Annotated in this window: 52 protein-coding genes (1 of these 52 only partly in view); 33 read left to right on the plus strand and 19 right to left on the minus strand. The window is 61.7% G+C overall.

Going from position 1 to position 56,810, the window contains the following annotated elements:
• On the minus strand, window positions 1–1,837 hold the 5' portion of the coding sequence (locus tag ABEH28_RS08170) for a methyl-accepting chemotaxis protein (RefSeq protein WP_346629618.1). The gene continues 101 nt to the left of window position 1, outside the view; 1,837 of the gene's 1,938 nt are visible here — the first part of the coding sequence; its start codon is at window positions 1,835–1,837; its stop codon lies off the left edge, out of view.
• A 339-nt stretch (window positions 1,838–2,176) separates the two neighbouring features.
• The gene (locus ABEH28_RS08175) at window positions 2,177–3,622 is read right to left on the minus strand and encodes a SulP family inorganic anion transporter (RefSeq protein ID WP_346629619.1); all 1,446 of its coding nucleotides are present in this window, start codon (window positions 3,620–3,622) and stop codon (window positions 2,177–2,179) included.
• A gap of 204 nt (window positions 3,623–3,826) precedes the next feature.
• Between ABEH28_RS08175 and ABEH28_RS08180 the strand changes: the two genes are divergently transcribed.
• Both ABEH28_RS08180 and zapE read left to right on the plus strand, forming a co-directional pair.
• The gene (locus tag ABEH28_RS08180) at window positions 3,827–5,035 is read left to right on the plus strand and encodes an MFS transporter (protein ID WP_346629928.1); all 1,209 of its coding nucleotides are present in this window, start codon (window positions 3,827–3,829) and stop codon (window positions 5,033–5,035) included.
• A 9-nt stretch (window positions 5,036–5,044) separates the two neighbouring features.
• Window positions 5,045–6,166 carry a cell division protein ZapE gene (zapE, locus tag ABEH28_RS08185; protein WP_346629620.1) on the plus strand — a complete coding sequence of 374 codons (1,122 nt, stop codon included), beginning with the start codon at window positions 5,045–5,047 and terminating at the stop codon, window positions 6,164–6,166.
• Window positions 6,167–6,190: 24 nt separating this feature from the next.
• Here zapE and rarD read toward each other — a convergent pair whose 3' ends face one another.
• Window positions 6,191–7,075 carry an EamA family transporter RarD gene (gene rarD, locus ABEH28_RS08190; RefSeq protein ID WP_346629621.1) on the minus strand — a complete coding sequence of 295 codons (885 nt, stop codon included), beginning with the start codon at window positions 7,073–7,075 and terminating at the stop codon, window positions 6,191–6,193.
• A gap of 305 nt (window positions 7,076–7,380) precedes the next feature.
• Between rarD and ABEH28_RS08195 the strand changes: the two genes are divergently transcribed.
• Together ABEH28_RS08195 and ABEH28_RS08200 are read left to right on the plus strand one after the other, a co-directional pair.
• On the plus strand, window positions 7,381–8,022 hold the full coding sequence (locus ABEH28_RS08195; protein ID WP_282373067.1) for an HD domain-containing protein: 642 nt from the start codon (window positions 7,381–7,383) through the stop codon (window positions 8,020–8,022).
• A 542-nt stretch (window positions 8,023–8,564) separates the two neighbouring features.
• Window positions 8,565–9,716 (plus strand): MFS transporter, encoded by a 1,152-nt coding sequence (locus ABEH28_RS08200; protein ID WP_346629622.1) that lies wholly within the window; start codon window positions 8,565–8,567, stop codon window positions 9,714–9,716.
• Window positions 9,717–9,731: 15 nt separating this feature from the next.
• Here ABEH28_RS08200 and ABEH28_RS08205 read toward each other — a convergent pair whose 3' ends face one another.
• Both ABEH28_RS08205 and ABEH28_RS08210 read right to left on the minus strand, forming a co-directional pair.
• The gene (locus tag ABEH28_RS08205) at window positions 9,732–10,169 is read right to left on the minus strand and encodes a carboxymuconolactone decarboxylase family protein (protein WP_192175013.1); all 438 of its coding nucleotides are present in this window, start codon (window positions 10,167–10,169) and stop codon (window positions 9,732–9,734) included.
• Window positions 10,170–10,288: 119 nt separating this feature from the next.
• Window positions 10,289–10,777 carry a multidrug/biocide efflux PACE transporter gene (locus ABEH28_RS08210; RefSeq protein ID WP_192175012.1) on the minus strand — a complete coding sequence of 163 codons (489 nt, stop codon included), beginning with the start codon at window positions 10,775–10,777 and terminating at the stop codon, window positions 10,289–10,291.
• Window positions 10,778–10,897: 120 nt separating this feature from the next.
• On the opposite strand from ABEH28_RS08210, the gene ABEH28_RS08215 reads away from it, so the two are divergent.
• Window positions 10,898–11,785 carry a LysR family transcriptional regulator gene (locus ABEH28_RS08215; protein ID WP_346629623.1) on the plus strand — a complete coding sequence of 296 codons (888 nt, stop codon included), beginning with the start codon at window positions 10,898–10,900 and terminating at the stop codon, window positions 11,783–11,785.
• 6 nt (window positions 11,786–11,791) lie between these two features.
• Here the strand turns inward: ABEH28_RS08215 and ABEH28_RS08220 are convergent, their stop codons facing one another.
• The gene (locus ABEH28_RS08220) at window positions 11,792–12,718 is read right to left on the minus strand and encodes a LysR family transcriptional regulator (RefSeq protein ID WP_346628282.1); all 927 of its coding nucleotides are present in this window, start codon (window positions 12,716–12,718) and stop codon (window positions 11,792–11,794) included.
• A 306-nt stretch (window positions 12,719–13,024) separates the two neighbouring features.
• Between ABEH28_RS08220 and ABEH28_RS08225 the strand changes: the two genes are divergently transcribed.
• From ABEH28_RS08225 to ABEH28_RS08245, 5 genes are all read left to right on the plus strand, one after another.
• The gene (locus tag ABEH28_RS08225; protein WP_346629624.1) at window positions 13,025–13,753 is read left to right on the plus strand and encodes a DUF969 domain-containing protein; all 729 of its coding nucleotides are present in this window, start codon (window positions 13,025–13,027) and stop codon (window positions 13,751–13,753) included.
• Window positions 13,750–14,700, plus strand: a complete 951-nt coding sequence (locus tag ABEH28_RS08230) for a DUF979 domain-containing protein (protein WP_346629625.1) — start codon at window positions 13,750–13,752, stop codon at window positions 14,698–14,700. The genes ABEH28_RS08225 and ABEH28_RS08230 overlap by 4 nt, the downstream gene beginning before the upstream one ends.
• Before the next feature lie 334 nt (window positions 14,701–15,034).
• Complete coding sequence (gene rbsK / locus ABEH28_RS08235; protein ID WP_346629626.1) at window positions 15,035–15,955, plus strand: ribokinase; 921 nt, start codon at window positions 15,035–15,037, stop codon at window positions 15,953–15,955.
• Window positions 15,956–16,023: 68 nt separating this feature from the next.
• Window positions 16,024–17,355 carry an L-fucose:H+ symporter permease gene (gene fucP, locus ABEH28_RS08240; protein ID WP_192175007.1) on the plus strand — a complete coding sequence of 444 codons (1,332 nt, stop codon included), beginning with the start codon at window positions 16,024–16,026 and terminating at the stop codon, window positions 17,353–17,355.
• On the plus strand, window positions 17,352–18,437 hold the full coding sequence (locus ABEH28_RS08245; protein ID WP_346629627.1) for an aldose 1-epimerase family protein: 1,086 nt from the start codon (window positions 17,352–17,354) through the stop codon (window positions 18,435–18,437). Before fucP ends, ABEH28_RS08245 begins: the two co-directional genes overlap by 4 nt.
• Window positions 18,438–18,678: 241 nt before the next feature.
• Here ABEH28_RS08245 and deoR read toward each other — a convergent pair whose 3' ends face one another.
• Window positions 18,679–19,449 carry a DNA-binding transcriptional repressor DeoR gene (gene deoR / locus ABEH28_RS08250; protein WP_346629628.1) on the minus strand — a complete coding sequence of 257 codons (771 nt, stop codon included), beginning with the start codon at window positions 19,447–19,449 and terminating at the stop codon, window positions 18,679–18,681.
• 130 nt (window positions 19,450–19,579) lie between these two features.
• Between deoR and deoC the strand changes: the two genes are divergently transcribed.
• The 4 genes from deoC to ABEH28_RS08270 all read left to right on the plus strand — a co-directional run bounded on the left by deoC (window position 19,580) and on the right by ABEH28_RS08270 (window position 22,933).
• A complete protein-coding gene (gene deoC / locus ABEH28_RS08255; protein ID WP_346629629.1) occupies window positions 19,580–20,260 on the plus strand; it encodes a deoxyribose-phosphate aldolase in 681 nt (226 codons plus the stop codon).
• 164 nt (window positions 20,261–20,424) lie between these two features.
• Window positions 20,425–21,378, plus strand: a complete 954-nt coding sequence (locus ABEH28_RS08260; RefSeq protein ID WP_346628276.1) for an alpha/beta hydrolase — start codon at window positions 20,425–20,427, stop codon at window positions 21,376–21,378.
• A 67-nt stretch (window positions 21,379–21,445) separates the two neighbouring features.
• A complete protein-coding gene (locus ABEH28_RS08265) occupies window positions 21,446–22,285 on the plus strand; it encodes an AraC family transcriptional regulator (RefSeq protein WP_346629630.1) in 840 nt (279 codons plus the stop codon).
• A 267-nt stretch (window positions 22,286–22,552) separates the two neighbouring features.
• Window positions 22,553–22,933, plus strand: coding sequence for a cupin domain-containing protein (locus ABEH28_RS08270; RefSeq protein ID WP_346629631.1), 381 nt, complete (start codon window positions 22,553–22,555; stop codon window positions 22,931–22,933).
• On the opposite strand, the gene ABEH28_RS08275 is transcribed toward ABEH28_RS08270, so the two are convergent.
• The gene (locus ABEH28_RS08275) at window positions 22,934–23,854 is read right to left on the minus strand and encodes a LysR family transcriptional regulator (RefSeq protein WP_346629632.1); all 921 of its coding nucleotides are present in this window, start codon (window positions 23,852–23,854) and stop codon (window positions 22,934–22,936) included. It lies immediately after the preceding gene.
• A 129-nt stretch (window positions 23,855–23,983) separates the two neighbouring features.
• On the opposite strand from ABEH28_RS08275, the gene ABEH28_RS08280 reads away from it, so the two are divergent.
• The 8 genes from ABEH28_RS08280 to dctM all read left to right on the plus strand — a co-directional run bounded on the left by ABEH28_RS08280 (window position 23,984) and on the right by dctM (window position 32,846).
• A complete protein-coding gene (locus ABEH28_RS08280) occupies window positions 23,984–24,823 on the plus strand; it encodes a MaoC family dehydratase N-terminal domain-containing protein (RefSeq protein WP_346629633.1) in 840 nt (279 codons plus the stop codon).
• Between the two features lie 63 nt (window positions 24,824–24,886).
• Window positions 24,887–26,050 (plus strand): acyl-CoA dehydrogenase family protein, encoded by a 1,164-nt coding sequence (locus tag ABEH28_RS08285; RefSeq protein ID WP_192174351.1) that lies wholly within the window; start codon window positions 24,887–24,889, stop codon window positions 26,048–26,050.
• A 10-nt stretch (window positions 26,051–26,060) separates the two neighbouring features.
• On the plus strand, window positions 26,061–27,410 hold the full coding sequence (locus ABEH28_RS08290; protein WP_346629634.1) for an MmgE/PrpD family protein: 1,350 nt from the start codon (window positions 26,061–26,063) through the stop codon (window positions 27,408–27,410).
• Window positions 27,411–27,539: 129 nt separating this feature from the next.
• Window positions 27,540–28,739 (plus strand): CaiB/BaiF CoA-transferase family protein, encoded by a 1,200-nt coding sequence (locus ABEH28_RS08295; protein WP_346629635.1) that lies wholly within the window; start codon window positions 27,540–27,542, stop codon window positions 28,737–28,739.
• A 69-nt stretch (window positions 28,740–28,808) separates the two neighbouring features.
• Window positions 28,809–29,633 (plus strand): CoA ester lyase, encoded by an 825-nt coding sequence (locus ABEH28_RS08300; RefSeq protein WP_346629636.1) that lies wholly within the window; start codon window positions 28,809–28,811, stop codon window positions 29,631–29,633.
• Between the two features lie 178 nt (window positions 29,634–29,811).
• Complete coding sequence (locus ABEH28_RS08305) at window positions 29,812–30,810, plus strand: TRAP transporter substrate-binding protein (RefSeq protein WP_346629637.1); 999 nt, start codon at window positions 29,812–29,814, stop codon at window positions 30,808–30,810.
• 120 nt (window positions 30,811–30,930) lie between these two features.
• Window positions 30,931–31,563 carry a TRAP transporter small permease gene (locus tag ABEH28_RS08310; protein WP_192174346.1) on the plus strand — a complete coding sequence of 211 codons (633 nt, stop codon included), beginning with the start codon at window positions 30,931–30,933 and terminating at the stop codon, window positions 31,561–31,563.
• On the plus strand, window positions 31,563–32,846 hold the full coding sequence (gene dctM / locus ABEH28_RS08315; RefSeq protein WP_065989499.1) for a C4-dicarboxylate TRAP transporter large permease protein DctM: 1,284 nt from the start codon (window positions 31,563–31,565) through the stop codon (window positions 32,844–32,846). The genes ABEH28_RS08310 and dctM overlap by 1 nt, the downstream gene beginning before the upstream one ends.
• A 1,135-nt stretch (window positions 32,847–33,981) precedes the next feature.
• Here dctM and ABEH28_RS08320 read toward each other — a convergent pair.
• Window positions 33,982–34,914, minus strand: coding sequence for a hypothetical protein (locus ABEH28_RS08320; protein WP_346629638.1), 933 nt, complete (start codon window positions 34,912–34,914; stop codon window positions 33,982–33,984).
• A gap of 343 nt (window positions 34,915–35,257) precedes the next feature.
• Here ABEH28_RS08320 and ABEH28_RS08325 point away from each other — a divergent pair, with 343 nt between their 5' ends.
• The 3 genes from ABEH28_RS08325 to ABEH28_RS08335 all read left to right on the plus strand — a co-directional run bounded on the left by ABEH28_RS08325 (window position 35,258) and on the right by ABEH28_RS08335 (window position 36,912).
• On the plus strand, window positions 35,258–35,734 hold the full coding sequence (locus ABEH28_RS08325; RefSeq protein ID WP_192174343.1) for a GNAT family protein: 477 nt from the start codon (window positions 35,258–35,260) through the stop codon (window positions 35,732–35,734).
• Window positions 35,735–36,091: 357 nt separating this feature from the next.
• Complete coding sequence (locus ABEH28_RS08330; protein WP_282370862.1) at window positions 36,092–36,352, plus strand: DUF1652 domain-containing protein; 261 nt, start codon at window positions 36,092–36,094, stop codon at window positions 36,350–36,352.
• Window positions 36,353–36,438: 86 nt separating this feature from the next.
• Window positions 36,439–36,912 (plus strand): hypothetical protein, encoded by a 474-nt coding sequence (locus ABEH28_RS08335; RefSeq protein ID WP_346629639.1) that lies wholly within the window; start codon window positions 36,439–36,441, stop codon window positions 36,910–36,912.
• Between the two features lie 11 nt (window positions 36,913–36,923).
• On the opposite strand, the gene ABEH28_RS08340 is transcribed toward ABEH28_RS08335, so the two are convergent.
• Window positions 36,924–37,322, minus strand: coding sequence for a hypothetical protein (locus ABEH28_RS08340; RefSeq protein WP_282370865.1), 399 nt, complete (start codon window positions 37,320–37,322; stop codon window positions 36,924–36,926).
• 805 nt (window positions 37,323–38,127) lie between these two features.
• Here ABEH28_RS08340 and ABEH28_RS08345 point away from each other — a divergent pair.
• Complete coding sequence (locus ABEH28_RS08345) at window positions 38,128–39,558, plus strand: pyridine nucleotide-disulfide oxidoreductase (protein ID WP_346629640.1); 1,431 nt, start codon at window positions 38,128–38,130, stop codon at window positions 39,556–39,558.
• Window positions 39,559–39,738: 180 nt separating this feature from the next.
• Window positions 39,739–40,671, plus strand: coding sequence for a ketopantoate reductase family protein (locus ABEH28_RS08350; protein WP_346629641.1), 933 nt, complete (start codon window positions 39,739–39,741; stop codon window positions 40,669–40,671).
• Window positions 40,672–40,694: 23 nt separating this feature from the next.
• On the opposite strand, the gene ABEH28_RS08355 is transcribed toward ABEH28_RS08350, so the two are convergent.
• Complete coding sequence (locus ABEH28_RS08355; RefSeq protein WP_192174337.1) at window positions 40,695–41,948, minus strand: M20/M25/M40 family metallo-hydrolase; 1,254 nt, start codon at window positions 41,946–41,948, stop codon at window positions 40,695–40,697.
• A 163-nt stretch (window positions 41,949–42,111) separates the two neighbouring features.
• Here ABEH28_RS08355 and ABEH28_RS08360 point away from each other — a divergent pair, with 163 nt between their 5' ends.
• Window positions 42,112–42,348, plus strand: a complete 237-nt coding sequence (locus tag ABEH28_RS08360) for a DUF465 domain-containing protein (protein ID WP_192174336.1) — start codon at window positions 42,112–42,114, stop codon at window positions 42,346–42,348.
• Between the two features lie 279 nt (window positions 42,349–42,627).
• On the opposite strand, the gene csrA is transcribed toward ABEH28_RS08360, so the two are convergent.
• The 3 genes from csrA to ABEH28_RS08375 all read right to left on the minus strand — a co-directional run bounded on the left by csrA (window position 42,628) and on the right by ABEH28_RS08375 (window position 45,414).
• Complete coding sequence (gene csrA, locus ABEH28_RS08365; protein ID WP_037012727.1) at window positions 42,628–42,816, minus strand: carbon storage regulator CsrA; 189 nt, start codon at window positions 42,814–42,816, stop codon at window positions 42,628–42,630.
• Window positions 42,817–43,405: 589 nt separating this feature from the next.
• Entirely contained in the window at window positions 43,406–44,758 is a 1,353-nt protein-coding gene (locus ABEH28_RS08370; protein ID WP_192174335.1) for a GntP family permease, read from the minus strand.
• Between the two features lie 128 nt (window positions 44,759–44,886).
• Complete coding sequence (locus tag ABEH28_RS08375) at window positions 44,887–45,414, minus strand: gluconokinase (RefSeq protein WP_192174361.1); 528 nt, start codon at window positions 45,412–45,414, stop codon at window positions 44,887–44,889.
• Between the two features lie 268 nt (window positions 45,415–45,682).
• Between ABEH28_RS08375 and ABEH28_RS08380 the strand changes: the two genes are divergently transcribed.
• Window positions 45,683–46,699, plus strand: a complete 1,017-nt coding sequence (locus tag ABEH28_RS08380; RefSeq protein ID WP_192174334.1) for a LacI family DNA-binding transcriptional regulator — start codon at window positions 45,683–45,685, stop codon at window positions 46,697–46,699.
• A 451-nt stretch (window positions 46,700–47,150) separates the two neighbouring features.
• Here the strand turns inward: ABEH28_RS08380 and ABEH28_RS08385 are convergent, their stop codons facing one another.
• The 5 genes from ABEH28_RS08385 to glcD all read right to left on the minus strand — a co-directional run bounded on the left by ABEH28_RS08385 (window position 47,151) and on the right by glcD (window position 53,684).
• Window positions 47,151–49,328, minus strand: coding sequence for a malate synthase G (locus ABEH28_RS08385; protein ID WP_346629642.1), 2,178 nt, complete (start codon window positions 49,326–49,328; stop codon window positions 47,151–47,153).
• A gap of 58 nt (window positions 49,329–49,386) precedes the next feature.
• Window positions 49,387–49,794, minus strand: a complete 408-nt coding sequence (locus tag ABEH28_RS08390; protein WP_192174332.1) for a heme-binding protein — start codon at window positions 49,792–49,794, stop codon at window positions 49,387–49,389.
• A 66-nt stretch (window positions 49,795–49,860) separates the two neighbouring features.
• Window positions 49,861–51,084 carry a glycolate oxidase subunit GlcF gene (glcF, locus tag ABEH28_RS08395; protein WP_346626466.1) on the minus strand — a complete coding sequence of 408 codons (1,224 nt, stop codon included), beginning with the start codon at window positions 51,082–51,084 and terminating at the stop codon, window positions 49,861–49,863.
• Window positions 51,085–51,087: 3 nt separating this feature from the next.
• On the minus strand, window positions 51,088–52,185 hold the full coding sequence (gene glcE / locus ABEH28_RS08400) for a glycolate oxidase subunit GlcE (protein ID WP_346629643.1): 1,098 nt from the start codon (window positions 52,183–52,185) through the stop codon (window positions 51,088–51,090).
• Complete coding sequence (gene glcD, locus ABEH28_RS08405) at window positions 52,185–53,684, minus strand: glycolate oxidase subunit GlcD (RefSeq protein ID WP_346629644.1); 1,500 nt, start codon at window positions 53,682–53,684, stop codon at window positions 52,185–52,187. The genes glcE and glcD overlap by 1 nt, the downstream gene beginning before the upstream one ends.
• Before the next feature lie 44 nt (window positions 53,685–53,728).
• Between glcD and ABEH28_RS08410 the strand changes: the two genes are divergently transcribed.
• From ABEH28_RS08410 to hppD, 4 genes are all read left to right on the plus strand, one after another.
• Window positions 53,729–53,932, plus strand: a complete 204-nt coding sequence (locus ABEH28_RS08410) for a hypothetical protein (protein WP_192174328.1) — start codon at window positions 53,729–53,731, stop codon at window positions 53,930–53,932.
• Between the two features lie 38 nt (window positions 53,933–53,970).
• Window positions 53,971–54,756, plus strand: a complete 786-nt coding sequence (gene glcC / locus ABEH28_RS08415) for a transcriptional regulator GlcC (protein WP_192174327.1) — start codon at window positions 53,971–53,973, stop codon at window positions 54,754–54,756.
• Between the two features lie 136 nt (window positions 54,757–54,892).
• Complete coding sequence (gene maiA, locus ABEH28_RS08420) at window positions 54,893–55,525, plus strand: maleylacetoacetate isomerase (RefSeq protein WP_192174326.1); 633 nt, start codon at window positions 54,893–54,895, stop codon at window positions 55,523–55,525.
• Window positions 55,526–55,667: 142 nt separating this feature from the next.
• Window positions 55,668–56,744: a 4-hydroxyphenylpyruvate dioxygenase gene (gene hppD / locus ABEH28_RS08425; RefSeq protein WP_192174325.1), complete on the plus strand. Its 1,077-nt coding sequence runs from the start codon at window positions 55,668–55,670 to the stop codon at window positions 56,742–56,744.
• Window positions 56,745–56,810 lie beyond the last annotated feature (66 nt).

Consider the following 56,810-nt stretch of genomic DNA (forward strand, 5'->3'; position numbering starts at 1 on the left):
GCGCCAGGTCGGCAATGCCTTGCACGTTGCGGTTGATCTCTTCCGTCACGGTGCTCTGTTCCTCGGTGGCGGCGGCGACCTGCTGGTTGCGATCGGTGAGTTCTTCGACATGGCCGGCAATCGCATCCAGCGAATTACCGGTGCGACGGCTGGCTTCGACGCCGGTGCCGGTCGCGGCTTGTCCGGCGCGCATCGAGGTGACAGCCTGGTCGGCGCCGCTCTTGAGCTCGCCCATCATTTGCTGGATCTCCGAGGTAGCGCTCTGGGTACGGCCGGCGAGGGTGCGAACTTCATCGGCGACCACGGCGAAGCCCCGGCCCATCTCGCCGGCACGGGCCGCTTCAATGGCCGCGTTCAGCGCCAGCAGGTTGGTCTGCTCGGAGATGCTGCGAATGACACTGAGCACCTGATCGATGGTGGAAATCTGCGTCGCCAGGGTTTCCACCGCGCCAGCCGCCGTGCCGACGCCGTCGGACATGCTCTGAATATGCCCGAGGGATTCACCCACCACCTTTTTCGCGGACATCGCTTCCTGATGGGTACTACGCGAGACGTCGGCAGCGGCGCCCGCATTTCGCGCGATTTCCTGCACGGTCAGGCCCATTTCATGAACAGCGGTGGCGACCATGTCAGTCATCTGCTGTTGCTGCATCGCACGGGTGGACGTGCTGTCGACCACGCGGGTGACGTCCACCACGCTGTGGCGCAATTGCTCGCTGGTCCTGAGCGCATCGCCGATCAGCAAACGCAGGCTTTCGATGAATCGATTGAAGCCACGGGCCAGATCGCCCAGCTCGTTCGCACGGCTCTCATCCAGACGTCGGGTCAAGTCGCCCTGACCGCCGCCGATGTCCACCAGCGCCGTCGTCACCTGCTGGATCGGACGGACAATGCCGCGGGCAATCCAGGCGACAAAGCCGAGGAAGCACAACACCACCGCCAGACTGATCGCCGAAATGGTCCTCAACGCATCCTTGGCCGGGCCATAGACTTCGGCCAGTGGCACCTCGCTCACCAGCGTCCACCCCAGCGAGGCGACGGGTTTGGCGACCGCCACGTAGGCCTCGCCATTGCGTTCGAATTCCAGCGCCTGACCGTTTCCGTTACCTGCCAGCAGGTTGCGCGCTGCAGCGTCGCCCACCAATTGGGTGAGGGATTGGCGATCGTTCAGCTCGGCGTTCGGGTGGACCTTGACCTGTCCGTCCTGGCTGACCAGATACACCTGGCCGTGCTCGCCGAAGTGGAAGTCACGGACCATCTGCGACAGCGCGCTCATGCTGAAACCCAGTCCGGCCACGCCGACCACGGTGCCGTTGTGCTCGATGCGCTGATTAATGAACAGCGTCGGCACCTTGGTCGTGGCATCAATATCGATCTCCAGCGAGCGCTGCTTGTTGCTGTCGAGAAACCCGTAGAACCAGCCGTTCTCCGCCGGGCCGCGCTGGAGGGTGCGATCGGCGCCTTTGTTGGTGATGTAGTGGCCGCTGTCCTTGGCGACGATGAAGGTCGTCAGCGCGTTGTGCTGTTGCTGCACCTTCGCCAGATAACGAATGAATGCAGGCTGTTGGGCGGCATCCTCGCCGTTGGCGAGCCATTCGGAGACCAGCGTGTTGTCACCGATGTCGCTGGCTGCCGTCAGAGGCGCCGCCAGTAACCGTTCGAGATCGTTGCGGATCGCGTCGACGCTGGCTGGCATCGCCTGCTGCAACAGGTAGCGGTCGGTCAGTTTGTTCAGCGCGAAGGCGTAGATGGCGATCACGATCAGGCTGCTGATCACCAACGCGGCCCCCATGCTCAATGTCAGCTGCCACTGAATACTCTTTCGCCAGACAGGCATAGAAAACTCCGCAAAACCAAAGCGCACAACCAGAACGGAACAGTGCTGATGGCTTGCCATGAGCAATTACCGGGCCACGGAGCTGATCAAGTGGTCAACTTGCCCCGGGCGGCTGGCCTTGCGCCACTTGGGGCCTGAATGTGAGGGCGTTGCGGATGATTATGAAAAGACTGCGCGGCGGGTTGTGTACAAAAAGTGAGTCTTTTTGGAACAAATTCCTGGCCGGTGCGCAGAAAAGTGGCGGTCCCTCGTCATTGGGTGAGGCCTGCGCCAGTTGCCTGACGCGCAGTGCCGAGCAGTCCCGCCCTGCGCCGCGCGTCATCCGGCGGGTGACCTGCCTTAGGCGTGCTGCACGCCGGCGCGCTTGAGCAGTTTTTTGCAACGCTCCGACAGATGCACCACGCGCAGGTGCTTGCCCGCCTTTTGATACCGCTCGCGCAGGGTTTTCAGCGCGGCGATCGCCGAATAGTCCACGAAGATCAGATGTCGGCAATCCAGCGTGACCTGCTGCGGATCGTTGAGGTGATCGAACTGATCGAGGAATGGCGTGGTGGAGGCGAAGAACAGCGTGCCGTGGAGGTGATACATCTTGCTGCCGTCGGGCTCGATGTGGCTGTCGGCGTACAGTTCGCGGGCCTGTTGCCAGGCGAAGTTCAGCGCCGCGATGAGGATGCCGAACAGCACGGCCGTGGCCAAGTCGGTGAGGACAGTCACGATGGTCACGGCGATGATTGCGAAGACATCGTTCAGCGGCACTTTGCGCAGCACGCGCAGGGAGGCCCAGGCGAAGGTCTGCTGAGCGACCACGAACATCACGCCGACCAGCGCCGCCAGCGGAATGCGCTCGATGAGGGGCGACAGGAACAGCACGAACATCAGGATCATCACGCCGGCGACGATGCCCGACAGGCGACCGCGGCCGCCGGAACTCAGGTTGATCACGGTCTGGCCGATCATTGCGCAGCCGCCCATGCCGCCGCACAGGCCGGACGCCAGGTTGGCGACGCCGAGGGCGACGCACTCGCGGTCGGGGTAGCCGCGGCTTTCGGTGATTTCATCGGTGAGGTTCAGGGTCAGCAGGGTTTCCAGCAGGCCGACCAGCGCCATCAGGATCGCGTAGGGCGCGATGATGCGCAGGGTGTCCAGATTCCACGGCACGTCCGGCAGCGACAGGCCTGGCAGACCGCCGGCGATGTGCGCCATGTCGCCGAGGGTGCGCGTCGGCAGGTCGAACAGGTACACCAGCAGACCGACGCCGAGGATCGCCACCAGCGCCGGCGGCACCGAGCGGGTCAGGCGCGGCAGCAGGTACACCACCGCCATGGTCATCGCCACCAGGCCAATCATCAGGTACAGCGGCGTACCACTGAGCCAGGTTTCGCCGCTTTTGAAATGCTCCAGCTGCGCCATGGCGATGACAATCGCGAGGCCGTTGACGAACCCGAGCATGACCGGATACGGCACCATCCGCACCAGCTTGCCCAGGCGCAGCAGCCCGAACGCGATCATCACCAACCCGCCCAGCAACACTGTCGCCAGCAGGTACTGCACGCCGTGCTGCACCACCAGCGCCACGATGACCACGGCCATCGAACCCGCCGCACCCGAGACCATGCCGGGACGCCCGCCGAATAGCGCGGTCAGCGTGCAGATGATAAAGGCCCCATACAGGCCCATCAGTGGATTGAGGTGCGCGACCAGCGCGAAGGCGATGCACTCGGGCACCAGGGCGAAAGAGGTGGTGAGTCCGGCGAGGACGTCGGCGCGAAGACGGGCGGGTTTCATTGAGTACCTAGCGGGCGGCGTGCAAAAGGAGGGGATGTTACGGAATGTGAACGCAGACGGCCAGTTGGGGAAATGCCGCACCCTGCCGGGTTTCACTCATTCTTCAGGTGTCCTGCCGCGGCCGATTGTGTAACGATGTTTGACTCAAACAGCTCGCCGATTCCTGTCAGCCAGGCTCGGCACGTCATGAAGGACAGAACACGGATGCTCGCTGCGCTCAGACACTACCCGGCTTCAGTCAATCTCCTGCTTTCGTCGTCGTTGTTTCTGACGCTGGGCAGGGCGATCACCCTGCCGTACTTGGTGATTTACCTGTCTTCGAATTTCGTATTGAGCATGAGTGACATCGGCATGGTCGTCGGCGGGGCGCTGATTGTCGGCTCGTTGCTGAGCCTGTACGGCGGCTACCTGACCGACAAACTGTCCAGCTACCGGTTGATTCTGTGCTTCACCGGGTTCTTCGTCGCCGGCTTCATCGGCATGTGCGTGACCAGCAAGCTGTGGCTGTTTTTCCTGTTTCTGGTGTCGTTCAATTTCGCGTATTCGGTCATCGATATCGTGGTCAAGGCCGCGTTCGGCAAGCTGTTGCCGGTGGCCGATCAGAGCAAAGTCTTCTCGGTGCGCTACACGCTGATCAACATCGGCTATGCGGTCGGGCCGTTCATTGGCGCCGGGTTGGCCCACTGGAACATGAAGCTGCCGTTTGTGGTGTCGGCGTCCCTGGGCCTGGGCTTCTTTCTGGTCTACGCGTTGTACGGGGACCGCAAGCTGAGTTCGGCGGACCCGGCCAATGCGCCAGTTTCCTTCATCGCCGTCGGACGCATCCTGCTCAAGGACTACCGGCTGGTGTGCTTCACCGTCGGCGGCGTGCTCAGCGCGGTGGTGTTCGGGCAGTTCACCGCGTACCTGTCGCAATACCTGGTCACCACCAGCACGCCGGAATTCACCTATCAGGTGATCAGCTCGGTGGTCGCGGTGAACGCCGCGGTGGTGATCTGCTTGCAGTACCTGGTCGGCAAACGCATTAGCCATCAGTACCTGAATCAGTGGCTGACCGCAGGTTTCAGCCTGTTCCTGATGGGCGTGGTCGGGTTTGCCTTGTCGACGACGGTGCTGCACTGGTCGCTGGCGGTGGCGGTGTTCACCCTCGGCGAGATTATCGTGTTCCCGGCCGAGTACATGTTCATCGACCGCATCGCGCCGACCCATTTGCGCGGCATGTATTACGGCGCGCAGAACCTCTCCAACCTCGGCGGCGCACTGGGGCCGGTACTGTGCGGTTTCGCCCTGGCGACCCGGTCGGCGCATTTCATGTTTTACATGCTGGCGGCGTTCATCATTGCCGGCGGCTGTTTTTATCTGCTGGGCGCCTCTTATTCCAGACGCCACGATCAATCTTCCACTGCCGAATGAAGCGTTTCGATGACCGTTCTGTCTCCACTTGAGGCCTGGCAGCAGGCCGTTGATGCCCAGGGTTTTCAGCCGGACGAGGCGCAGCGCAATGCCGCGCTGCACTTGCAGGCGTGCTGGCAGGCGCTGAATGACGGCAAGCGCGGCGGCGCGGTCAAAGGCGTTTACCTGTGGGGCCCGGTGGGGCGCGGCAAGACCTGGCTCATGGACCGTTTTTACGACAGCCTGGAGGTCCCGGCCCGGCGCCAGCATTTTCATCATTTCATGCGATGGGTGCATCAGCGTCTGTTCCAGCTCACTGGCGTGGCCAAACCGCTGCAGGTGCTGGCCCGGGAGCTGGCCCAGGACGTGCGCGTGTTGTGCTTCGACGAGTTGTTCGTCAACGACATCGGCGACGCGGTGATTCTCGGCGGCTTGCTGCGCGCAATGTTCGACGAGGGCGTGGTGCTGGTGTGCACCTCCAATCAATTGCCCGAACAGCTGTACGCCACGGGTCATAACCGCGAGCGTTTCGTGCCCGCGATCACGGCGATCAACCAGTTCATGGAGGTGGTCTCGGTCGACGGCGGCGAGGACCACCGGCTGCATCCCGGTCAGGCGCAGCAGCGCTACTGGGTGAAGGCCGAGCAGGGGCCGAGCGCGTTGGTGGAGGTATTCGAAGCGCTGAGCAGCGGTGAGTCGGTGTCGATTCAGCCGGTGCCGCTGGGTCGTCGCCATGTGCCGGTGGTGCGCAGCAGTCGAACGGTGATCTGGTGCCGCTATGCCGACCTGTGCGAGCAACCGCTGGCGGCGATGGATTTCATCGAGCTGTGCGATCGCTACAAAGCGGTCTTGTTGACTGAGGTGCCGGCGTTGAGCGCACCCCAGCGCGAGGGGCGCATCGCCCGCGGTACCGAGGATGGCGTTGAACAGGTCACCGCGGGGGACCGCGAACTGCCGCAGCTGTCGCCCTATGATGATGGCGTGCGGCGTTTCATTGCGCTGGTGGACGAGTGCTATGACCGCAAGGTGCCGCTGTACATCGAAGCCGCGATGCCGATGGCCGAGCTGTACACCGAAGGCTATCTGGCGTTCGCGTTTCGACGCACGCTGAGCCGGTTGCAGGAGATGCAGCTGGCGCGGTTCGGTCATTAACGCTGCTAAGGCGCAAACTTCAATTCAAACGCTGTTGCGTCGGCGCTGGGCCAACACATGCTTGGCGCCTTCCCCCACCAGGACCATGACCGCCAGCCAGATGGGCAGGTAGGTCATCCATTCGTCGCGGCCGATGGATTCGCCCAGCAGCAGGGCGACACCGACCAGCAGCACCGGCTCGACGTAGCTCAGCAGGCCGAACACGCTGAACGCCAGCAGGCGGCTGGCGAGAATGTAGCTGACCAGGGCCGACGCACTGATCGCCCCCAACACCGGAATCAGCACATAAAAGCGTGGGAATTGTTCCACCACCGACGGGTTGCCCTGGCAGATGAACAGCACGGCGACGGGCAGGATCAGCAGCATGTCCCACCACAGACCGCCGAGGTTGTCGGTCTTGAGCTTGCGCCGCAGCACGAAGTACAGCGGATAACCCAGGCAGACGACCAGGGTTTCCCAGGAAAAACTGCCCAGGCGCAGCAGCTCGTTGCCCACACCAACCAGCGCGCAGCAGGCGGCGATTTTCTGCAGGTGCGACAGGTGCTCGCCGTACACCACACGTCCGGTGAGGATCATGGTCAGCGGCAGCAGAAAATACCCCAACGACACCTCCAGACTGCGGCCGTGCAGCGGCGCCCACATGAACAGCAACAGCTGCGCGCCCATCAACGTCGCCGACAGCGCCATGCCCGCCAGCAATGCAGGCGTCTGGAGCACCCGGACGCCGAGGGCGCGCGCGAGTCTCCAGTCGCCGCTGGAGAGCATGAACAGGGTCACGCAGGGCAGGGTCAGCAGCATGCGCCAACCGAAGATTTCTTCACCGCTCAATGGCGTGAGGAGTGAGGTGTAGTAGTACATGACCGCGAACAGGCAGGAGGCCATGACCGATAACGCAACGCCCTTGTACACGGGGGCTCCTTGTTTTCGATGCATCAGGTGTGGGGTGCAGGAATGCTTTGATCGGCGGGCTCTGATGGCGCGCTTTGAGGGCACTTTTTAAAGCGCTTTTTGAGGCGTAGCGCACTGCAACGGCGCAGAGTTTATCCGAGGTCAGGCGGGCGGTCCGCAGCAATCTGGTAAACCGCAGGTGGGCTGGCAGTAAACGATGCACGTTTGGCAGAGAACGAGACCGCGCGCCGATTGAGCCGGTATGCGCCGTCGCCCAGACTTCTCTTCAACGCGCCACACCGGTGCGGCCGCTGGAGAGACTTCCCATGACTCAATCAATTGCTGGCATCAAGATCCCCGACAGCGCGCTGGCCCGCGCTACGACCGAGTACATCCGCGAGCAGGAGGACGATTTGCTGTTTCATCACTCGCGCCGGGTGTTTTTGTGGGGGGCGCTGACGGGGGAGCGCAAGGGGCTGAAATATGACGCCGAGCAGCTTTACGTCGGGGCGATGTTTCATGACGTGGGTCTGGTGGAGCGGCATCGCAGTGCGGACCTGCGTTTCGAGGTGGATTCGGCCAATGCGGCGCGCGCGTTCATGCAGCCGTTTGGGTTGTCCGAGGGGGATGTGGAGCAGGTGTGGTTGTCGATTGCGCTGCACACGACGCCGGGCGTGCCGGAGCATTTGCGGCCGAACGTGGCGTTGGTGACGGCGGGCGTGGAGATGGATGTGTTGGGGATCAACTATGGGGAGTTCAGCGATGAGCAGCGGGAGGTGGTGACCCATGCTCACCCGCGCGGGGAGGATTTCAAGGGGTGCATTTTGTGTGCGTTTGCTGATGGGTTTCGGCATAAGCCTGACACGACGTTCGGGACGGTGAATGCGGATGTGTTGGTGGATGAGGATCCGACGTTCAAGCCGCTGAATTTTGTGGAGATCATTCGGCGGTCGCCTTGGAAGGCGTGATCTGGATCAACGTCCTTAAGATCAAGGGCGTCTGCCTGGGGGCAGACGTTTCGCCTTCGGCGAGTTACTTGGAAAAGCACCCCAAGTAACCAAGGGTGCTTGCTCCTGGTTAGGTTCCTCCTTCGTCGGAATACCCTCACTCCGACGACGCTCCGTGGGCCCGCGCCGAACGGACATCCATGTCCTGACGGCGCTCTCGCCGCATCCATGCGGCTAGGCCCACTGCGCGTCGTCTGCGTTCGGCCTGCACCAAAGTCGCGATTGGTGTCGTCTGGGCCTTTTGTGTTTGAAGATCAAGATCAAGATCAGATCAAAAGCAGATCAAGGGCTTCCCGGCTAAAGCCGGTCCCACTGAAGCAATCGATCGTTCCCACGCTCCGCGTGGGAATGCATCCTTTGACGCTCCGCGTCGATGTCTTCGAGGGCGAGTGAGGCGTTCCTGAGGCCACTGCCTGCAACATCCCTTCTTCGGCATTGTTTCAAGCTTTGTTAGGCTGGTCCCGAGCGGGCCATGCCGGGCCGCTGTTTTCAACGGAGCGGCAATGACTTCCATCAGCACCGCAGCGCCTGTGGTACCGGGGCGGCTGGAGCAGTTTTCGACGCGGATCGCTTTTTTTGTCACCGGGTTCAGTATGTCGGCCTGGGCGCCGCTGGTGCCTTATGCGAAAAGCCGTCTGGGTCTGGACGACGCCGGCCTCGGGTTGTTGCTGTTGTGTCTGGGCATTGGCTCGATCGTTTCCATGCCGTTGGCCGGGGCGATGACGGTGCGTTATGGCTGTCGGCGTTTGATCGTGATGACGGGCGTGATCGCCTGTGTGTGTCTGCCTCTATTGGCCACCCTCAGCTCGGTGCCGCTGATGGTCGCCACGCTGTTTGTCTACGGCGCGAGCATGGGTGCGCTGGGGTGTGTGACCAACATTCAGGCGATCATCGTCGAGCGGGCCAGCGGCAAGACCATGATGTCCGGGTTTCACGGGCTGTTCAGTTGCGGCGGGATTCTGGGCGCGGCGGGGGTGTCGGCGTTGTTGAGCGTCGGCGTCTGGCCGTGGCTGGCAATGGCCGTCGTTGCGTTGTTCATTGCGATTGCGCTGTACAAAGCCGCGCCTCACTTGTTGCCGTACGGCAGTGAACCGGGCGGCCCGGCATTTGCGATTCCCCGGGGCGTGGTGCTGTTCATCGGCTTGATGTGCTTCACGGTGTTCCTCACCGAAGGCGCGATGCTCGACTGGAGTGCGGTGTTCCTCAGCGCCCAGCGCGGCGTCGAACCGTCCTACGCTGGATTCGGTTATGCGGTATTCGCGTTGGCCATGGCGATCGGGCGTATGTGCGGCGATCCGATTGTCCGGCGCTTGGGCGTGCACAAAATCATCCTGTTTGGCGGGCTGTGCGCGGCCGCCGGGATGACCGTCGCGACGTTGATCCCGGTCTGGCAAGCGGCGCTGTGCGGCTACGCGCTGGTGGGAATCGGCTGTTCCAACATCGTGCCGGTGTTTTACAGCGCGGTCGGTCGGCAGAAGACCATGCCGGAGAACGTGGCGGTGCCGGCGATCACGACGCTGGGCTACATCGGCATTCTGATGGGGCCGGCTGGCATCGGGTTCGTCGCCCACCTCAGCAGCCTCGGCGCGGCGTTCATGATCATCGCCGTGATGCTGTTGGGTGTGGCGATCAGCGGACGGTTTTTGCGGGTGTGAGGCCAATAACGGGAATCAGCTCGGCATCATCGCAAACCCCACGCCGAAGCGATTCCAGGCGTTGATGGTGGCGGCGGCCAAGGTAATGTTGACCACGTCGGCTTCGCTGTAATGCTTGAGCAACGCTTCGTACTGATGTTGCGGCGCACGGTGCACAGGCAGCAGGGTCAGGCTTTCAAGCCAGGCGAGTACGACTTTTTCCTTCTCGGTGAAGAATTCGGTTTCTTCCCACACGCTGAGGGTTTGCAGACGAGCCTCGGTTTCGCCGGCCTTGCGTGCGTCATTGGCGTGCATGTTCACGCAATATGCACAGCCGTTGAGCTGCGACGCCCGCAGACGGATCAGCTCCAGCAGCGAATGATCCAGCCCGGATTTACTCAGCGCTGTCTCCAGGCCGACCATGGCTTTGTAGGCTTCCGGCGATTTCTGGGCCCAGTTGATTCGGTTGTTCATGTCAGTGCTCTCTTTCAAAGGTTGCCGGCGATAGCCGCTGGACGTGGCGAAATCTTACGTCGGCACCGTCGCACGCCGAATAGCCAATGAAGGAGGTTTAGGGGAGACCAATTGTGCCGCTATCGATCAGCAGCGCATGGCTGGGGACGGGCGAGCAGACGCTCGCGGACACCGTCGTAGGCTAGGTTGAACAGCATCGTATACGGCAGATACAAGAGCACAAGACCGATGTCCAGCAGGAAGGCTTCCAGCAATGTGACCGACAACCACCACGCCACCATCGGCACCACCAGGAAAATCAGCCCCACTTCAAAGCCGATGGCATGCAGCGCCCGCGCCTTGAAATTCAGGACGAAACCCAACCGTGCGCGCAGACGGTCGAACCCGGCGTTGAAGACCATGTTCCAGAGCATGGCGACCGTGGAAATCATCACCGTCATCGCGCCCATCTTGCCGATGGACTGGCCGAGCACCCAGGCCAGCCCGGGCGCGAACATCAGCACGCCGATGAGCTCGAACAGCAGCGCATGCAGGGCGCGTTCTTTGACGGATTTCGGCGCAACGACCGGCTTCGCGGTCTTGGGGGGCGTGAGGGTGTGCAGAGGCATGGCGGTGATCACTTTGTCGCGGGCAGGTGTGCATTGTCGGGGCGCGATGGGCTAGAGTGAAAATCGGTCCCATCGGAAAAACCGATGGCGACGTCGCATGCTCTTCAGAGGTATCCACCCGTGAGCTATTCCCCCGAAGCACTTGAAGCGTTTGCCCAGACCATCGCGCTGGGTTCGTTCAGCGCCGCCGCCCGGCGCCTGGGCAAGAGCCAGTCGACCATCAGCGAGGCCATTTCGCGGCTGGAGATCGATCTGGGCCTGGAACTGTTTGACCGCTCGACCCGCCATCCCGCGTTGACTGAAGCGGGCAGGGCGCTGGAAGGGCGCATCGAGGACGTGCTCGCGGCGTCCGATACGCTGCGTCGCGCGGCGGGGCGTCTGGCCGAGGGCATGGAGCCGCGCTTGACGCTGGTGCTGTCCGACGCCAACCAGTTCGCTGAATTTCAGACGCGCATGACCGAACTTGATCAGCGCTTTCCGGAGCTGGAACTGGAGTGCGTGTTTGCCGAACACGGTGACGCGATCAACTTGATCCAGACGGGCCGTGCGTCGTTGGGTCTGCTGTCCGCCCAGGCGTCGTACCCGCCGGAAGTGGGCTACGCGACCATCGTCGAGCGCGCGGACTTCGGCATCTTCGTGTCCCACAGCCACCCGTTGGCCGCGGAAGAAGCCGTCGATTACCGCCATCTCGCGCAGCATCGGGCGTTGCGCCTGAACACCATCGTCGATGAGAGCGTGCCCACCGACGACCTGCCCAGCGGCGCGCGACGCAGTTGGTCAGCACCCAATTACCTGCTGTTGATGGACATGGCGATCTTCGGTTTCGGCTGGTCGGCACTGCCGCGCTGGCTGGTCAGCACTTGCGGTCAGGGCCGCTTGAAGGAACTCAAAGTGCCGGGCTGGCCGCGCAGCTCGGCGGTCGACGTGATCTGGTCCCGGCAAAAAAGCCTGGGACCGGCCGGGACCTGGTTGCTGGACACGTTGCTGGAGGGGCGGGGAGGGTATTGATCCGGCTCACTCCGGTCCGCCCTCGAGCACAAATCCCTCCGGCATTTCCTGAGCAAAGGCGCTCACGACCTCGCGGGTCAGGCTGACGATGTCTTCCACCAGCTCCATTCCCGCGCCGGTGCGCCAGCTGGCGACGATGTCCATCAGCGGCGGCAGCGGGACGTTCTCGATCAGCGTCAACGCGCCCTGGGCCAGTTCCCCATGCACCAGCGTCACCGGCAGCGCGCCGATGCCGAAGCCGTCGCGCACCAGCCGGGTAATGGCTGATGCCGAGTTCACGCAGTTGATCCGTGGCGTGACGATGTTGGCGGTGTGCAGCATGTTGAGGATGTCCTGGTGCGGCCGCGAATTGCGCGAGAACGTGACGATGCGCGCTTCGGCGATTTCTTCCAGGGTCACGTCCGGGCGGTCGAACGCCGAGCCGGTCGGCACCACCCAGCGCAGAGGATAGCGCGCCAGCACCGCGTTGCGCACGCTGTCGAAACGCAGCACGTCTGTCTGGAAAATGATGTCCTGATAACCCTTTTCCAGCTGCGAGCAGAGGTTGCTGGCGGTCTCGGCGGTGAGCTCGATTTCCAGATTCGGGTAACACTTCATCAGGCGTGTTACCAAGGGGCTGAGCCAGGTGTGTATCACCGTATCCATGGCGCCGATGCGGATGCGGCCGCGCACCTGACTCGGGTCTTTGATCGCCGCCTTCATGCTTTGCATCGTGTCCATGATGTGCTCGGCGTATTCGAGCACGCGCGCACCTTCTTGCGTCAGCGACACGCCCCTGGAATCCCGGACGAACAGGCGCACGCCCATTTCGTCCTCCAGCGCGGCGATGCGGCTGGAGATGGAGGCCTGGGTGCTGAACAGTTTTTCCGCCGTCAGACGAAAGCTTTTCAGCCGCGCGACCCAGACGAAGGTTTCCAGAAACTTGAGATTCACCGAGGGATTTCCTTGAGCAATTGAGCGCCGGCGCACCTACATGATGACGGGGGAGCGTCACAGCGTTGCAGGCACGACCTGTGCAGACTGAGCACTGGAACAGCAGGTTGCATGCCACCCCGGCAACAGAAAATCTTATGGGCCATAGCGGGTTTTTCCCGTTGGACGCCCCGGCGTTGACTGCGGTGCCATGGGGCAGCGGCACTGTCACTTCGTTTAGCACAGGTGCCGCGACCGCTCGTTCCTCGAACACGTTCCTCATTCGTGCCCCAGCAAGGTACCGCCACTGCCAACGAGAACCCCATCATGCAAACCGCTATCAACCTCTGGCCGCTGCTTGGCGTGCTGGTCATCGTTCTGGGCTTCGTCCTGCGTTTCAACCCGATGCTGGTCGTGGCGCTCGCCGCCCTGGCCACCGGCCTTGCCGCGAGCATGCCGCTGGAGACCATTTTGGCGACCATCGGCACGGGCTTCATCAAAACCCGCACGCTGCCGCTGATCATCCTTCTGCCGCTGGCGGTGATCGGTTTGCTTGAACGCCACGGCCTGCGTCTGCACGCGCAGAACTGGATCGCCCGGTTCACCGGTGCCACGGCCGGAGGCCTGTTGATCGCGTATCTGTTCGTGCGTGAAACCACCGCAGCCCTGGGGCTGACCAGCCTCGGCGGCCATCCGCAGATGGTGCGGCCGTTGCTCGCGCCCATGGCCGAAGGCGCCGCTGAGTCGCGTTTCGGCAAGCTCCCCGAGGCATTGCGCATCAAGCTGCTGGCGTTGTGCGCGGCAACCGACAATGTCGGGCTGTTCTTCGGTGAAGACATCTTCGTCGCCTTTGGTGCGATCGCGTTGATGCACACTTTCCTGCTCGGCTCCGGCATTGATGTCGACCCGATGCACATTGCCTTCTGGGGGATCCCGACAGCCATCTGCGCATTCGTCATCCACGCCATCCGCCTGCACCGTTTCGATCAGCGTCTGAATCGTGAATTGACGGCGCTGCCGCCGGCCTCCGCTGTCGACAAGGAGCTGGCGCGATGATCATTTCCATTCAATACCTGTACTGGCTGGCGGGCGTGATCCTGGCGATCACCGCGTTCATGACTGCGACCGATCGGACCAATCCCAAACGCTGGTCAACGGGACTGTTCTGGGGCCTGTTCGCCATTGCGTTTCTGGTCGGCGAGAAGCTGCCACCGGTGTGGGTGGGCGTCGGCGTGATCGTCATGGCGGTGATCGCCGGGTTCGGCGGCGTGGGTTTTGGTCAGCATGAGAACCTCAACGACCGGGCGCGGCGGGAGAGTGCAGGGCGCTTGAAGAACAAGCTATTCATTCCGGCGCTGGCGATTCCTCTGGTGACGGTGATTGGCGCGGTGCTGCTGAAGAACATCAAGTTTGGCGACGTCTTTCTACTGGACCCGGCCAACAGCACCTTCGTGTCCCTGGGCATTGGCAGTCTGGTGGCGTTGGCGTTGGCCTGCTGGCTGACCCGCGACACGCCGGTGCAGGCCATGCGCGAATCGCGGCGCCTGACCGAAGCGCTGGGTTGGGCGCTGGTGCTGCCGCAGATGCTGGCGATGCTCGGGCTGGTGTTCAATGACGCGGGCGTCGGCAAGGCCGTGGCGCATCTGGCAACGGCTTACATCAACCTGGATTTTCGCCTCGTCGCGGTGATGGTGTATGTGCTCGGCATGGCGCTGTTCACCATCGTCATGGGCAACGGTTTCGCGGCGTTTCCGGTGATGACCGGCGGTATCGGCGTGCCGGTGCTGGTGGGCATGTACGGCGCCAATCCGGCGGTCATGGCCGCGATCGGTATGTTCTCGGGCTACTGCGGCACGCTGATGACGCCCATGGCCGCAAACTACAACCTGATTCCCGCAGCCCTGCTGGAATTGCCCGACAAGTACGCGGTGATCAAAGCGCAAATCCCCACCGCGCTGGCGATGCTGGTGGCGAATATTCTGCTGCTGTATTTCCTGATGTAGATGCAGCGCCCCGCCCGCAGGCTCCTGCGGGCAGCTTCTTGCGGGCAAACCCCTCCCTCAGTTCGTTCCACTGCGCAAAGTTGGATGATGTTTCATCTCCATCGCAAACGTTTGCGCGAATCCATGGTCTGTACGACCAGTGGCTGCAAACCCTCTGCCTCAGGGCTTCCAACCCGCTTCCTTTGAACGACATGTGTGTCAGGCGCCAAGCCGCATGTCCGCCTCGGAAGAAATAGGTTGAATAGTCACAGAAAATGTTATTTAAATAACAAAAATAAAACCGCGAAGGTGGCTCGTCTTTCGGGCCCGGCGCGTGAACAAGGTACTCACACACATGAACAAGATCGCGGTCATCGGCAGCAACATGGTGGATTTGATCACCTACATCGACCGGATGCCGGCGCAGGGTGAAACCCTCGAAGCACCGAATTTCGCCATGGGCTGCGGCGGCAAGGGCGCCAATCAGGCCGTTGCAGCGGCCAAGCTGGGCGCTGACGTGTTGATGCTGAGCAAGGTCGGCGACGACATGTTTGCCGACAACACCCTGGCCAATTTCAAGCGTTATGGCATCGATACCCAGTTCGTCCAGCGCGTTCCCGGCGTCTCCAGCGGCGTGGCGCCGATCTTCGTACAGAGCGATTCCCACAACAGCATCCTCATCGTCAAAGGCGCCAACGCGCACCTGAAACCTGCGGACATCGACGCTGCCCAGGCCGCCTTGCGCGACTGCACGCTCATCGTGCTGCAACTGGAAATCGAGCTGGAAACCGTCTACTACGCGATCGATTTCGCCAAGGCCAACGGCATTCCAGTGCTGCTCAACCCTGCGCCTGCCGTGAAGGGATTGAGCCGCGAGCACCTTTCACAGCTGGACTTTTTCATTCCCAACGAAACCGAACTGGCGTTGATCACTGGTCAGACCGTCGACTCCATCGAATCCGCCCGCGCGGCCGCCCTGCAACTGGTGCAGGACGGGATTCGTCACGTCATCGTCACTCTGGGTGAAAAGGGCGCGCTGTACGTCGGCGAAGAAGGCGAATTTCGTGTCGAAGGCATCAAGGTCGATGCCCGCGACACCACGGGCGCCGGCGACGCGTTCATTGGTTGCTTCGCCCGCCACTGGAGCGAAGACGGCGACATGCGCAACGCCATGACCCGCGCGGTGGCCTATTCCGCCTGCTCGGTCACCGGCCTCGGCACCCAGAGTTCCTACCCGGACGCTGCCGCGTTCAGTCACTTTCTCGACACCCTTTGAGCCGCCGCGCCCTGCCGATCGCCTGATCGGTGGGGCGGGGTATTCCCTGTACTTCCCGGAGAACAACAATGACAAAGCCCGCGCTCCAACAATCACCGGACGGGTTCTACCTGAACCGCACGCCGTGGTTCGCCTTCCTTCTGCTGTGCTGCTGCTTCGCGCTGTGGGCAGCGGCCGCGAGCATGAACGACGTGCTCATCGCCCACTTCAAGAAAGCCTTCCTGCTCAGCGATGTGCAGACCTCCTTCGTGCAATCGGCGTTCTACCTCGGTTATTTCTTCGTGGCGATTCCGGCGGCGATGGTCGTCAGACGTTTCAGCTACAAGACCACCATCCTTATCGGTCTGGTGCTGTACATGGCGGGCTGCTCGCTGTTCTTCCCCGCAGCGTCGATGGCCAAATACGGCATGTTCCTGATGGCGCTGTTCGTCATCGCGGCCGGCCTAGCCTTCCTCGAAACCGCCTGCAACACTTACTCGACGCTGATGGGGCCGCGTGAAACCGGCACCCGCCGCCTGAACATCTCCCAGACGTTCCACCCGTTCGGCGCGATGACCGGCGTGTACGTCGGCAGCTTCGTGATGTTCAAGGACACCGACGCCACCCGCGAGCAGTTGACGCAGATGAGCGCCTCGGAAGCCGCAGTTCAGCAATTGCAGATGATCCAGTCGACGCTGCTGCCGTACAAATGGATGATCGCGGTGCTGGTGCTGATGTTCGTGCTGATCGCGTTCACCAAGTTCCCGGCGTGCAAGGGCAAGGTCACGGCCAACGTTAAATCGAGCAGCATTGGCCAGAGCCTGTCGCGTCTGTGGCGCAACCCGCGCTTCACGTTCGGCGTGCTGGCGCAGTTTCTGTACGTGGGCGCGCAAGTGGGCGTGTGGAGTTTCACCATTCGCCTGGCGATGCAGATGGGCGGCATGAACGAGCGCAGCGCGTCGTGGTTCCTGCTGACCACCTTCGCCGCCTACTTCGTCGGCAAGATGATCGCCAACCTGCTGATGCGCAAAATGTCCCCGGCCAAAGTGCTGGCGATCTACGGCGTGCTGGCCATCGTACTGCTGGCCTACACGATTCTGGTGCCGAACATCAGCGCGGTGTATGCGGCGGTGGGCGTGAGTATTTTCCTCGGTCCGTGCTGGCCGACCATTTATGGCCTGACCATCGACGGTCTGGGCGAAGACACCGGCGTTGGCGGTTCGCTGCTGGTGATGAGCATTGTCGGCGGCGGCGTGATGCCGATCTTCCAGGGCCTGCTCTCCGACGCCACCGGCGGAAACATGCAGATCGCCTACACCGTGCCACTGCTGTGCTTCGTCGCGATCGTCGCCTACGCCATCAAATGCATGCGTGATCCGCTGCCGGCCCAGGCACCGGTGGGCGCGGTGACGGCATCATGAGAACGGCCGAAAAGCGCACCACGATTGCGCTGTACCCGGAGCTGTTCAGTGGCGATGAAAAGACGCTGCTTGAATCCGCGGACTTTCGTGTGCTGGCCTGGACCTATCCCAGCGGCGTGAAAGCCGTGGCGCTGGAGAACGATCGCGGTCGGGTAGTGGTGCTGCCGTATCAGGGGCAAATGATCTGGTCGGCGGTCTTCGATGGCTGCGACCTGACCATGCGCAACATGTTCGAGCAGCCACGCCCGAGCCCGACGGTGATCGGCACCTACGGCTGCTTCATGTTCCACAGCGGGATTTTGCGCAACGGCTGCCCGACGCCGGAAGACGATCATCCGCTGCACGGTGAAATGCCCTGCGCGCCGATGGACAGTGCCTGGCTGGAAGTCGGCGAGGACGCGGGCGGCGGGTTTCTGCGCATCGGCGGCGAGTACGAATACGTGATGGGCTTTGGCGACCACTATCGCGCCAGGCCCAGCGTGACCTTGCGCCCGGGTTCGGCGCTGTTCGACATCGGCATGGACGTGCGCAACCTGGCCGGCAAGCCGATGGAGCTGATGTATATGGCGCACATGAACTACGCCTACGTCGACGGCGGACGTTTCGTCGAGCCATTGGGCATGGCGCGCACGCGGGTTCGCAGCAGCGTGCCGGCCCACGTCAAGCCGACGCCGGCGTGGTCGGCGTACATGGCCGAACTGACGGAAGACCCTTCGCGGCTGGAGAGCCTGAGCACGCCTCAGTTGTACGATCCGGAGATTGTCTGCTTCTTCGACGGCGTGCACGCGGACGCCCAGGGCCATGCGCATTTCCTGCTCAAGCACCCGGAAGGCCCGGCGTTCTACACGCGCTATCAGCCGGCGCAGTTCGATCACGCGGCGCGGTGGATCCTGCACAACGCTGATCAGCAGGTGGCCGCATTTGTGCTGCCGGCGACCTGTGAGCCCGAGGGGTATCTGGCGGAAAAGGCCAAAGGGAATGTGCGTTTGTTGGGCGCGGGGGAGAGCGCATCGTTCAGCGTGACGACGGGCTATCTGGGGGCTGAAGAGGTGTTGCAGCTGGAAAGCGATCTGAAACGCTGAAGGACTCTTCGCGAGCAAGGTGGAGCGCCACCTTGGTCGCTCCCACAAATGTTGTATCCGACGCAGGAATCCGGCTGTACGCGACACCCTGGGGAGTTAACTTGCTCGTGCTGCTGAATCGGTGATCAGGCAGCGACCACCGTTGCGTAGGTCGCTGCCCGATCTGCGGATAGACATCGACCCGGTGGGAGTGAGCTTGCTCACGAATGCAATGGCGCAGGCGACACACATTCAGGGCCGATTACACCACCCACCGCGCCCCATACCCCTCAATCAAATCCCGATAAACCTTGGGCAGCTTCTTGTCGCTCACCACCACATGAAAGTCCTGCAACGTGGCGAAATGCGCCGTGCGCACGGCGTCAAACTTGGAATGATCCGCCAGCAACATGCAATGCCGAGCCTGGCGCAGGACCTTCTGCTTCACCTCCACTTCGTTGAAGTTAAAGCAGGTCACGCCGAGCTCGTCGCTGACCCCGGCCGCTGACACGAACGCCCAGGTCAGGCGGATGCCGTCCAGAATGGTCGCTTCGCTGTGGTGCTCGAACAGCTGATTCTTGCGATGAAAGGTGCCGCCGCACAGCACGATGGAGCAGTTGGGCTTCTGCTGCAGCTTGAGCAGGACGTTGAGGGAGTTGCACACGGCGGTGAATTCCAGCTCGTCCGGGATGAAGTCGATGACGAAAGGGATCGTCGTGCCGCAGTCGAAAAATACTGTGTCGCCGGGTTGAATGAACGCGGCGGCGAGCTTGCCGACCCGGCGTTTTTCCTCGACGTGGCGGGTGCCTTGTTCCGTGACCTTGTAATCACTGGCCTCTGACGGATCAAACGCCAGGGTGATATGCCCGCCCAACAGGTGGAATTTGTCGGGGTGCCGGGTCAGGTCGCGACGCAGGGTCATCTCCGAAACGTCCAGCAGGGCGGCCATTTCCTTCAGGTGAATGGCCTTCTGATCTTGCAGGGCTTGCTGGATCAACTTGATACGGTCGGATTTTTTACTGTCCACGGGCATTCCGATTGTCGAATGGATATGGTAAAAAAATAACATTCATTGTTATATTTACAACATAAAATGATGCGCTCAGGCATGAAGCTTAAAGCGTGTCGCTGGTTACCGCCTCACTATCAGGAAACGATTGGCCATGAAGATCGAACCCGCAGCACTCGCCCAGTACATCGACCACACTTTGCTGGCCGCCGACGCCAGCCGCGAGCAGATCGCCACGCTGTGCCGCGAGGCGCAAGAGCACGGATTCTATTCGGTGTGCGTGAATTCTGGCCAGGTGCCCTATGCCGCCTCGTTGCTGGAAGGCCAGGCCGTCAAGGTCTGCGCCGTGGTCGGTTTCCCGTTGGGCGCCGGGCTGAGCGACACCAAGGCTTTCGAGGCGAAACAGGCCATCGCTGCTGGCGCGGGCGAGATCGACATGGTCCTGAACATCGGCTGGTTGAAAGACGGCCTGTTTGACGAAGTGCGCGACGATATCGCTGCCGTCAAAGACGCCTGTGGCGCGGTGCCGCTGAAGGTGATCTTCGAAACCTGCCTGCTGGACGACGCGCAGAAAACCCGCGCTGCCGAGATCTGCCGCGACCTCAACGTGGCCTTCGTCAAGACCTCCACCGGCTTCAGCCGCAGCGGCGCGACCCTGGAAGACGTGGCCCTGATGCGCAAGGTCGTGGGGCAGGGCGTTGGCGTGAAAGCGTCCGGCGGTGTGCGCGATTACGCGACAGCGGTGGCGATGATCGAAGCGGGCGCGACGCGACTGGGCACCAGCTCCGGGATCGCGATCGTCAGTGGTGCGGCGGCGTCGGGCTCGGGTTACTGATTCTGCTGCGGAGTCAGGGTTCGGTGCAGCCTGCGGCGTGACACCGTCCCCGATCAGGCGGCGGCCTTTCGACAGAAGGCCGTTCGCCGAAAAGAGCGGGACCCGCCCCGCCAATGAGTGGCAAACTGCCGGTGCACTCACTTCTGCACCGGACACCTTTCTCAATGCGAACATTCTCCCTGGCGCGGCTCAAGGCCCGCTGGTTCTTCTGGCTGTGCATGGTGCTGATCGTCGTTGGTCTGCCGGTCGGTTGCGCGGCGCTGCAGCACAAGGAGCGTGAACTGGTCTTCATGATCGAGCCCGGCACGGCGAGCTGGTACCACGGCCTGCCGTCCGACGTGCAAGAGCTTGAACTCAAGGGGCCATCGTTCGGCCTGGGGCAGAACATCCATGCATGGTGGTGGCCTTCGGAGAAGAAGGACGCACCGGCCATCCTTTACCTGCACGGCTCGCGCTGGAACCTCACCGGTCAACTGTTCCGCATCGAACAGCTGCGCGCGCTTGGCTTTTCCATCCTCGCCATCGATTACCGCGGCTTCGGCCAGAGCAAGGGCCAGTTGCCGTCGGAAGCGTCGGTCTATGAAGACGCGCGCATTGCCTGGGCACGCTTGAAGCAGATCCAACCCGACCCGCAAAAGCGCCTGATCTACGGGCATTCGCTGGGTGGCGCCGTGGCGGTCGACCTCGCCGCCGAACTGGGCCGGGATGCGCAAAAAGGTGATGAGCCCATTCAGGCGCGGGGGCTGATCATCGAATCGACCTTCACCAACCTCGCCGACGCTGCGTCCTCCGTCGCCAGCAAACGCACCTCGTTGCCGGTGCGCTGGCTGGTCTCGCAGAAATTCGACTCCATCGACAAGATCGCCGACGTGCACATGCCGGTGCTGATCGTGCATGGCACGGCGGATCAGTTTGTCGCGCCGCAATTCAGCGAAGCGCTGTTCGACGCGGCGCAGGAGCCAAAGAACCTGCTGATGGTGCCGGGCGGTAACCACAACAACAGCATGAATCTGGGGCGCGAAGCGTACAGCCAGGCGATCCAGAACCTGCTCAACGAGAAGCCACCGGCGGTGCATGCGTCCAGTGCATCGGCAGCATTGCTAAAGCAACCCGGTTAGCCCCTTTTCACGACGGCGGCCGGTGTCCTCTCAAAGCACCTGCCGTCCACTGCCGCGAGCGCTGCCGATGGACGCACATGCAGACGAAGACGCTCACCTGACCCAATCCGCGCGGGACTGGGTGCTGCGTGCCGCGCCGCTGCCGCAGATCGAGCGGATCGAGGCGTACTTTCATGGCCACGGCTTCGAGATGCACCGCCACGACACCTACGCCATCGGCCACACGATGTCAGGCGTGCAAAGCTTTCAGTACGGCAAGGAACAGGTAAACAACCTGCCGGGGCAAACGATGGTATTGCACCCCGACGAAGCCCATGACGGCCACGCCGGGACCGAAGACGGCTTTCGCTACCGGATGTTCTATCTGGAACCGGCGATGATTCAGCAGGTGCTCGGTGGCAAGCCGCTGCCGTTCATCAAGGGCGGGGCGTCGAACGATCCGCGCCTGTTCAGGGCCACTCAGGCGCTGCTTTCCGACCTGAATAACGCGCTGGATCCTCTGGAACTGGACGACGCGATCTACGACCTCGCTGTTGCGCTGCAAGGGGCCGCCGGAGTGCGCAAATGCCGCCAGAGCGTCAACTACGCCGGCGCGCAACGTGCGCGGGAAATGCTCATGGCCAGTCTGGAGCGGGGCGTGAGCCTCACCGATCTGGAACAGGCCAGCGACACCGATCGCTGGCGCCTGTCACGGGATTTCCGCGTGCTGTTCGGCACCACGCCCTATCGCTACCTGACCCTGCGCCGGCTGGACTTGGTGCGGCATTCGATAGCGTTGGGGGTTTCGCTGAGCGACGCATCGGTGATGGCGGGGTTCTCCGACCAGAGCCACATGACACGGCATTTCGTGAAGACCTTCGGCTATCCGCCTGGGCGGTGGTTGAAGATGTTGCGAGCAGGCGCATAGCGGATCGAACGCCCTTGGTGGGACTGGCCTTGGCTGGGAAGGCTGTACACCTTGTGGGACCGGCTTCAGCCGGGAAAGCGCCAGTTGCCACACCGCAAAATCCCTCCTGACACACCGCGCGCTTTTTGTAGGACTGGCTTTAGCCGGGAAGGCGTCAGTTGAAGCACCGCAACACCAACCCACCCGTCACCCTGCAATAACGTACAAGACCCCACCCACCCCCGCGCTCTAGATTGGCCTCACATCAATCCCCTCGGAGCCGCCCTCGTGTCCACGCCCACCACCCAACACACCCCCGTCAATTTCGCCCAGAAATACAGCCTGTTCACCGAGCAGTGGCAGCCCAAAGTCATCGCGCAGATGAACGACTACCAGTTCAAGCTGGCGCGGCTGGAAGGGGAGTTTCTCTGGCACAGCCACGCTGACACCGACGAAACCTTCATTGTGCTCGAAGGCCGTTTGCGCATCGATTTCCGCGACGGTTTCGTCGAGCTCAATGCGGGCGAGCTGTATGTCGTTCCTAAGGGTGTCGAGCACAAACCCTATGCCGAGAAGGAAGTAAAGCTGATGCTGATCGAGCCCAGCGGCGTGATCAACACCGGTGACGACACCAACGAGCGCACCGCGCAGAACGATGTTTGGATCTGATTACGCCTCGGGCGTTACGGGCTCGGTTTCAGCGTCGGGCGCAGGCAACAAAACCGAAATCAACGCCCTGACCACCCCCGGCAGGGCGTCCAGTTCGCGGACCAGAATGCTCCGTTCGCGCACCGCCCAGGGCTCGTCGAGCTCGATGGTGACCAGCTCCATCGTCCGGCTGTGCCGCGACGCGGCCGACTCCGGGATCACCCCGATGCCCACCCCGGCTTCCACCATCCGGCAGATGGCCTCGAAGCTCGATACCTGAATCCGCAGCGACAGGCTCTGCCCCAGCCGCTCAACGTGATCGCGCAGAAAACTCAGCAGCGTGCTGCCTTCGTGCAGGCCGATGTGCTGGAACGCCAGGGTCTGCTTGAAGGTGACCTTTTTCTCGGCCGCCAGCTCATGGCCCACGGGCACGATCAGTACCAGCCGGTCGGTGCTGAAGTGGATGACCTGCAAACCCGCCGCTTCCACCGGCCCGGCGATGATGCCCATGTCGGTGCTGCCGTCGAGCACGCCGCGCACGATGTCCCGGGACAGACGCTCCTGCAGGTCCACCGTGACGCCGGGCCGTTTCGCCAGAAACCCGGCCAGCACTTCGGGCAGAAACTCGGTGACGGCGGTGGTGTTGGCGAAGATGCGGATGTGCCCGGCCGAGTCGGTGCCGTAACGGGTGAACTCGCTTTTCAGGTAATCCACCTGGCTCATGATCAGCCGCGCGTGCTTGAGCAGGCGCTGGCCGGCAGGGGTGAGTTCGACGCCGCGGCTGTCGCGGTACAGCAGGCGCGTGCCGAGTTGGCCTTCCAGCGCCTTGATCCGCGCACTGGCAGCTGCTGGAGAGAGAAACGCCCGGCGCGCGCCCTGGGTCAGGCTCGGTGATTCGCCGATATGGATGAAGAGGCGCAAATCAGCCAGGTCGAAATGCATGGGAGGTGTCCGGACGTTGCAGAAGGCGTTCAGCATACCCGAACGCCGCTATACGCAAATGCAAATTCACAGAATGCCGGCGCACTTCCATGATCGGGCCATAACAACAAACCCAGAGGGTTCCCGCCCATGAGCGCTGCAGAGTCATCCGTGAATTTTACGGACTGGATTGGCCGCACCGAAGAAGCCCAGGATCATCTGAGCGTCAACCTGATCAAGCGCATCGCAGCCACCTTTGGCGAGCCCACGCCCGCTGTCGGCGACCCGTTGCCGCCGCTGTGGCAATGGTGTTTTTTCCAGGAACCGGTGTTCGAAGCGCAGCTCGGCGGTGACGGCCATCCCGCCCGGGGCGGCTTTCTTCCCCCCGCGGACAATCGCAACCGCATGTGGGCCGGTGGCCGCGTCGAGTTCATTCAGCCGCTGAAAGTCGGCGCCGATGCCCATCGCCTGTCGACCATTCTGCACATCGAAGAAAAGCACGGTCGCACTGGCTCACTGCTGTTCGTGACCGTGCGCCACGACTACTCGCAACATGGCGAGTTGTGCGTGCGTGAAGAGCAGGACATCGTTTACCGCGAGCCCAATCCGCCGAAACTCAACAGCGGCGACGCCCCGGAGCAGGGCGACTGGAGCGAGGTCATCGAGCCGACGCCGACGCTGCTGTTTCGCTACTCCGCCGTGACCTTCAACGGCCACCGCATTCACTACGACTACCCCTACGTCACCAACACCGAGGGTTATTCCGGGCTGGTCGTGCACGGGCCGATGATTGCCACCTTCAACCTGCGCGCATTCATTCGTGCCAACCCCGGTAAGCGCGTGCGGCATTTCGCCTATCGCGGCGTGCGCCCGTTGAACGTGCCTGCTGCCTTCCGCGTCGGCGGACGAATCGTCGAGCCGGGCAAGGCGCAGCTGTGGGCCGGAAATGCTGCCGGCGTCGCCCAGAGCGCCGAAGTCGTTTTTGACTGAATCCTTCCTTTACACAGCCAGGCGCGCCGATCCCATGGCCGCCGGCCGATGCGAGTGGACACCATGAATCCCTACGAAAATGAAGACCTCAATGCCATCCGTGACGGCGTGCGCGCGCTTTGTGCTCAGTTTCCGGCCGAATACTGGCGCAAGATCGATGAACAGAAAGGCTTCCCGGAAACCTTCGTCAAGGCGCTGACCGATGAGGGCTGGCTGTCGGCGATGATCCCCGAGGAATACGGCGGCTCCGGGCTGGGCCTGGCGGAAGCCTCGGTGATACTCGAAGAAGTGAACGCCTGCGGCGGCAATTCCGGCACCGTGCACGGCCAGATGTACAACATGTTCACCCTGTTGCGTCACGGCAGCGACGCGCAGAAAAGCTATTACTTGCCCAAACTCGCCAGCGGCGAACTGCGCCTGCAATCCATGGGCGTGACCGAGCCCAGCACCGGCACCGACACCACCAAGATCAAGACCACGGCGGTGAAGCAGGGCGACAAGTACGTGATCAACGGCCAGAAGGTCTGGATCTCCCGCGTGCAGCATTCCGACCTGATGATTCTGCTGGCGCGCACCACGCCGCTGGCCGAAGTGACGAAAAAGTCCGAGGGCATGTCGATCTTCATCGTCGACCTGCGCGACGCCATCGGCAACGGTCTGACCGTTCAGCCCATCGCCAACATGGTCAACCACGAAACCAACGAACTGTTCTTCGACAACCTCGAACTGCCCGCCGACAGCTTGATTGGCGAGGAAGGCAAAGGGTTCCGCTACATCCTCGACGGCCTCAACGCCGAGCGCACATTGATTGCCGCCGAGTGCATTGGCGACGGCCGCTGGTTCATTGAAAAGTCCGCCGCCTACGCCCGTGATCGCGTGGTGTTTGGCCGCCCGATCGGGCAGAACCAGGGCGTGCAGTTCCCCATCGCCGAAGCGCACATCGAAATCGAAGCGGCGGACCTGATGCGCTGGCGCGCCTGCGAGGAATACGACAGCGGCAAGAACGCCGGTGCCAGCGCCAACATGGCCAAATACCTCGCGGCAAAAGCGTCGTGGGAAGCGGCCAATGCCTGCCTGCAAACCCATGGCGGTTTTGGCTTCGCCTGCGAGTACGACGTGGAGCGCAAATTCCGCGAGACCCGTCTGTATCAGGTGGCGCCGATCTCCACCAACCTGATTCTTTCCTACGTCGCCGAGCACCTGCTCGACCTGCCACGCAGCTTCTGAGGACGCCGAAATGAGCCATACCCAGGCATTGGCGGGTTTCCTCGCCGAGCTGACCTACGAGCAGATTCCCGGCGTCGTGCTGGACCGCACCGAAGACCTGTTCCTCGACTGGATCGGTTCGGCGCTGGCCAGCCAGGGCGCGCGGCCCATCCCGCTGTTTGAGCGCTACGCCGAACGCATGGGCCCGCGAGAGGGCAAGGCGAAAATTCTGGTGAGCGGTCGCGGCACCTCGGCGTACTTCGCCGCGCTGGTCAATGGCGCGTCTTCGCACCTGGTTGAGCAGGACGATTTGCACAACAGTTCAGTGCTGCACCCCGCGACAGTGGTGTTCTCGGCGGTGCTCGCAGCGGCTCAGGACCTCGGCAAAACCGGGCAGGATTTATTGCTGGCCTCGGTCGCCGGTTATGAAGCAGGCATCCGCATCGGCGAATTCATGGGCCGCTCCCACTACCGCATCTTCCACACCACCGCGACGGTCGGCACCCTCGCCGCTGCGGTGGGCGTGGGCAAGCTGCTGAACTTCGACAAAGAGCAGTTCATTAACCTGCTGGGCACGGCGGGCACCCAGGCCGCCGGGCTGTGGGAATTCCTGCGTGACGCGGCGGATTCCAAACAGCTGCACACCGCCAAGGCGGCGGCCGATGGCCTGCTGGCAGCGTACCTCACCGAAGACGGCCTCACCGGCGCGCGCAATATTCTCGAGGGCGATCAGGGCATGGCCGCAGGGATGTCCAGCGACAGCGATCCCGCGAAGCTGTCCGATCGGCTCGGCAGCCGTTGGGCGCTGGTCGAGACGTCGTTCAAGTTTCACGCTTCGTGCCGCCACACCCATCCGGCCGCGGATGCGCTGCTCCACCTGATGCAGCGCGAAGGCTTGCGCCATGACCAGATCGCCAAGGTGGTCACGCGGGTTCATCAAGGCGCCATCGATGTGCTTGGCCGGGTCGATGTACCGCAGACCGTGCATCAGGCGAAGTTTTCCATGGGCGCAGTGCTCGGGTTGATCGCCGTTCACGGCAGCGCACAGTTGATTGAATTCCGCGACCTCGCCCTGACCGATGCCGACGTCGCCGCTTTCCGCGAAAAGGTCACGATGGAGCTGGACCCGGAGGTCGACGGCGCCTATCCCGCGCGCTGGTTGGGTCGGGTGATCGTGACCACCACCGATGGCCGCACCCTTAGCGCCGGCATTGATGAGCCGAAAGGCGATCCGGGCAACACCCTGTCGCGGACAGAGCTGGAGGACAAGGTGCAGCGCCTGCTGGCGTTCTCCGGCGCACGCACGGTGGAGCAGGGCACGGCATTGATTCAGCGGGTCTGGCAGCTGCGCGATGCGCAGGATCTGGTCACTTTGATCTAGGGCGAACGCCAACCCTTGTAGGAGTGAGCTTGCTCGCGATTGCAGTGTGTCAGCCCCATCAGCCCTGACTGACAAAATGCTATCGCGAGCAAGCTCACTCCTACAGGGGATTTGAAGAGGTTTACGAACATGACTCAACAACCCCCGCGTCCTCTGGACGGCATCACCGTCGTCAGTCTCGAGCACGCCATCGCGGCGCCGTTCTGCACACGGCAACTGGCGGATCTGGGCGCCCGCGTGATCAAGATCGAGCGCCCCGGCGTCGGTGATTTCGCCCGTGGCTACGACCAGCGCGTCGACGGCCTGGCCTCGCATTTCGTCTGGACCAACCGCTCCAAGGAAAGCCTGACCCTGGACCTCAAGCAGGATGAGGCCGGCGACATTCTGGAGTCGCTGCTCGCCAAGGCCGACGTGCTGGTGCAGAACCTGGCGCCGGGCGCCGCTGCACGCATGGGCTTGTCGTTCGATGCCCTGCACGAACGCTTCCCGCGCCTGATCGTCTGCGACATTTCCGGCTACGGCGAAGGCGGGCCCTACGAGAAGAAGAAGGCCTACGACCTGTTGATCCAGAGCGAGGGCGGCTTTTTGTCGGTCACCGGAGGCCCTGGCGAAGACGAAATGGCCAAGGCCGGTTGTTCCATCGCCGACATCGCGGCCGGCATGTACGCCTACACCGGGATTCTGTCGGCGCTGATGCTGCGGGACAAGACCGGGGACGGCAGCCGCATCGACGTCAGCATGCTGGAAAGCCTGGTGGAGTGGATGGGCTACCCGATGTATTACGCCTACAACGGCGCGCCGCCACCGCCACGGGCCGGTGCGTCCCATTCGACGATCTATCCTTACGGGCCGTTTCCCACCGGCGGCGGTGGCACGATCATGCTGGGGCTGCAGAACGAGCGCGAATGGGCGCTGTTCTGTGAGAAGGTCCTGCTCGATCCGGCGCTGGCCACCGACGAGCGCTTTTCGGCGAATTTCAAACGCTCGGAAAACCGTGAGGTGCTGCGGCAGATCATCGTCGACGGTTTCGCGTCCTTGAGCGTCGATGACGTGGTGGCCCGTCTGGAAGACGCCCAGATCGCCAATGCGCGGGTCAACGACATGCAAGGTGTCTGGGACCATCCGCAGCTCAAGGCCCGCGATCGCTGGCGCGAAGTTGATAGCCCGTCCGGCCCGCTGCCGTCGCTGCTGCCGCCCGGCCATAACACCGCGTTCACGCCGCGCATGGACGGCGTGCCGGGTTTGGGCCAGCACACCGGCAGCATTCTTGGCGAGCTGGGGTTTTCGGCGGAAGACCAGACGCGGATGGCGGCGGGCAGAGTGGTCTAGCGCCTGTTTCTGCAAAAGGCTTTTTTGCGCGGCGCACCCCTTCCTACAGGACACTCTCAGGACACCGACATGGCTCACACCCTCATCCGCTCCGCACTGTTCGTCCCCGGCAGTCGCCCCGATCGTTTTGCCAAAGCCCTGGCGGCGGGCGCCGATGCGGTGATCGTCGATTTCGAAGACGCCGTCGAAGAACCCCTCAAGCGCCAGGCCCGGGACAATCTCGCGACCTTCCTGAACGACAACCCCCAAGCCTCTGTGTGGGTGCGGGTTAATGCGCCGACTCATGCCGAACACGCCGATGATCTAGGGTTTTGCCGACACCACTCGGGCGTCGCCGGGGTGCTGCTGCCGAAGGTCGAAAGCGCTGCTCACGTCGCGGCGGTCTGGCAGACAGGCAAACCGGTCCTGCCGATCATCGAAAGCGCCAAGGGCCTGCTGGTCCTGGAACAGATTGCCCATGCCCCGGGGGTTGAACGCTTGTCGTTTGGCGGACTCGACCTGGCGCTGGACCTGAACCTCAACAGCGGCACCCACGCCGCGCAGATGTTTCTCGATCAGGCGCGGATGTCGGTGCAACTGCATTCACGAGGCGCGGATTTGCTGCCACCGCTGGACGGCGTGCACCCGGCCATCGGCGACCCCCAAGGCCTGCACCGCGCCATTCGCCACGCCTACGACATGGGTTACGGCGGCGCGCTGTGCATCCATCCCGCCCAGGTGCCGGTGATCCATGCCGCCCTGACCCCCAGCGCTGATGACCTCAACTGGGCACAAAAGGTGATCAAGGCCAGCGCGGTGGCCAAGGGGGCAGGCGCGTTTCAGCTGGAGGGGCAGATGGTCGACGCGCCGGTGCTGCTCAGGGCTCAACGGTTGCTGGCGCTGGCGGCAGGGTAAATCCCATCTCCGGTGATTAATTTCACGCGTCATCGCGTTCATCAACCCCGAACGCCGGCTTACACAAATGCTGATTCTCTAAACACCGGGGCTTCGTCATCGTGGGGTTGCACTATGCTCATGCGCTCCACCTGCTCCTTCAAACATAAGCTCCTACAAAAATAAAAAGGTGATATCGATGTTGAAGCTGACCCAAGCGCTCTTCTGCGCGGCTGCGGTGTCTATGGCCGGCCTTGCACAGGCCGCTGACCCGATCACGATCAAGTTCGCCCACGTGGTGGCGGAAAACACGCCGAAGGGGCAGGGCGCGCTGCTTTTCCAGAAGATGGTCGCCGCCGACCCGGCCTTGAAAGACAAGGTCAAAGTCGAGGTCTATCCCAACTCTTCGCTGTTCGGTGACGGCAAGGAAATGGAAGCCCTGCTGCTCGGCGACGTGCAGATGCTGGCGCCGTCCCTGGCGAAATTCGAGCAGTACACCAAGAAAGTGCAGATCTACGACCTGCCGTTCCTGTTCAACGACCTCGCCGCCGTTGATCGCTTCCAGCAGGGTCCCCAGGGCAAGGCATTGCTGACCGCAATGGATGACAAGGGCATTCATGGCCTGGCCTATTGGCACAACGGACTCAAGCAACTGTCCGCCAACAAAAAGCTGGTTGAACCGAAAGATGCCCGTGGCCTGAAGTTCCGCGTTCAAGCCTCCAGCGTGCTCGAAGCCCAATTCGTCGCCCTGCACGCCAACCCGCGCAAGATGAGCTTCGCCGAGGTCTACCAGGGCCTGCAGACCGGCACCGTCAACGGCACCGAAAACACCTGGTCGAACTACGAAAGCCAGAAGGTCAACGAGGTGCAGCCGTTCTTCACCGAGTCCAACCATGGCCTGATCGACTACATGGTGATCACCAACTCCAAGTTCTGGAACGGCCTGCCGGCGGATGTGCGTGACGAACTGCAAAAGATCATGGATCAGGTCACCGTCGAGGTGAACAAGCAGGCCGAGGCGCTGAACCAGACCGCCAAGCAGAAAATCATCGATGCCAAAACCAGCGAAATCGTGACGCTCACCCCCGAGCAGCGCGCCAAATGGCGTGACGTCATGAAGCCGGTCTGGGACAAATTCTCCGAAGAAATCGGTGCTGACCTGATCAAGGCCGCCGACGATTCGAACAAGGCGCCTTGAGCCCTTCCTACGCTTCTCGATACAGACCGTGACGGCCCGGCGGCCACCCGTTTCGCGGGTGGTCTGCCTCCACGGCCGTCGCTCTGCCCGGCTACATTCGGCTTCGTTCGGAGAATGCTTATGCACCCGCTGACGCGACTCTGGGAGCATCTGGAGGAGGGCATCATTGCCTTCCTGCTGGCTGCCATGACCCTCGTGACTTTCGTCTACGTGGCGTTGAACAACATCTACACCCTGTTTTATTCCCTCAGCGATCAATGGACGGTGAGCAGCGACTTTTTCGCCGCCATCGGCGACCACCTGATGGGCTACGCCCAAGGCATGACCTGGAGCGTGGCGCTGACCAAAGCGCTGTTTGGCTGGCTGATCTTCTTCGGGATTTCCTACGGCGTGCGCACGGCGGGCCACCTGGGGGTCGACGCGCTGGTCAAGAAAACCAGCAAGCCGGTTCAGCGAATTCTGGCGATGCTGGCCTGTGCCTGCTGCCTGGCGTACGCCGGTCTGTTCCTCGTTGCCAGTTACAAGTGGGTGTCAGCGCTGTTCGTGGCCGGCATCGGTGCCGAAGACCTGGATCGTTACGGCATCAAGGTCGCGTACATCGCGGTCATCGTGCCGATCGGCTTTGCTCTGGTGATCGCCCGTTACCTGGAAATCCTCTACCGCATCTGGACGCACCGGCAGACCGGGCTGGGTCTGGCCGACGAAGCGGCTGAAGCGAGCAAACTCGCCAACCCTGCCGAGGAGCAGCACTGATGACTGTTATCTGCCTGTTCCTGCTGCTGTTCGTTTTCATGTTCCTGGGCGTGCCCATCGCCATTTCCCTGGGCTTGTCCGGCGCCGTTTCGATCCTGCTGTTCAGCCCGGACTCGTTGAGTTCGCTGGCGATCAAGCTGTTCGAAACCTCCGACAGCTACACCTTTCTGGCGATCCCGTTCTTCCTCTTGTCCGGCGCCTTCATGACCACGGGCGGGGTCGCGCAGCGGCTGATCGACTTTGCCAACGCCTGCGTCGGTCACATCCGCGGCGGTCTGGCGATTGCGGCGGTGCTGGCGTGCATGCTGTTTGCGGCGCTGTCCGGTTCATCGCCCGCGACCGTTGCAGCCGTGGGTTCGATAGCCGTCGCCGGCATGGTGCGCTCCGGTTACCCGAAGGCATTCGGCGCGGGCATCATCTGCAACGCCGGTACGCTGGGCATTCTGATCCCGCCTTCGATCGTGATGGTGGTCTACGCCGCTGCGACGGAGACCTCGGTCGGCAAACTGTTCATTGCCGGTGTGGTCCCCGGGATTCTGCTCGGCGTGATCCTGATGGTGGTGATCTACATCGTCGCCCGGGTCAAGAAACTCCCGGCCCAGCCACGGGTGACCTTCCGCCAATGGCTGCACACAGCGCAACGGGCGTTCTGGGGCCTGATGCTGCTGGTCATCATTCTCGGCGGGATCTACAGCGGCATGTTCACTCCGACCGAAGCGGCGGCGGTGGCGGCGGTGTATTCGGCGTTCATCGCGCTGTTCGTCTACAAGGACATGAGCTTCAAGGACTGCCCGAAGGTGCTGCTGGAGTCGGGCCGGCTGTCGATCATGCTGATGTTCATCATCGCCAACGCCATGCTGTTTGCCCACGTTCTGACCACAGAGCAAATCCCACAGCAGATTACCGCGTGGGTCATCTCCGAAGGCCTGACTCCGATCGGCTTCCTGATCATGGTGAACATTGTGCTGTTGGTCGCGGGCAGCTTCATGGAGCCTTCGGCAATCATCCTGATCCTGGCGCCGATCTTTTTCCCGATCGCGATGAAGCTCGGCATTGATCCGATTCACTTGGGCATCGTCATGGTGGTCAACATGGAGATCGGACTGGTCCACCCTCCGGTGGGGCTCAATCTGTTCGTGACGTCTGCGGTGACGGGCCTGACGTTGGGCGAGACCATTCGTGCGGCGTTGCCATGGCTGTCGATCCTGCTGGTGTTCCTGTTGCTGGTGACGTACGTGCCGTACATTTCGCTGGCACTGCCGAACTGGTTGGGGATGCCATGAGAGATGGGGGTCGTTCTTAGAGCCACATCAAGATCAATATCAATATCAAGATCAAGATCAATATCAACATCAAGATCAAGATCAAGATCTACGGCGGTCTGCCTAAGGGCAGACGTTTCGCCTTCGGCGAGTTACTTGGAAAAGCACCCCAAGTAACCAAGGGTGCCTGCTCTTGGTTGGGCCCTTCGTTCCTCAGGGTTCCCTCACTCCGACGACGCTCCGTGGGCCCGCCGCCATCCGCCATCCATGGCGGGGGGCGGCTCTCGCGGCATCCATGCCGCTCGGCCCACTGCGCGTTGTCTGCGTTCGGCCTGCACCCAAGTCGCGATTGGCGGCGTCTGAGCTTTCTGTGCATGAAGATCAAGATCAACAGCAGATCAAGAGCAAATCAAGGGCAGATCAAGGACAGATTGAGGGTAGATCAACGCTGGGACTTGTTGGAGTGAGCTTGCTCACGAAGGGGGCGGTACATTCCCCGAATATCTGGTGTTTGAAATACGGCATTCGCGAGCAAGCTCGCTCCCACAGGTAGGGGGCGCTCAGCAAATTGTTGGCGACTGGACTGGCCTCTTCCCGGCTAAAGCCGGTCCCACTAAAGGCAACCTTTGCAGTCAGCGCGATCGGCTCTTGTAGGACCGGCTTCAGCCGGGAAGCCCTTGATCTGCTTAAACCCGCTTTTGATCTTCGTACACAAAAACTCCAGACACCGCCAATCGCGACTTGGGTGCAGGCTGAACGTAGGTCTCGTGGAGTGGGTCGAGCCGCATGGATGCGGCGAGAGCGCCGTCAGGGCATGGATGCCCGTTCGGCGCGGGCCCACGGAGCGAGACCGGAGTGAAGGTACCCTGACGAAGGAAGGGCCCAACCAAGAGCAGGCACTTTTGCTTACTTTTGGTGCTTTTCAAAAGTAAGTCGCCGAAGGCGAAATGTCTGCCCTTAGGCAGACGCTCTTGATCTCTCCAACGGACAACTCCACTTTCATCCAGACGAAAAAAATCCGCGCTGCCTCGGGGAGAACAGCGCGGATCTTTGATCAATCACTCAATCAATGCACAAACAGTGCAATCAAAATGATGATCGGGATTGGAATGCCGAGGAACCACAGAAGTAGTGAACGCATGATGACTCTCCTTAATCAGCGAATGCTGGAAGTAGTGGAATAAGCACGGGTTTCGACATACGTCACCGCATCACGACGACGACCACCCCAGATAGCGGCAAGGCTGGCCACGAACGCACCGCACAGCAGCGAAACGAATGTCCACAGCGCAGCCGTTGCAGCGGCCTTCGCGGCAGCATCGGCAGCCTGTTGAGCTTTAAGCTTGGCATCGGCAACAGCTTGCTTGGCCTGACCGTAAACCTGATCAACACGCGCCTGGGCATCGGCCTGACTCAAGTTGGTACGCTGAGCGACCAGCTGTGCCAGGTAGGTACGGTCTTCCGGAGCCAGCTGACCATCGTTGGCCATGGTCTTGGTGAAGATACGCACCACCACGCCGTGGGCAGCATCATCGCTGACAGCAGCAGGACGATCATCGCGGAACAGCGAATCGATGTAGTAACCGTATTGGTCACTGCTGGTATTGCCCGCTGCAGAACCGGCCGCAGTGGCGGCAGTACCTGCAACACCGGCAACCGCGGTAGCACCGGCTTTCACGCCGCTGCCGACGATGCCGCTGACCGAACCGATGATCAACACGGCGGCCACCAGCGTAGCGACAGCCCACGACAGGAAGCCGTGTGCGGTGTCACGGAAGTAGACTTCGTCACCGTGCATGTTGGCCCATTTGACGCGCAGACGACCGGCGAGGTAACCGCCAAGACCGGATGCCACGATCTGCGTCAGCGCCAGCCAGACGACCGTCGAGATACCGATGGTCTTGGCGCTCGCGCCTTCGTTGGCCCAGGGCGACATCGCCGAGAAACCAAGACCCGAACCCAGCAGAACCAGGATAAGGGACAACGCGGCGGCACCGGCGGCGCCAGCAAAGATGGCGCCCCAGGACACGCCCGAGACCGAGGAGGACTCTTCTACAGCGGCAGGATAAGAATCAGGTGAGACGTTCATTGTGCTGCTCCGTGCGAATGATGTTGTGCTTCTCCCCATTACGGTGCACTGCCTGTGCCAGCTGCGGATTCGAATAAAAACTCTTAAAAATCAATGACCTGTAAATTAAGCTATCTAAAGCGGCCGTGCAAAATGCATGAACGTCCCAAAAGTGCGGATGCGTTCTGCCCGGTGACGGGATTTCCATGGCTGTCAGAGGTTTGCGACAATCTTCTGCGACGGATTCCGTCAATGCGCAACATTCCGGCACATTTATGCCTGGATGGTGTCTTATAACGTCACCCCCGCAGGTTGACAGCTATAGTCCGCCCACAGCCACTGTTTCTTCGAGAGGTAACCCAGCATGTTTGTCCATCGCCCCCTGGAAGAAAAAGACGTCCCTTTCATCTGCGATATGCCTCAGAGCATTGACGAGCTCTTCTATATGTTTCCGAAGGCGGTATTCCCGCTCACACCGGAGCAGCTCAACGAATCCATCGCGCAGCGCTCGGACAACACCGTCATCGAGCTGGACGGCCAAGTGGTAGGATTCGCCAATTTCTCCCGCTACGACTTCAGAGGCCGGTGCTCCATGGGCAACGTCATCATCGACCCGCGCTTTCGCTCCAAGGGCGTTGGCCGCTACATGATTGGCTGCATGATGGAGCTGGCGTTCGGCAAACATGAAGCGGCGGAACTGACCGCTTCCTGCTTCAACCATAACGTTCCCGGATTGCTCTTCTACCCCAAGCTGGGATTCAAACCCTTCGCCATTGAAGAGCGTCAGGACAAAAAGGGCGCTCGCGTTGCCCTCATTCATCTCAAGTTGCCACGCAGCTGATCCCATCAGCAAATAACGTCACTCGTCGGGCTGCCCAAGGACGCCCGACGAATGGCTGAGCGCATGCTCGCCGCCTGATCGTGTCGATTGATCCGCTGACCCCGCTAGTTAAACGATTAACGAGGAAGGTTCTATTCCGATGAATCGATTTTGCTCAGCCAACCTGTGTCTGGCGCAATTGAGTGCGGGCAATCGCGGTTGTTTGCTTCACTTTGGGGCGCGGCGTATAACTTGGATATTCCTGTTTGCCGAATGGCAGGCAGGCACGGGAAACATTTCCAGCGTCCTGGAAGTGGTTACTTATAGTCAGGCGAGTGGCTGAACGCATCACCCAGTCCTGCCTGTGGAGGATTGAAGATGATTGCCTGTACGCTCTCTAATCTTGAACTGCGCAGCATCATAGAAAGTGCGTTTCTGCCTCTGCGCTGCAACTGCACGGTGCTGGAGGATGTGATGACGGTTGAAGTCATCGACCCCGTCACCGAGCACGTCGAATTGTTCGCTTCCAATATTGCCCTGGATTCCCTCGATAACAGCCACGCCTTGTGCGTACTGATTCGAGATCTCCAGGCCGAGCTCGAAAGGGCCAGGCATTACCCCCATGCATTGGCGGGGTGAGCGCGGGGCTCTAGCAATAATCGCCATTCGGCCTTATGTTGGTCTGTATCGGCCCAAAGCGGCCAGGCGGGATATTGAGGATTTGCATGGCGCACGCGCAACCCGGGATCGAGGTGATACGAGAGCAGGAACGAGTGGCGCCTCTGCGCCGCCGTCGCAAGGTCATGATCGGCCTCGGCTGCCTGCTGGGGATTGTGGTGGTGGGCGCGGCGACGATCGTCACGATGCTGGAGCGCCTGGAAACGCGAAATGCCAGCTTCCGGCCGCCTATGACATCCCTGGAGCGACAACGGCTTCTTCCCGCCGAGCCGGTGCTGGAAGTCAAACCCCAAGTAGAAGGCCTGCGCTACGGCGCCGCAATCGCGCCGGCAGGTCAGCCGGAGAGCGGCACGTCCGCTACGTCAGAAGAGGCGTCTGCCTCCGCAGCGGCGTTGCTCTTCAGCTCACCACCACTGACGCCTGCACCGCTGAGCCCCTCAGCGCTGGGTGCTTCAGAGACTCGATCCAGCAAACCGCTGGGCATCGCTCAGGCCATTCACGTGCACATCGGCCAACAGTAATCCTACCTTTCTCAATGCATCCGGCGACGGTGCTCGTTTTCGAAGAGCAGTTTGAACTGCTCTTCGCCGTTGTCTTGAACCGCATAGTGTTCTCGCACAGGCCCTGCTTCCACGCGTCCATCCATCGCAACGCGAATGATCGCTGACTTGTGCAAATAATCCGGCACGTCGCCGATGATCGTCAGCTCGCGCAGGCTGTGACCGTCATGCTCGATGGTGGCCAGTCGCACTCGGCAGGTGGCCTGCATGGGAATAGGGCCAAACAGCGTATCTCGCGAATAATCAATTTCGGCAATGCTGGACCGACGGTTTTTATCAGCATTCATCAGGGTCACCTCTCTGTCCGTTGGAAAGTGCTCAGCATGACAATGGAGACATGCCAGGGCGGAATAGTTCTCATCGCCGCTCACGATAATTCTCCATTCATCGGACACGCCAGAGAGTGCCTCTGCTCTTCAAGGGGAAGTAAATGTATATGAAGCTGAAAAACTTCTGACGTCAATAAACGCTTCAAGACGTCCCCGGTGATTGGTAACTGCAACTAAGGATGACGCTTACCCCAATGCCTTATTGCGAATAAGAGCACTTATCCATCGGCGACCTGAGTTTTGCAGCTAAATTGCCAAGCCTTCTTATTTTATAAATACATGGGGCTCAGATGAGGCGACATAATAATGGCGTCATATTTTCTAATTCCTTTAAAAACAATGAGTTATGTCTCCGGCTAGGCTGATGCAGCGTTTTCTCAAAAAATTGACACTTCATCTGATCCCTGCAAACATCACGTTACGTTTTCAACTTAGATAACCCGCGCTTAGTGCAAGCGCCCGACACTTCTCGTTTCATGATTATTCCTTTCAGACGCGCGATGAGTTGGCGGTAGCGTCCTTCTAAGAAACCTGACGAAGGGAAGCCTCAACAGGTGGCGACCGGCCGGCTCATGAAACGAGCTGCTGCCCCGAAAGCGGCGTCCCAGAGCCTGCACCAATCGATCGACCTCGCGTCGGTCATCCGACCCTTTATCACCACCGACGTGATGCAAATCACTGCGGTAGTTGTGTCTGCCAGAAGTGCAGTAGTTCAGTCATTGCTCATTTATTTTTCAACTTGAAAGTCCAGACGTCGCTTCAGCGGTAGCGGTTGAACGCCCACGTAAGTGGGGCGGTTTTTAACGCACGTGGCGATACGGTAACGACCCAGCGTGGAGTGACAGTTATGCAAGGAGATCATCTGGAAACCGTTTGCGGTTGCGTAGTAGGAGGTGCCGGACCTGCGGGGATGGGACTGCTTTTCAACGCCTTGAAAAGTGGCGCCATGCCAGAACTGGCCAAGGAAGGTTTAATCATTGTCGACGCCAGTCCCACGCCGGGCACGGGCCGTTTGGGCGATTACCGGATCACCGCCAACTCAGTGGGCGATGTGTTCCTTGATTGTCTGCGCGACCTGGCTTTGCGTGATGTATTCGAACCTCTCGAGCATTCGCCCGCCTACTGGCGCATCCGTCGTCAGGCGCAAAGCGCGCCGCAGTTGGCGGACGTCGCTGAACTGCTGGCGGAAGCCTCGAAGCTGGTGCTCGACTTTATCGTCGAGCGCTACGGCGTGAAGCTATGGAGCAGCACGACGATCACCGAGATCGTGCGTGAGGGTGACGAGTATCAAGTGTGGGTCGAGTCCGAAGGCCGCAGTCGGCGTATTCGCAGCCGCGCAGTCGTCCTCAATCTGGGTGGCTGGCAGGACCCGCAGCATCTGCTCGACAGCTTGGCGGATCAAGGCCTCGCGGTACCACCTTCCGCGCGGATCGAGAGCGCCGACGCACTGTTGAGGATGAATGCCGTGCAACTGCGCCACCTTTTCGCGACCACGCTGGCGTCCAAGGGCCGGGTGTGCGTCGTGGGTGGCTCCCACAGCGCGTTCTCGGTGCTGGAAAACCTGGCCGACGCGCTGGAATTCGCCGGCCTGGAGGAAGTGACGCTGGTCCACCGTTCGCCGATCCGCCTGTTTTACGAAACTGCCCAGGCCGCGCTTGACGCCGGCTATGCGTTCGATGCGGCCAGGGATGTCTGCCCGGTTTCGGGCCGGGTCAACCGCTCGGGCGGTTTGCGCTACCGGGCGCTGGACGTGGGGCGTGAAGCCCTGTCCAAAGGCCAGATTGGCAAGACCGGCGTCCGCGTGCAGTTGCTGCAGACCCATCAGGGCCCGGCCGATCAGTTCGAGCGCGCCCGTCAGGCGCTGGCGGAAGCCGACATTGTCGTGCAGTGCACCGGTTATCAGCCGGTGCTGCCGGCATTGAGTCATGCCGGGGGGGAGGCCATCACGCTGATGGAGGTCAAGGGCGGACTGGATTCCGACCCGTCGGGCTGTCCGCTGGATGCCAGCGGTCAGCGCCTGCATGGCCTGCACCTGTTCGGTCTGGGGGCAGGACTGGGCGTCGATCCGCGATTGGGCAGCGAGGCGTCTTTTGATGGCCGCATCTACGGCGTCTGGCAGTTCCATCACGACGCCAGCGGCGTGGTGATCGATTCGGTCCTGACCCGCTTGCAGACCCCGGTCGTGCAGCCCATCCCTGCTGCGCCACGGCTGGTGTCCAGTCGCAGCGAAGAACGCCTGCCATTCCTTTGGCCGGTGCTGGTCAACGCGCAGTCCTGATGCTCCTTGCAACACCCGAATCCCGGCGCTCCTTTGGTTAGGCAGCCCGGGATTTTTTTTGCCCGTGATGCAGTCGCGCAAACTAGATGTTGGCCGCCATATAAGCAGTTCGCCAGAGTCCGGCCGCTGATCTATTCTGCTTGCCTGACCCTCGACGTTGCATCGAACAGGAACTGACCAATGCGTATTTTGATGGTGGGCGCGGGCGCGATCGGCGGCTATTTCGGCGGCCGATTGCTGGACGCCGGGCGAGACGTGACGTTTCTGGTGCGCGAAGGACGGGCGCAGGAACTGGAGCGTGACGGGCTGATCGTGCGCAGCCCGCTGGGTAACATCGAATACCCGTCGCCGCCGCAGGTCATGGCGGAGATGCTGGACACGCCATTCGACCTGATCGTCCTCAGCTGCAAGGCCTACGACCTTGACACCGCCATGGAATCCTTCGCGCCAGCGGTCGGCCCGGAGACGTTGATCCTGCCGCTGCTCAATGGCATGGCGCATCTGGATCGCCTTGCCGAGCGGTTCTCCCCCGCAAACGTGCTCGGCGGCCAATGCCTGATCTCGCTGGATCGCGATGCCTCGGGCGCCATCCTTCATTTGAACGAGACTAACCAGCTCTCGTTTGGCGAACGGGACGGTGGGCTGACGCCGCGCATTCAGCAGGTCGCCGAGGCGCTGGGCAATGCAGGGTTCGACGCGATTCTGAATGAGCAGATTACTCAGGAGATGTGGGAAAAATGGTGCTTCATCGCGACCGGGGCCGGCATTACCGGATCGATGCGCGCGAGCATCGGCGACGTGGTCGCCAGTGGCGGGGAAGGGCTGATTCTGAAGTTGCTGGATGAGTGCGCCCAAGTGGCAGAGCACGCCGGGCACCCGCTGCGCAGTGAAGTCCGCCAGCGCTTCGAGAACATGCTGACCGCTCCCGGCTCGAAGATGACCGCCTCAATGCTCAGGGACATCGAGCGCGGCGCGCCGATTGAAGTGGAACATGTGTTCGGTGAGCTGATTGCCCGCCGGCCAGGCGCCGACAGGTCACCTGAAGGTTCACTGTCGGCACTCGATTACGTGTCTCTGCACCTGCGCGCGTATGAGGCGCGGCGCCTCGCGTGACAGCGCCGGGGAGCAGGTGTCAGTCATTTGGCCGGGGTGTGCGTCGCCAGTTCCATGATCATCCGCGTCAGCAGGTAAATGCGCGGCGACACGCTGTCGACTTCGGCATATTCCTCGGGCGTGTGAATGTTGCCGCCGACGATGCCGAAGCCATCCAGCGTTGGCACACCGACCCCGGCCGAGAGGCTCGCATCGGCCGCGCCGCCACTGCCCTCGATGGTCAGCTTGCGGCCGATCTCGCCGTAGATGCCCTGGGCGATATCGACCAGCTTGTCGGTTTCCGGCGTCTGCGGCATAGGTGGCAGGCCACGTTCCAGGCGGGTCGTCACTTGGGTGTCTGGGATCAGTTTGTCCGCCGAGACACGGGCCAGGTCCTTCTCGATGCGGTCGAATTCCTCCGGCACGGCGGCGCGCACATCGGCCTTGGCGGTGGCCTGATCGGGGATCACGTTGGTACGATCGCCTGCGTTGAGCACGGTGAAGTTGATCGTGGTCTTCTTCTCGGCATCGCCCAGTTTGCCCAGTTGCAGAATCTGATGCGCCACCTCCATGGCCGCGTTACGCCCCAGCTCCGGCGCGACGCCGGCGTGGGACGCCTTGCCCTTGACCTCGACCACGGCGGTGGCGCTGCCTTTGCGCCAGACCACCAAACCATCGGCGGGACGTCCCGGCTCCAGGTTCAGGGTCACATCGTGCTGTTTGGCGACGTTCTGAATCAGCGCCGTGGCGGCGGCCGAGCCGGTTTCTTCGCTGGCGTCCAGCAGGAAGGTAATCTGCGCGTAGTCCTTGAAGTCGAGTTTCTTCAGAATCTTCAGCGCGTAGAGCCCGGCGACGATGCCGCCCTTGTCGTCCATCACCCCCGGCCCGTACGCGCGACCGTCCTTGATGTGGAAAGGCCGGGCCGCGGCGGAGCCTTCCTTGAATACGGTGTCCATGTGCGCCATCAGCAAGATCTTCGCCTTGCCGGCGCCCTTGAGCGTCGCGACCACATGCTGGCTCTTGTCCGGCGCGGTATTGGGGATCGTCTCGATGGTTGCGCCAAGCGCCTTGAGCTGGGCGACGACGATGTCCCGCACCTGGGTCAGTCCCGGCTCATAGCCGGAGCCCGTATCGATATTGACCAGCTGCTCCAGCAGTTTCAACGCTTCGTCCTTGTATTGCTCGGCATCTGCCTGGACCTGCTTGTCGGGCTCGGCGAACGCAGGGGCTGCCGCTGAAAACGCGATACCGAAGGCCAGCGCGCTGGCGAGAAGGGAGCGGGAAAAGGGTGAGGTCATTGTCGATCCTTGTAATGGCATGAAGAGGACTCGATCGACACCCTAGCCCGTTGCACAGGATCGTGCATGTCAAAACACGTTATTCACGTCAGCAAAAACGTCGAACCTTTCAGGTGGGCTACCCTCAACATTCCTACATCAGCCATCAAAGGAGAGGCATCCCATGCCGGTTAAGCACGATTTGTACGCGGACCTGAGCATCACCAAGGAAGAGCTTGCCAAGCGCAAAGGCAGCGACGCGAAGCTCAATGCCCTGGTCGAGCACTATGATGAGCTGGACATCCAGATTGTCAGCGCCGAAGAGGCGGGCGATATCCCCGACGAGGAGTTGAAGAAACTCAAGGAAAAACGGTTGCAGGCAAAAGACACCATCGCCAGTCACCTGAACACCCCGGACTGATCGGGTTAAACGGGTCAGTTACTAAAACGGCCGATCTCTTATGGAGGTCGGCCGTTTTTAGTTGGCGATACCCGATGTCTGACAACTTGCCTCGACATCCGGAAGTGCATCGTCAATTACGCTGAATCAGTGTCTTCGCTCGGGCTTAGTTGTCCGCGGGGCGATTTCCATGGATCCAAAGTTCAGACGAAAAAAAACGGCGTCTGGTCAGTCGCCGTCGCCGATCTGTCAGCACCGGGTGGCCGCTGACAGTTATCGAATAAGCATAAACCGGTGGGTTTATTGCGGATCCTGGTCAGGTGCAGTCTCGGCCTTGATGCGCTTGTAGATTTCTTCGCGGTGCACGGAAACATCTTTCGGAGCGTTGATGCCAAGACGAACCTGGAGGCCCTGAACGCCCAGAATGGTGACGGTGATGTCGTCACCAATGTTTATGCTTTCGCCGACTTTGCGGGTGAGTATCAACATAATCTTTTCCTTGATGGCCTCATGAAGCGCCTCTACCGGGAGGCTGGCGTGAGCCTTTGGGTGATGGTAATTGCCGAATGCATCCAAATGCGGTCATCAGTATGACGCCATTGGTACGATTTTAATTCCCCAGGTTCATCGTCTCGTCACAGTTAGCGTGGCTCCTGGGTCGAACGGCAGGTGAATCTTGCCTGATGCTGGCGGGAAATTCCCGCGCGAATCGGCTATCGGGCTGATAGCCGAATTCCGGGCGGCGCCTATTCCACACTCCTTTGAGCTTTATTGCAAAGAACTCATGCCGGGCAGCGATGAAATTTTCATTAGATTGCTGAGTACGAGTTCTCTGAAAGGAGTGTAGGAGACTTCCCAAATGAGTACCGGCAAAACGCGGTAACTTTAATCGAATTGATGACGGCATGTGTGAACGGTTTTGTATCAGGCCCGGTTCACCTGCCCTGCAGACGCTAGCCTCAGCATCCGGAGCGTGGCGGTGAATGGTTTGAGGGGGGGCAGAAACGACATGCCCACCGCGAGGGTGGGCATGGGAACAGCGAAGAAACCGCAGCGTCAATTTGCCGCGATCAAAGCATCAGACGACCAGCGACAACAGCATGATCAGGATGATGCCCACCACCGACAGGATGGTTTCCATCACGGTCCAGGTTTTCAGGGTTTCGGCCACGGTCATGTTGAAGTACTGCTTGACCAGCCAGAAGCCTGCGTCGTTCACGTGGGACAGGATCAGCGAACCGGCACCGGTTGCCAGAACCAGCAGCTCACGGTTCACGCCCGGGATCATGCCGACCACAGGGGCCACAATCCCGGCACCGGTGATGGTGGCGACGGTCGCAGAACCGGTAGCAATCCGGATCACCGCAGCCACCAGCCACGCCAGCAGAATCGGCGAGATCTGCGCCTGCACGGCCATGTGGCCGATCAGGTTACCCACGCCACTGTCCACCAGCATCTGCTTGAAGCCACCGCCGGCACCGACGATCAGCACGATCGCGGCCACGGGCGCCAGGCTTTGGTCGAGCAGCTTGATGATGTGGTCACGGCTGAAACCACGGGCCGAACCGAAGGTGTAGAACGCCAGCAGCAGGGCGAACAACAGGGCAGCGATCGGGTGACCGATGAAGTCCATCCAGATGCGGAAGATGTGACCGGCTGGCAGCGCGACGTCGGCGAACGTCTTCAGCAGCATCAGGAACACCGGCAGCAGGATCGTCACCAGGGTGATGGCGAAGCTCGGCAGGTTTTCGTTGGTTGATTCTTTGGCAATCTGGTCCATCAGCTCTTTCGACGGGTTGCCCGGAATGCGCTTGGCAATCCACTTGCCGTAGATGGGACCTGCGATGATTGCAGTCGGGAACGCCACGATCAGACCGTAGAAAATGGTCTTGCCGATGTCTGCGTTGAAGATGCCGATGGCCAGCAGCGGACCCGGGTGCGGTGGCACCAGGCCGTGGACGGCCGACAGACCTGCCAGCAACGGGATACCGATTTTGACGATGGACACACCGCTGCGACGGGCAACGATGAACACCAGCGGGATCAACAGCACGAAGCCGATTTCGAAGAAAAGCGGGATACCCACCAGAAACGCCGAAAACATCATGGCCCAGTGCACGCGGTCCTTGCCGAAGCGACGGATCAGCGTCTGGGCGATCTGGTCAGCACCGCCGGAATCGGCCATCAGCTTGCCGAGCATGGTGCCCAGGCCAAGGATGATGCCGACGAAACCGAGCACGCCGCCGAAACCGTCCTGGAACGATTTCATCACTTTGTCGACCGGCATCCCGGAGGTCAGCCCGAGAAAGCCTGCAGCGATGGTCAATGCAATAAAGGGGTGGACTTTGAACTTGGTGATCAGAAGCACAAGGCCAATGATGGTCACCAACGCATCGACCAGCAGATACGTGTCTTGAGTCATGCCGAACATGGGGGTGTCTCTCCGTTGTATTTTGTTTTTTTGGAGCTACTGCTTGACGCTGTTGCTCTCTGCCCTGTGAAGCGAGGGCAGCGTCATCAGAGACAGCGCTACCTTTGCCGCTCACGCCTGATCGAGGATCAAGAGCCGGTGCGCGCGGTGACAGATGGGGTGTGAGATTCGGAGCCAGACTCGCTCCACCAGGTGGCCGCTTCCTTACCGATGGTCTCGATCGATTTGGTTGCGTCCACCACCAGTGTGCGGTCTTCGTTGTACGGAGGCTCGAGGGTCGCAAACTGGCTGTCGACCAGACTGGCCGGCATGAAGTGCCCCGGGCGATGGGAGCAGCGTTCGGTGGCGAGTTCTTTGGTCAGCTCCAGAAACACGAAGCCCAGCTCCGGGACGGCTGCACGCAGACGTTCGCGGTAGATGAGCTTGAGGGAGGAGCAGGTCAGAACGGGCTTTTCGCCGTTCTTTACCGCGGCGGCAACTTCTTCGCCGAGGCGGGTCAGCCAGCCGGCGCGGTCGTTGTCGTCGAGGGGATGGCCCGCGCTCATCTTGTCGATGTTGGCTTGAGGATGGAACGCATCACCCTCGATCAGGCGACCGCCGCTGTTTTTAGCGATGGCCTCGCCGACGGCACTCTTGCCGCAGCCGGAAACACCCATTACCACGATGGCGGAAATAGCATGTGGAGCAGTAGTCATAAAAACCTCGTCCCGGAGACAGCGCTGTCTTCGCCGAATGGTGTGCAAGTCCGGCGAGACTGTTTCCAGGTGTAGTCATTGTTATGGGTATCTCGCTGATCCATGAGATGCATCAATCCAGTCGTTTAGACGATCGAAAAGTTGCGGGCCTCCGTGAGATAGCGCTACCTTAGAGCCCATCCCACACAATCGCAACCCCCGCAGCTTCCTTCCAATCAGTTGGCAACGCATGACACGTATTGGTTCCCGCTCCACCGGTCGTCCTACTCTCAACGAAGTCGCCAAACTGGCCGCCGTCTCGCCGATTACCGCGTCCCGAGCCTTGCGTGGCGTGGCCACCGTGGCGCCTGAACTGGTAGAAAAGGTTCGCGCTGCTGCGCTGAGTCTAGGCTATGTCGCCAATCCTGCCGCACGGGCGCTGGCCTCTTCGCAAAGCCAGTCGGTGGTAGTGCTGGTGCCGTCGCTGTCCAACCAGCTGTTCATCGAAACCCTCGAAGCCATTCAGACGGTTTTGCGTCCGCGCGGGCTGGAAGTGGTGATCGGTAATTACCACTACTCGCCTATAGAAGAAGAGAACCTGCTGCGCAGCCATCTGTCTCACCGACCGCGCGGCATTCTGCTGACCGGCTTTGACCGCAGCGTGGCGGCGCAGCAATTGCTGGCGTCCAGCGGCGTGCCGTGCGTGCACATGATGGAACTGGACCCGACCCGCGCCGAACCCTGCGTGGGGTTTTCCCAGCAACAGGCGGGTGCCGAGGCGGCGCGGCATCTGTTGAGTCGTGGACGACGGCGACTGGCGTACGTGTCGGCGCAGCTCGATCCACGGGTGATTCAACGGGGCGTCGGTTTTCGCGGCGTGCTGGAGCAGGAAGGGCTGTATGACGAAGGGCTGCAGATGGCATCGCCGCTGCCGTCGTCCATTGGCCTGGGCAGCGAGCTGTTCGCCCGATTGCTGGAAGCGCATCCGGACGTCGACGGGGTGTTTTTCTGCAACGACGACCTGGCCCAGGGCGCATCGCTGGAAGCCCTGCGGCAGGGCATCCGCATTCCGCAACAGGTGTCGCTGATCGGCTTCAACGACCTGCCGGGCTCGGCGCACATGGTCCCGCGCCTGACCTCCATCCGCACCCCGCGCGAACAGGTCGGCCAGCGCGCCGCGCAACTATTGCTCGGCTTGCTGGACGGCACGGTTCATGAGGCCCAGGTGGATCTCGGGTTTGAACTGGTGGTGCGGGAAAGCACATAGGTGCTTTCGTGGGCACGCTCATTTCCACAAGTCCTCCATCCGCCCCGAACCAAAGTCAGGCGCTGATCCTGTAGGAGCGAGCTTGCTCGCGAATGCTGACTTCCAGCCGTTAGAGATGCATGGGCTGGACTGACCCCTTCGTGAGCAAGCTCACTCCCACAAGTCCTCGGCTCGGTCCGGAATCTCGAGTCGAGCCACTATCCTGTGGGAGCGAGCTTGCTCGCGAAGGCTGACTTCCAGGCGCTAGAGATGCATGGGCTCGACTGGCCCCTACATCGTGAGCAAGCCCACTCCCACAATGCCTCCATCCACCGCAAAGCTTGCGTCAGACGCTGAACCTGCGGGAGCGAGCTTGCTCGCGAAGGCAATCTGTCAGCCAGCCTGAGTGCTGCTGACCCACCCCATTCGTGAGCAAGTCACCCCCACTTCAATCCCCAGCGCTTCCGCTCGATCAATGCTCCTTCTTGAACGCCAACCGGAACTCGTGCAACAGCGGTTCGGTGTAGCCGCTCGGCTGCTCACGACCTTTGAACACCAGCGCGCTGGCGGCCTGGAACGCCACTGACTTCTCGAAATTGCCGGCCATTGGCGTGTAAGCCGAATCACCGGCGTTTTGCCGGTCGACCACCTTCGCCATACGTTTCAAAGCGTCTTTCACATAGTCTTCGGAGATCACGCCGTGGCGCAGCCAGTTGGCGATGTGCTGACTGGAAATGCGCAACGTCGCGCGGTCTTCCATCAGCCCGACGTTGTGAATGTCCGGCACCTTGGAGCAGCCAACGCCTTGCTCCACCCAGCGCACCACATAACCCAGCAGCCCCTGGGCGTTGTTCTCCACTTCTTCGCGAATCTGATCCTCGTTCCATTCCGCCTTTTCGACGACGGGAATGCTAAGCAGGTCCAGCAGAATGTCTTCGCTGATGCTGTCCAGATCAACCTGTTCCAGTTCCTGCTGCACCGCCTTCACGTCCACCTTGTGGTAGTGCAGCGCGTGCAAGGTGGCCGCCGTCGGCGAGGGCACCCACGCCGTGGTCGCGCCGGCTTTCGGGTGCGCGATCTTCTGCTCCAGCATGTCGGCCATCAGGTCCGGCATTGCCCACATGCCCTTGCCGATCTGCGCACGACCGCGTAGCCCGCACGCCAGGCCGACCAGCACGTTGTTGCGCTCATACGCCTTGATCCACGGCGTGGCTTTCATGTCGCCCTTGCGCAGCATCGGCCCGGCTTCCATCGAGCTGTGCATTTCGTCACCGGTGCGGTCGAGGAAGCCGGTGTTGATGAACGCCACCCGCGACGATGCCGCTTCGATGCACGCCTTGAGGTTGACGCTGGTGCGCCGTTCTTCGTCCATGATCCCCATCTTGAGGGTGTAGCGCGGGATCTTCAGCGCGTCTTCGATGCGGCTGAACAGCGTGTCGGCGAACGCCACTTCGTCCGGGCCGTGCATCTTTGGTTTGACGATATAAACGCTGCCAGCGCGGGAGTTGGTGCGGTTATGCAGGTCGTGCAAGGCAATCAGGCTGGTGATGACGCCGTCGAGAATGCCTTCGGGGATTTCCTTGTTGCCGTCGTAGAGAATCGCCGGGTTGGTCATCAGGTGACCCACGTTGCGGATGAACAACAGCGAGCGCCCGTGCAGGGTGATCGCGTTGCCGTCGGCGGCCGTGTACTGGCGGTCGGCGTTAAGGCGACGGGTGATGGTCTTGCCGTTCTTGACCAGGGCTTCGGTCAGGTCGCCCTTCATCAACCCCAGCCAGTTGCGGTAGATCGCCAGCTTGTCGTCGGCATCCACGGCGGCGACCGAGTCTTCGCAGTCGATGATGGTCGACAGCGCCGCTTCCAGCAGCAAGTCCTTGATCCCGGCCGGATCAGTGCCACCAATCGGGCTGGCGGGGTCGATCTGAATTTCGATGTGCAGGCCGTTGTTCTTCAGCAGGATTGCATTCGGCTGGCGCGGCTCGCCTTGATAGCCGACGTATTTCTCGGGCTGGGCAAGGCGCGACTGACTGCCGTCCGCCAGGGTGACCAGCAACTCGCCGCTGTCCACCGCGTAGGCTTTGGCGCCGACGTGGGAACCCGACGCCAGGGGCGCGGCTTCATCGAGCAGGGCGCGGGCGAAGGCGATGACTTTCTCGCCACGCAGCGGGTTGTACCCGGCCTTGATTTCGGCGCCGTTGGCCGAGGAAATGGCATCGGTGCCGTAGAGCGCGTCGTACAGCGAACCCCAGCGCGCATTGGCGGCGTTCAAGGCGTAACGGGCGTTGGCAGCGGGCACCACCAGTTGCGGACCGGCCTGTTCGCTGACTTCGATGTCCACTTTGTGGGTGGACACCTGAACCTGCGCCGGCACCTGCTTCAGATAGCCGATGCTGTCGAGAAACGCGATGTACGCCGGCATGTCGGTGACCGGGCCGGGATTGGACTTGTGCCACTTGTCCAACTGAGCCTGTATGCGGTCACGCTCTTTCAGCAGCTCGCGGTTGACTGGGGCGAGGTCGTGGACCAGCGAATCGAAATCGGCCCAGAACAACTCCGGGGTCAGGCCTGTCCCGGGGATCACTTCCTCGTCGACGAAACGCTTGAGGTTGGCCGCCACCTTGAGGTTGTGGCAATTGACGAACTCGGTCATCTGGGGTCTCCATCATGAATTGGGTTTGCAGCGTTGCTGCAGGCGATCGCTGCGGACGTTACTGCGCGCTTACCGCGGCAACCCCGGCCTTGGCCACTTGTGCATCCTGATCGGCTTTCACCCCGGACACGCCCACAGCGCCAATGGTCTGACCGTCGATGATCACCGGCACGCCGCCCTCCAGCGAGGTCAGCAGCGGGGCAGTGACGAATGCGGTGCGCCCGCCGTTGACCATGTCCTCATAACCCTTGGATTCGCGACGACCCAGCGCCGAGGTGCGGGCTTTTTCGATGGCGATGTAGCCACCGATGGGCGCGCAGCCGTCGAGGCGCTCGAAGCCCAGCAGGTGACCGCCGTCATCGGTGACGGCGATGGACACTGCCCAGCCGTTGTTCTGCGCCTCGGTGCGGGCCGCGGCGAGGATCTGGGTGACTTCGGTCTGGGTCAGTACGGATTTGGTTTTCATGCAGTTCTCCTGAAGGGCAAAGGGTGTCATGCGTGTCGGTCTGATACGGAGCCAGTGCGCCTGCAATCAACTTGGAGGCAGGGCGTCCTCGATGAGTTCGATCCAGTGTTTGACCGGCGTGCGGTTGGCGCTGGCCAGATGGGTCTGACAGCCAATGTTGGCCGTCGCGATCACGTCCGGGTTGCCGCTTTCCAGCGCGTTCATCTTGTTGTCCCGCAGCTGTTTCGCCAGCACCGGCTGGGTGATCGAATAGGTGCCGGCCGAGCCGCAGCATAAGTGACTGTCGGGCACCGGTGTGAGATTGAAGCCCAGTCGGGTCAACACGGATTCAACGGCGCCGCCAAGTTTCTGCGCGTGCTGCAGCGTACACGGGCAATGGAAGGCCAGGGTCTGGCGCGTGCAACCGCCGAGCTGCTCCAGGGGTTCGGCGCGCAGCACTTCGACCAGGTCCCTGGTGCGCTCGCTGATGGCTGCCGCTTTTTGGGCGTAAGCCGGGTCGTTGCGCAGCAGGTGGCCGTAGTCTTTAACGAAGGCGCCGCAGCCGCTGGCGGTCTGCACAATGGCTTCGGCACCGGCTTGAATGCTCGGCCACCACGCGTCGATGTTCCGCCGCGCCCGCTGCAGGCCTTGTTCCTGCGCATTCAAGTGGTAATCCACAGCGCCGCAGCAACCGGCTTGGGCGATGGAGGTGACGCTGATGCCCAGTCGATCCAGCACTCGCGCCGTGGCCGCATTGGTGTTGGGCGACAAACCGGGTTGCACGCAGCCTTCGAGAATCAACATTTGCCGCGCGTGCTGCCGGGTCGGCCGAGCCTTGGCGGGACGAATGTTGCCCGGCAGCTTGGTCTTCAGCGCAACCGGCAGCAGTGGCCTGAATGAATTGCCCAGCTGGGTCAGCGACTTGAACAGACCTGCATTGGGGACCACGGCGCGCAGGCTGTCCCGCAGCAACCGTTGGCCCAGCGGGCGCGGCACGGCGGCGTCGACCACCTCGCGGCCAATGTCCAGCAGGTTGTGGTAATCGACCCCGGAAGGGCAGGTGGTTTCACAGTTGCGGCAGGACAGGCAGCGGTCCAGGTGCAGCTGGGTTTTCTCGGTGACTTCCTTGCCTTCCAGCACCTGCTTGATTAAATAAATGCGCCCGCGCGGGCCATCCAGCTCGTCGCCTAGCAACTGATAGGTCGGGCAGGTGGCGTTGCAGAAACCGCAGTGCACGCAGCTGCGCAGAATGCTTTCCGCTTCTTCGCCACGGGGCAGGCTTCTAGCGTGTTCGCTCAGGGTCGTCTGCATGGTTCAGATCTCCGCGTACATTCGGCCCGGATTGAAAATTCCGTGCGGATCGAGTTGTGCCTTGAGCTGGCGGTGGTAGCGCAGCAACGGCGTGGCCAACGGCTGAAACGGGCTGTCGTCGAGGCCGTGGCTGTAGCAGATGGCGTGCCCGCCTGCGGCGCTGACGATGCGACGAATCTCGCTGCCGCTGGCGTTGGATTTGAGCCAGCGTTGCGCGCCGGCCCAGTCGATCAATTGCTCCCCCGGCAGGTCCAGCTCAGCGGTGCTGACAGGCAATGACAGGCGCCACAGCGGACGGCCATCGGTGAAGAAATCCAGACGGTGTTCGTTCAATTCGCGCCAGTAAGCCGGGTTGATGGATTCGCCGCCCAGGCGGTCATGGGCCGCCGCGACCGAACCTTCGCCGCCTTCAAGACGCAAACGCAGCACGCGGCCGTCGTGGCTGGCGGCGCTGATCGGCAGGGGCTCCTGACCCCACTGCGCCAGGCGGGCGAGGGCGGTGGCGCTGTCGATCTCCAGCGCAATGCTGGTGCACAGTCGCGGCTTGGGCAGGACTTTCAACGAGACTTCGGTGATCAGGCCCAGGCAACCAAAACTCCCGGCCATGAGGCGCGACAGGTCGTAGCCGGCAACGTTTTTCATCACCTCGCCGCCGAAGCGCAAGTGCTTGCCCAGGCCGGTGATCACCCGCGTGCCCAGCACGAAGTCACGCACCGAGCCTGACCATGGCCGGCGTGGCCCGGACAAGCCTGCCGCGACCATCCCGCCGACGGTGCCATCGCCTGCGCCGCCATCGCTGTAGCTGGGCGGCTCGCAGGGCAGCATCTGACCGGCTCCCTCCAGCGCGGCGTTCAGCACCGACAGCGGCGTGCCGGCGCGGGCGGTGATCACCAGTTCGGTCGGGTCGTAAGTGACGATGCCCCTGTGGCTGCGCGTATCCAGCACTTCACCCGCCACCTCGCGACCAAGGAATGCTTTGCTGTTGGCGCCTTGAATCCGCAGCGGCAGGGCGGACTGAATCGCCTGATTGACCTGTTCCAGCAGTGCGTCGCTGGCGTCGCGGTCCTGGGCCACGAAGGCTGGCTGACGTTGGGCTTCCATCAGAAACGCTCCAGTTCAGGGAAGGGCAGCTTGCCCATGTGCACGTGCATGGCACCAAATTCGGCGCAGCGGTGCAGGGTCGGGATGTTCTTGCCGGGGTTGAGGGTGCCGGCCGGGTCGAACGCGGCTTTTACGGCGTGAAACAACGTCAGCTCGTCACTGTTGAATTGCGCACACATCTGATTGATCTTCTCGCGGCCCACGCCGTGCTCGCCGGTGATGCTGCCGCCGACTTTCACGCACAGCTCCAGAATCTTTCCGCCCAGCGCTTCGGCGCGGTCCAGTTCACCGGGTTGATTGGCATCGAAGAGGATCAGCGGGTGCATGTTGCCGTCGCCAGCGTGGAAAACGTTGGCGACGCGCAGGCCGTATTCTTCCGACAGCGCGGAAATGCCCTTCAGCACGCCGGGCAATTCCCGACGCGGAATGGTGCCGTCCATGCAGTAGTAATCCGGCGACAGCCGACCGACTGCCGGGAAGGCGTTCTTGCGCCCGGCCCAGAAACGCACGCGCTCGGCCTCGTCTTTTGCCTGGCGGATTTCGGTCGCGCCGGCGTTTTCCAGCACCGCGCGAACGCGGTCGCAATCGGCGTGCACGTCGGCTTCCACGCCATCGAGCTCGCACAGCAGAATGGCTTCGGCGTCGACCGGGTAGCCGGCGTGAATGAAGTCCTCGGCGGCGCGAATGGCGAGGTTGTCCATCATTTCCAGGCCGCCGGGGATGATGCCTTCGGCGATGATGTCACCCACCGCGCGACCGGCTTTCTCCACCGAGTCGAAGGCGGCCAGCAACACCCTCGCCACCTGCGGTTTGGGCAATAGTTTGACCGTCACTTCAGTGATCACGCCGAGCATGCCTTCGGAGCCGGTAAACAGCGCCAACAGATCGAAGCCTGGCGAGTCCAGTGCGTCGGAGCCCAACACCATGTGCTCGCCCTCGACCGTGAGGATGTCGACCTTGAGCAGGTTGTGCACGGTCAGGCCGTATTTCAGGCAATGCACGCCGCCAGCGTTCTCCGCGACGTTGCCGCCGATGGAACAGGCAATTTGCGAGGAGGGGTCCGGCGCGTAATAAAGGTCGTAAGGCGCTGCGGCCTGGGAAATGGCCAGGTTGCGCACGCCGGGCTGCACGCGGGCGTAACGCCCGGCGGGGTCGATGTGGAGGATTTTGTTGAAGCGCGCCATCACCAGCAGCACGCCTTTTTCCAGGGGCAGGGCGCCGCCGGACAGTCCGGTCCCGGCACCCCGCGCCACCACCGGCACGCCGCGTTCGTGGCAGACCTTCAGCAGCGTCTGCACCTGCTCGATGCGCTGGGGCAGCACCACCAGCATCGGCGTCGTACGGTAGGCGGAGAGGCCGTCGCATTCGTAGGGGCGCAGTTCTTCCTCGCGGTGGAGGATGTCCAGATCAGGCAGGCGGGATTGCAGCGCTTGGAGCAGCTGTTGTTTGTCGATGACCGGCAGCACGCCGTCGACGCGTTCGTCGTACAGGATATTCATGATGGGTTCGCAACCCTGTCTTGTTTTTATTGGAGGCCCGTTCCGTGGCGGAACGTGAATGGCTGGCTTGCATCATTGGCTCAGCCGGGCTTAGTGTCTACCGGGTGGAGCAGTGGTCGAACCAGTTTCGTGATAGGGCTGAATCAAATAAACAACTAAAAGACTTGTTTATCAGTGAGATAGATCTCACGCCAATTCTTGTGGTTTTTACCGCCGTCCATGGTCATACCAGTGAGGGCAAGCAATAAACGCCCACTCATCCAACGCAACGAAGCAGGTCCGACCCATGGAAATCACTCAGGCCCAGTCCCACACCAAACGCCCGCAGCAGGTCGCCGATGTCGTCAGCGAGCGCATCGAGCGGCTGATCGTCGACGGGGTGCTCAAGGTCGGTCAGCTGTTGCCTTCCGAACGGCGACTGACCGAAAAGCTGGGGGTGTCGCGCACTGCGCTGCGCGAAGGGCTGCAGTTGCTGCGCGCCAGGGGCATCATCGAAACCCGTCAGGGCAAGGGCTCGTTCGTCGCGCAAATGGGCGGGCTGGGGCTGACCGCCAATTCACCGCTGATGCACTTGTTCGCTTCCCAGCCGCGCACGCTGTACGACCTGTTTGAAGTGCGCAGCCTGCTGGAAGGCGAGTCCGCGCGGCTGGCGGCGCTGCGCGGCACCGACGCGGATTTTGTTCTGATCACCCGGGCCTACGACGCTTTGGTTGCCGGCCATGACCACCCGTTGGCGGCGTCCGAACACGCACGGCTCGACCATGCGTTTCACCTGGCCATCTGCGAGGCGTCCCACAACCCGGTGCTGGTGCAGACCTTGCGTTCGTTGACGGATCTGCTGCTGAACACGGTATTCGCCTCGGTCAACAACCTCTATCACCGCGACGCGCAAAAACGGCAGATCGACCGCCATCACGCCCGGCTCTATAACGCGGTGACCGGGCGATTGCCCGAGCAGGCGCGCAAGGCCGCTGTGGCGCACATCCAGAACATCTGCGACAACCTGCGGGAGATCGAAAGCGAAGAGCAGCGGCTGGTGCGCGCCACGTTGCGGCTGGAGGGTTGGGCTTGAGTCACCGGAGCTTTGCCTGCAGTTCCGCTTGATAGGACCTTCGCTTGACAGACCTCACCCATTGCCGCAGTTTACGCATTGCGTAAGCCGCTTACGCCGTAGTGAAAAACCAAAACAACAATAACAGGCCATTCCCGTGGATCTTTTCACCTACTATCGATCGACCTCGAGCTACCGGGTGCGCATTGCCCTGGCCCTGAAAGGTCTCGCGTTCGACGCAATCCCCGTCAACCTGATCCGCGACGGAGGCGAGCATCACCAGCCCGACTACTTGGCGATCAATCCTCAGGGCCGGGTTCCTGCCCTGAAGCTGGACGACGGTGAAGTGATCATCCAGTCCATGGCGATCATCGAATACCTCGAAGAATTCTCCCCGGAACCTGCATTGCTCCCCGACGCGCTGCTCGACCGCGCGCGCCATCGGCAAGTCGCCGCCCTGATCGGTTGCGACATTCATCCGCTGCACAACGTCGCGGTGCTCAATCGTTTGCGCGGCATGGGCCATGACGAAGGCGATGTGACGGCGTGGATCGGCCACTGGATCAACCAAGGCTTCGCCGCCGTGGAAGCCCTGATTGGCGATACTGGATTTTGTTTCGGCGCGGTTGGCCTGGCCGATGTGTACCTGCTGCCCCAGGTGTATGCGGCGCGGCGCTTCAACGTCGACATGAGCCCGTACCCGCGAATTTGCCGGGTCGAAGGGCTGGCGTTGCAGCATCCAGCGTTTCAGTCCGCCCATCCCGATGCGCAATCGGACAAGCCGGAGTAATCTTTCCCACATGAAAAGCTTCGGTCTGCAACTGATCTTCGGCGACTTCCTCGCCCGCAGCGTGCGGGGGATTTCCTGCGCGCCACCCGCTGAATCGTGATCCGAGCCGCTGTGCCTCTCACTATTTAGCAGGAGCAAGACCGTGACTGATCTCTACGAAAACCCGATGGGCCTGATGGGCTTTGAATTCATTGAATTCGCCTCGCCCACCCCTAATGTGCTGGAGCCTGTGTTCCAGATCATGGGCTTCACCAAAGTCGCCCAACACCGCTCGAAGAACGTGTCGCTGTACCGCCAGGGCGCGATCAACATCATCCTCAACAACGAGCCCAACAGTGAAGCGTCCTACTTCGCTGCGGAGCACGGTCCTTCGGTGTGCGGCATGGCCTTCCGGGTCAAGGATTCGCAACTGGCCTACAAACGCGCGCTGGAACTGGGCGCCCAGCCTGTCGAGATCGGCACCGGGCCCATGGAACTGCGCCTGCCCGCGATCAAGGGCATTGGCGGCGCGCCGTTGTACCTGATCGACCGTTTCGGTGAAGGCACCTCGATCTACGACATCGACTTCGTGTACCTCGAAGGCGTCGACCGCCATCCCAAGGGCGCCGGCCTGCAATTCATCGATCACCTGACCCACAACGTCTATCGCGGGCGGATGGCCTATTGGGCGAACTTCTACGAGAAGTTGTTCAACTTCCGCGAGCTGCGCTATTTCGACATCAAGGGCGAGTACACCGGCCTGACCTCGAAAGCGATGACCGCGCCGGACGGCATGATCCGCATCCCGCTGAACGAGGAATCGTCCAAGGGCGCCGGGCAGATCGAAGAATTTTTGATGAAGTTCAACGGCGAAGGCATTCAGCACGTCGCGTTCTTCACCGAAAACCTCATCGACACCTGGGACCGGCTCAAGGCGCTGGGCATGCGCTTCATGACCCCGCCGCCGGACACCTATTACGAAATGCTCGAAGGCCGGCTGCCTAACCATGGCGAACCGGAGCACGAGCTGAAGGCGCGGGGGATTCTGCTGGACGGCAATTCCGACGGCGGAAACAAGCGCCTGCTGCTGCAGATCTTCTCGGAAACCCTGATGGGGCCGGTGTTCTTCGAATTCATCCAGCGCAAGGGCGACGATGGCTTCGGTGAAGGCAATTTCAAGGCGTTGTTTGAATCGATCGAGCGCGATCAAGTGCGACGCGGGGTGTTGGCGGTGGATTGAAGTAGGTGCACGCGCGCTGTTAGTGGGACCGGCTTCAGCCGGGAAGAGGGCAGTTTGAACACCATC

The organism is Pseudomonas sp. Ps21-P2, from assembly GCF_039672565.1.
Taxonomy (GTDB): Bacteria; Pseudomonadota; Gammaproteobacteria; order Pseudomonadales; family Pseudomonadaceae; genus Aquipseudomonas.

Coding starts and splice junctions, on each gene's coding strand:
- ABEH28_RS08205 (WP_192175013.1), bottom strand. CDS start 10,169: ATGAACAACCGAATCAACTGGGCCCAGAAATCGCCGGAAGCCTACAAA.
- ABEH28_RS08360 (WP_192174336.1), top strand. CDS start 42,112: ATGCCGGTTAAGCACGATTTGTACGCGGACCTGAGCATCACCAAGGAA.
- ABEH28_RS08355 (WP_192174337.1), bottom strand. CDS start 41,948: ATGACCTCACCCTTTTCCCGCTCCCTTCTCGCCAGCGCGCTGGCCTTC.
- ABEH28_RS08370 (WP_192174335.1), bottom strand. CDS start 44,758: ATGTTCGGCATGACTCAAGACACGTATCTGCTGGTCGATGCGTTGGTG.
- ABEH28_RS08175 (WP_346629619.1), bottom strand. CDS start 3,622: ATGAAACCCGCCCGTCTTCGCGCCGACGTCCTCGCCGGACTCACCACC.
- ABEH28_RS08265 (WP_346629630.1), top strand. CDS start 21,446: ATGGACGCACATGCAGACGAAGACGCTCACCTGACCCAATCCGCGCGG.
- fucP (WP_192175007.1), top strand. CDS start 16,024: ATGACAAAGCCCGCGCTCCAACAATCACCGGACGGGTTCTACCTGAAC.
- ABEH28_RS08200 (WP_346629622.1), top strand. CDS start 8,565: ATGACTTCCATCAGCACCGCAGCGCCTGTGGTACCGGGGCGGCTGGAG.
- ABEH28_RS08275 (WP_346629632.1), bottom strand. CDS start 23,854: ATGCATTTCGACCTGGCTGATTTGCGCCTCTTCATCCATATCGGCGAA.
- ABEH28_RS08180 (WP_346629928.1), top strand. CDS start 3,827: ATGCTCGCTGCGCTCAGACACTACCCGGCTTCAGTCAATCTCCTGCTT.
- ABEH28_RS08280 (WP_346629633.1), top strand. CDS start 23,984: ATGAGCGCTGCAGAGTCATCCGTGAATTTTACGGACTGGATTGGCCGC.
- ABEH28_RS08375 (WP_192174361.1), bottom strand. CDS start 45,414: ATGGGTGTTTCCGGCTGCGGCAAGAGTGCCGTCGGCGAGGCCATCGCT.
- ABEH28_RS08310 (WP_192174346.1), top strand. CDS start 30,931: ATGCACCCGCTGACGCGACTCTGGGAGCATCTGGAGGAGGGCATCATT.
- ABEH28_RS08290 (WP_346629634.1), top strand. CDS start 26,061: ATGAGCCATACCCAGGCATTGGCGGGTTTCCTCGCCGAGCTGACCTAC.
- ABEH28_RS08390 (WP_192174332.1), bottom strand. CDS start 49,794: ATGAAAACCAAATCCGTACTGACCCAGACCGAAGTCACCCAGATCCTC.
- csrA (WP_037012727.1), bottom strand. CDS start 42,816: ATGTTGATACTCACCCGCAAAGTCGGCGAAAGCATAAACATTGGTGAC.
- ABEH28_RS08320 (WP_346629638.1), bottom strand. CDS start 34,914: ATGAACGTCTCACCTGATTCTTATCCTGCCGCTGTAGAAGAGTCCTCC.
- ABEH28_RS08245 (WP_346629627.1), top strand. CDS start 17,352: ATGAGAACGGCCGAAAAGCGCACCACGATTGCGCTGTACCCGGAGCTG.
- ABEH28_RS08230 (WP_346629625.1), top strand. CDS start 13,750: ATGATCATTTCCATTCAATACCTGTACTGGCTGGCGGGCGTGATCCTG.
- ABEH28_RS08335 (WP_346629639.1), top strand. CDS start 36,439: ATGGCGCACGCGCAACCCGGGATCGAGGTGATACGAGAGCAGGAACGA.
- ABEH28_RS08225 (WP_346629624.1), top strand. CDS start 13,025: ATGCAAACCGCTATCAACCTCTGGCCGCTGCTTGGCGTGCTGGTCATC.
- ABEH28_RS08195 (WP_282373067.1), top strand. CDS start 7,381: ATGACTCAATCAATTGCTGGCATCAAGATCCCCGACAGCGCGCTGGCC.
- glcE (WP_346629643.1), bottom strand. CDS start 52,185: ATGGAAGCCCAACGTCAGCCAGCCTTCGTGGCCCAGGACCGCGACGCC.
- ABEH28_RS08295 (WP_346629635.1), top strand. CDS start 27,540: ATGACTCAACAACCCCCGCGTCCTCTGGACGGCATCACCGTCGTCAGT.
- ABEH28_RS08350 (WP_346629641.1), top strand. CDS start 39,739: ATGCGTATTTTGATGGTGGGCGCGGGCGCGATCGGCGGCTATTTCGGC.
- ABEH28_RS08210 (WP_192175012.1), bottom strand. CDS start 10,777: ATGCCTCTGCACACCCTCACGCCCCCCAAGACCGCGAAGCCGGTCGTT.
- rbsK (WP_346629626.1), top strand. CDS start 15,035: ATGAACAAGATCGCGGTCATCGGCAGCAACATGGTGGATTTGATCACC.
- ABEH28_RS08260 (WP_346628276.1), top strand. CDS start 20,425: ATGCGAACATTCTCCCTGGCGCGGCTCAAGGCCCGCTGGTTCTTCTGG.
- ABEH28_RS08305 (WP_346629637.1), top strand. CDS start 29,812: ATGTTGAAGCTGACCCAAGCGCTCTTCTGCGCGGCTGCGGTGTCTATG.
- ABEH28_RS08285 (WP_192174351.1), top strand. CDS start 24,887: ATGAATCCCTACGAAAATGAAGACCTCAATGCCATCCGTGACGGCGTG.
- zapE (WP_346629620.1), top strand. CDS start 5,045: ATGACCGTTCTGTCTCCACTTGAGGCCTGGCAGCAGGCCGTTGATGCC.
- glcF (WP_346626466.1), bottom strand. CDS start 51,084: ATGCAGACGACCCTGAGCGAACACGCTAGAAGCCTGCCCCGTGGCGAA.
- ABEH28_RS08385 (WP_346629642.1), bottom strand. CDS start 49,328: ATGACCGAGTTCGTCAATTGCCACAACCTCAAGGTGGCGGCCAACCTC.
- dctM (WP_065989499.1), top strand. CDS start 31,563: ATGACTGTTATCTGCCTGTTCCTGCTGCTGTTCGTTTTCATGTTCCTG.
- glcC (WP_192174327.1), top strand. CDS start 53,971: ATGGAAATCACTCAGGCCCAGTCCCACACCAAACGCCCGCAGCAGGTC.
- ABEH28_RS08330 (WP_282370862.1), top strand. CDS start 36,092: ATGATTGCCTGTACGCTCTCTAATCTTGAACTGCGCAGCATCATAGAA.
- deoC (WP_346629629.1), top strand. CDS start 19,580: ATGAAGATCGAACCCGCAGCACTCGCCCAGTACATCGACCACACTTTG.
- glcD (WP_346629644.1), bottom strand. CDS start 53,684: ATGAATATCCTGTACGACGAACGCGTCGACGGCGTGCTGCCGGTCATC.
- ABEH28_RS08325 (WP_192174343.1), top strand. CDS start 35,258: ATGTTTGTCCATCGCCCCCTGGAAGAAAAAGACGTCCCTTTCATCTGC.
- deoR (WP_346629628.1), bottom strand. CDS start 19,449: ATGCCCGTGGACAGTAAAAAATCCGACCGTATCAAGTTGATCCAGCAA.
- ABEH28_RS08380 (WP_192174334.1), top strand. CDS start 45,683: ATGACACGTATTGGTTCCCGCTCCACCGGTCGTCCTACTCTCAACGAA.
- ABEH28_RS08345 (WP_346629640.1), top strand. CDS start 38,128: ATGCAAGGAGATCATCTGGAAACCGTTTGCGGTTGCGTAGTAGGAGGT.
- ABEH28_RS08300 (WP_346629636.1), top strand. CDS start 28,809: ATGGCTCACACCCTCATCCGCTCCGCACTGTTCGTCCCCGGCAGTCGC.